Source organism: Bradyrhizobium sp. AUGA SZCCT0158 (assembly GCF_018130065.1).
Classification (GTDB): domain Bacteria; phylum Pseudomonadota; class Alphaproteobacteria; order Rhizobiales; family Xanthobacteraceae; genus Bradyrhizobium.
Window position 1 is genome coordinate 56,437 of sequence record NZ_JAFCME010000001.1, and the last position, 56,486, is coordinate 112,922.

Annotated in this window: 54 protein-coding genes and 4 pseudogenes (2 of these 58 only partly in view); 32 read left to right on the forward strand and 26 right to left on the reverse strand. The window is 60.4% G+C overall.

Annotated features, from left to right (window positions below):
* The 6 genes and pseudogenes from JQ574_RS00290 to JQ574_RS00315 form a co-directional block, all read left to right on the forward strand.
* Positions 1-196 carry the 3' end of an Hsp20/alpha crystallin family protein gene (locus JQ574_RS00290; RefSeq protein WP_212208407.1) on the forward strand. Its footprint begins 302 nt before the window's first position, so the window shows 196 of its 498 coding nt (coding positions 303-498); its start codon lies off the left edge, out of view; the stop codon is at positions 194-196.
* Positions 197-255: 59 nt separating this feature from the next.
* A complete protein-coding gene (locus tag JQ574_RS00295; RefSeq protein WP_212383152.1) occupies positions 256-963 on the forward strand; it encodes an ETC complex I subunit in 708 nt (235 codons plus the stop codon).
* 118 nt (positions 964-1,081) lie between these two features.
* Positions 1,082-1,252: a hypothetical protein gene (locus JQ574_RS00300; RefSeq protein ID WP_212383155.1), complete on the forward strand. Its 171-nt coding sequence runs from the start codon at positions 1,082-1,084 to the stop codon at positions 1,250-1,252.
* 190 nt (positions 1,253-1,442) lie between these two features.
* Positions 1,443-1,755, forward strand: a pseudogene (groES, locus tag JQ574_RS00305) (co-chaperone GroES).
* Positions 1,756-1,802: 47 nt separating this feature from the next.
* A pseudogene (gene groEL / locus JQ574_RS00310) lies at positions 1,803-3,077 on the forward strand (chaperonin GroEL).
* A gap of 205 nt (positions 3,078-3,282) precedes the next feature.
* The gene (locus tag JQ574_RS00315) at positions 3,283-3,603 is read left to right on the forward strand and encodes a hypothetical protein (protein WP_212208405.1); all 321 of its coding nucleotides are present in this window, start codon (positions 3,283-3,285) and stop codon (positions 3,601-3,603) included.
* 223 nt (positions 3,604-3,826) lie between these two features.
* On the opposite strand, the gene greA is transcribed toward JQ574_RS00315, so the two are convergent.
* Positions 3,827-4,300, reverse strand: a complete 474-nt coding sequence (greA, locus tag JQ574_RS00320; RefSeq protein WP_212208404.1) for a transcription elongation factor GreA — start codon at positions 4,298-4,300, stop codon at positions 3,827-3,829.
* Between the two features lie 589 nt (positions 4,301-4,889).
* On the opposite strand from greA, the gene JQ574_RS00325 reads away from it, so the two are divergent.
* Positions 4,890-6,299 carry a Do family serine endopeptidase gene (locus tag JQ574_RS00325; RefSeq protein WP_212208403.1) on the forward strand — a complete coding sequence of 470 codons (1,410 nt, stop codon included), beginning with the start codon at positions 4,890-4,892 and terminating at the stop codon, positions 6,297-6,299.
* Positions 6,300-6,442: 143 nt separating this feature from the next.
* Here the strand turns inward: JQ574_RS00325 and JQ574_RS00330 are convergent, their stop codons facing one another.
* From JQ574_RS00330 to JQ574_RS00340, 3 genes are read right to left on the reverse strand one after another with little or no spacing between them, the layout of a single operon-like run.
* A complete protein-coding gene (locus JQ574_RS00330; protein WP_212208402.1) occupies positions 6,443-7,399 on the reverse strand; it encodes an ABC transporter permease in 957 nt (318 codons plus the stop codon).
* A complete protein-coding gene (locus tag JQ574_RS00335) occupies positions 7,396-8,328 on the reverse strand; it encodes an ABC transporter ATP-binding protein (protein WP_212208401.1) in 933 nt (310 codons plus the stop codon). Before JQ574_RS00335 ends, JQ574_RS00330 begins: the two co-directional genes overlap by 4 nt.
* A complete protein-coding gene (locus tag JQ574_RS00340; protein WP_212208400.1) occupies positions 8,325-9,506 on the reverse strand; it encodes an NEW3 domain-containing protein in 1,182 nt (393 codons plus the stop codon). Before JQ574_RS00340 ends, JQ574_RS00335 begins: the two co-directional genes overlap by 4 nt.
* 535 nt (positions 9,507-10,041) lie before the next feature.
* Here JQ574_RS00340 and JQ574_RS00345 point away from each other — a divergent pair.
* From JQ574_RS00345 to JQ574_RS00355, 3 genes are all read left to right on the forward strand, one after another.
* Complete coding sequence (locus tag JQ574_RS00345; protein WP_212208399.1) at positions 10,042-10,353, forward strand: hypothetical protein; 312 nt, start codon at positions 10,042-10,044, stop codon at positions 10,351-10,353.
* A 339-nt stretch (positions 10,354-10,692) separates the two neighbouring features.
* Positions 10,693-12,534 carry an ATP-dependent zinc metalloprotease FtsH gene (gene ftsH, locus JQ574_RS00350; RefSeq protein WP_212275172.1) on the forward strand — a complete coding sequence of 614 codons (1,842 nt, stop codon included), beginning with the start codon at positions 10,693-10,695 and terminating at the stop codon, positions 12,532-12,534.
* 233 nt (positions 12,535-12,767) lie between these two features.
* Positions 12,768-13,118: a hypothetical protein gene (locus JQ574_RS00355; RefSeq protein ID WP_212208397.1), complete on the forward strand. Its 351-nt coding sequence runs from the start codon at positions 12,768-12,770 to the stop codon at positions 13,116-13,118.
* 117 nt (positions 13,119-13,235) lie between these two features.
* On the opposite strand, the gene JQ574_RS00360 is transcribed toward JQ574_RS00355, so the two are convergent.
* Positions 13,236-14,417, reverse strand: coding sequence for an MFS transporter (locus JQ574_RS00360; protein WP_212208396.1), 1,182 nt, complete (start codon positions 14,415-14,417; stop codon positions 13,236-13,238).
* A gap of 538 nt (positions 14,418-14,955) precedes the next feature.
* Here JQ574_RS00360 and JQ574_RS00365 point away from each other — a divergent pair.
* Complete coding sequence (locus JQ574_RS00365) at positions 14,956-16,050, forward strand: sensor histidine kinase (protein ID WP_212208395.1); 1,095 nt, start codon at positions 14,956-14,958, stop codon at positions 16,048-16,050.
* Positions 16,051-16,241: 191 nt separating this feature from the next.
* On the opposite strand, the gene JQ574_RS00370 is transcribed toward JQ574_RS00365, so the two are convergent.
* From JQ574_RS00370 to JQ574_RS00380, 3 genes are all read right to left on the reverse strand, one after another.
* Positions 16,242-16,871 carry a MarC family protein gene (locus JQ574_RS00370; RefSeq protein WP_212208394.1) on the reverse strand — a complete coding sequence of 210 codons (630 nt, stop codon included), beginning with the start codon at positions 16,869-16,871 and terminating at the stop codon, positions 16,242-16,244.
* A 95-nt stretch (positions 16,872-16,966) separates the two neighbouring features.
* Positions 16,967-17,329: an SPW repeat protein gene (locus JQ574_RS00375; RefSeq protein WP_212208393.1), complete on the reverse strand. Its 363-nt coding sequence runs from the start codon at positions 17,327-17,329 to the stop codon at positions 16,967-16,969.
* A gap of 131 nt (positions 17,330-17,460) precedes the next feature.
* Positions 17,461-17,946 (reverse strand): Hsp20/alpha crystallin family protein, encoded by a 486-nt coding sequence (locus JQ574_RS00380; protein WP_212208392.1) that lies wholly within the window; start codon positions 17,944-17,946, stop codon positions 17,461-17,463.
* Between the two features lie 650 nt (positions 17,947-18,596).
* Here JQ574_RS00380 and rpoH point away from each other — a divergent pair.
* The 15 genes and pseudogenes from rpoH (at position 18,597) to JQ574_RS35430 (ending at position 30,192) form a co-directional block, all read left to right on the forward strand.
* The gene (rpoH, locus tag JQ574_RS00385; protein ID WP_212208391.1) at positions 18,597-19,502 is read left to right on the forward strand and encodes an RNA polymerase sigma factor RpoH; all 906 of its coding nucleotides are present in this window, start codon (positions 18,597-18,599) and stop codon (positions 19,500-19,502) included.
* 12 nt (positions 19,503-19,514) lie between these two features.
* Complete coding sequence (locus tag JQ574_RS00390) at positions 19,515-20,645, forward strand: glycosyltransferase family 4 protein (protein WP_212275169.1); 1,131 nt, start codon at positions 19,515-19,517, stop codon at positions 20,643-20,645.
* Between the two features lie 168 nt (positions 20,646-20,813).
* Positions 20,814-21,278 (forward strand): hypothetical protein, encoded by a 465-nt coding sequence (locus JQ574_RS00395; protein WP_212208389.1) that lies wholly within the window; start codon positions 20,814-20,816, stop codon positions 21,276-21,278.
* Positions 21,279-21,417: 139 nt separating this feature from the next.
* On the forward strand, positions 21,418-21,660 hold the full coding sequence (locus tag JQ574_RS00400) for a hypothetical protein (protein WP_212208388.1): 243 nt from the start codon (positions 21,418-21,420) through the stop codon (positions 21,658-21,660).
* Positions 21,661-22,387: 727 nt separating this feature from the next.
* Entirely contained in the window at positions 22,388-22,585 is a 198-nt protein-coding gene (locus tag JQ574_RS00405) for a hypothetical protein (RefSeq protein WP_212208387.1), read from the forward strand.
* Positions 22,586-22,610: 25 nt separating this feature from the next.
* On the forward strand, positions 22,611-22,781 hold the full coding sequence (locus JQ574_RS00410; protein WP_212208386.1) for a hypothetical protein: 171 nt from the start codon (positions 22,611-22,613) through the stop codon (positions 22,779-22,781).
* Between the two features lie 271 nt (positions 22,782-23,052).
* Complete coding sequence (locus tag JQ574_RS00415) at positions 23,053-23,343, forward strand: hypothetical protein (protein WP_212208385.1); 291 nt, start codon at positions 23,053-23,055, stop codon at positions 23,341-23,343.
* Positions 23,344-24,057: 714 nt separating this feature from the next.
* On the forward strand, positions 24,058-24,285 hold the full coding sequence (locus tag JQ574_RS00420; RefSeq protein WP_212208384.1) for a DUF6894 family protein: 228 nt from the start codon (positions 24,058-24,060) through the stop codon (positions 24,283-24,285).
* Positions 24,286-24,999: 714 nt separating this feature from the next.
* Positions 25,000-25,167, forward strand: coding sequence for a hypothetical protein (locus JQ574_RS00425; protein WP_212208383.1), 168 nt, complete (start codon positions 25,000-25,002; stop codon positions 25,165-25,167).
* Positions 25,168-25,391: 224 nt separating this feature from the next.
* A complete protein-coding gene (locus JQ574_RS00430) occupies positions 25,392-25,631 on the forward strand; it encodes a hypothetical protein (protein ID WP_212208382.1) in 240 nt (79 codons plus the stop codon).
* 192 nt (positions 25,632-25,823) lie between these two features.
* Positions 25,824-26,732 (forward strand): DNA ligase, encoded by a 909-nt coding sequence (locus tag JQ574_RS00435; protein ID WP_409363392.1) that lies wholly within the window; start codon positions 25,824-25,826, stop codon positions 26,730-26,732.
* Positions 26,733-26,800: 68 nt separating this feature from the next.
* A complete protein-coding gene (locus JQ574_RS00440; protein WP_212208381.1) occupies positions 26,801-26,959 on the forward strand; it encodes a hypothetical protein in 159 nt (52 codons plus the stop codon).
* A 182-nt stretch (positions 26,960-27,141) separates the two neighbouring features.
* Positions 27,142-27,642 (forward strand): ferritin-like domain-containing protein, encoded by a 501-nt coding sequence (locus JQ574_RS00445; protein ID WP_212208380.1) that lies wholly within the window; start codon positions 27,142-27,144, stop codon positions 27,640-27,642.
* Between the two features lie 1,260 nt (positions 27,643-28,902).
* Positions 28,903-29,277 (forward strand): annotated as a pseudogene (locus JQ574_RS35425) (FAD-binding oxidoreductase); the annotation flags it as partial.
* Between the two features lie 18 nt (positions 29,278-29,295).
* A complete protein-coding gene (locus JQ574_RS35430; protein WP_312014619.1) occupies positions 29,296-30,192 on the forward strand; it encodes an FAD-binding oxidoreductase in 897 nt (298 codons plus the stop codon).
* A 103-nt stretch (positions 30,193-30,295) separates the two neighbouring features.
* Here JQ574_RS35430 and ald read toward each other — a convergent pair whose 3' ends face one another.
* From ald to JQ574_RS00505, 11 genes are all read right to left on the reverse strand, one after another.
* Entirely contained in the window at positions 30,296-31,408 is a 1,113-nt protein-coding gene (ald, locus tag JQ574_RS00455; RefSeq protein WP_212208379.1) for an alanine dehydrogenase, read from the reverse strand.
* Positions 31,409-31,721: 313 nt separating this feature from the next.
* Positions 31,722-33,179: an aldehyde dehydrogenase family protein gene (locus JQ574_RS00460; protein ID WP_212275162.1), complete on the reverse strand. Its 1,458-nt coding sequence runs from the start codon at positions 33,177-33,179 to the stop codon at positions 31,722-31,724.
* Positions 33,176-34,453: an FAD-binding oxidoreductase gene (locus tag JQ574_RS00465; protein ID WP_212208378.1), complete on the reverse strand. Its 1,278-nt coding sequence runs from the start codon at positions 34,451-34,453 to the stop codon at positions 33,176-33,178. Before JQ574_RS00465 ends, JQ574_RS00460 begins: the two co-directional genes overlap by 4 nt.
* A 72-nt stretch (positions 34,454-34,525) precedes the next feature.
* Complete coding sequence (locus JQ574_RS00470; protein WP_249119000.1) at positions 34,526-35,710, reverse strand: alanine racemase; 1,185 nt, start codon at positions 35,708-35,710, stop codon at positions 34,526-34,528.
* An 11-nt stretch (positions 35,711-35,721) separates the two neighbouring features.
* Positions 35,722-36,594 carry a GNAT family N-acetyltransferase gene (locus tag JQ574_RS00475; protein WP_212208377.1) on the reverse strand — a complete coding sequence of 291 codons (873 nt, stop codon included), beginning with the start codon at positions 36,592-36,594 and terminating at the stop codon, positions 35,722-35,724.
* A 184-nt stretch (positions 36,595-36,778) separates the two neighbouring features.
* Positions 36,779-38,089, reverse strand: coding sequence for an FAD-binding oxidoreductase (locus tag JQ574_RS00480; protein ID WP_212383157.1), 1,311 nt, complete (start codon positions 38,087-38,089; stop codon positions 36,779-36,781).
* Positions 38,090-38,132: 43 nt separating this feature from the next.
* The gene (locus JQ574_RS00485; RefSeq protein ID WP_212208375.1) at positions 38,133-39,011 is read right to left on the reverse strand and encodes an ABC transporter permease; all 879 of its coding nucleotides are present in this window, start codon (positions 39,009-39,011) and stop codon (positions 38,133-38,135) included.
* Positions 39,012-39,031: 20 nt separating this feature from the next.
* A complete protein-coding gene (locus tag JQ574_RS00490; RefSeq protein ID WP_212208374.1) occupies positions 39,032-39,982 on the reverse strand; it encodes an ABC transporter permease in 951 nt (316 codons plus the stop codon).
* Positions 39,983-40,068: 86 nt separating this feature from the next.
* The gene (locus JQ574_RS00495) at positions 40,069-41,739 is read right to left on the reverse strand and encodes a peptide ABC transporter substrate-binding protein (RefSeq protein ID WP_212275161.1); all 1,671 of its coding nucleotides are present in this window, start codon (positions 41,737-41,739) and stop codon (positions 40,069-40,071) included.
* A 34-nt stretch (positions 41,740-41,773) separates the two neighbouring features.
* A complete protein-coding gene (locus JQ574_RS00500) occupies positions 41,774-43,438 on the reverse strand; it encodes an ABC transporter ATP-binding protein (RefSeq protein WP_212208425.1) in 1,665 nt (554 codons plus the stop codon).
* 211 nt (positions 43,439-43,649) lie between these two features.
* Positions 43,650-43,847 carry a hypothetical protein gene (locus tag JQ574_RS00505; RefSeq protein ID WP_212208372.1) on the reverse strand — a complete coding sequence of 66 codons (198 nt, stop codon included), beginning with the start codon at positions 43,845-43,847 and terminating at the stop codon, positions 43,650-43,652.
* Positions 43,848-44,363: 516 nt separating this feature from the next.
* Here JQ574_RS00505 and JQ574_RS00510 point away from each other — a divergent pair.
* Positions 44,364-45,689, forward strand: coding sequence for an FAD-binding oxidoreductase (locus JQ574_RS00510; RefSeq protein WP_212208371.1), 1,326 nt, complete (start codon positions 44,364-44,366; stop codon positions 45,687-45,689).
* Positions 45,690-45,991: 302 nt separating this feature from the next.
* Positions 45,992-46,468, forward strand: coding sequence for an Lrp/AsnC family transcriptional regulator (locus JQ574_RS00515; protein ID WP_212208370.1), 477 nt, complete (start codon positions 45,992-45,994; stop codon positions 46,466-46,468).
* Between the two features lie 191 nt (positions 46,469-46,659).
* Here JQ574_RS00515 and JQ574_RS00520 read toward each other — a convergent pair whose 3' ends face one another.
* Positions 46,660-48,036 carry an aspartate aminotransferase family protein gene (locus JQ574_RS00520; protein WP_212208369.1) on the reverse strand — a complete coding sequence of 459 codons (1,377 nt, stop codon included), beginning with the start codon at positions 48,034-48,036 and terminating at the stop codon, positions 46,660-46,662.
* Positions 48,037-48,349: 313 nt separating this feature from the next.
* Here JQ574_RS00520 and JQ574_RS00525 point away from each other — a divergent pair, with 313 nt between their 5' ends.
* Positions 48,350-49,039, forward strand: a complete 690-nt coding sequence (locus tag JQ574_RS00525; protein ID WP_212208368.1) for a haloacid dehalogenase type II — start codon at positions 48,350-48,352, stop codon at positions 49,037-49,039.
* A 241-nt stretch (positions 49,040-49,280) separates the two neighbouring features.
* Here the strand turns inward: JQ574_RS00525 and JQ574_RS00530 are convergent.
* The 4 genes and pseudogenes from JQ574_RS00530 to JQ574_RS00545 form a co-directional block, all read right to left on the reverse strand.
* Positions 49,281-50,737: pseudogene (locus tag JQ574_RS00530) on the reverse strand (NAD-dependent succinate-semialdehyde dehydrogenase).
* A gap of 273 nt (positions 50,738-51,010) precedes the next feature.
* Positions 51,011-51,367, reverse strand: a complete 357-nt coding sequence (locus JQ574_RS00535; protein WP_212383159.1) for a cupin domain-containing protein — start codon at positions 51,365-51,367, stop codon at positions 51,011-51,013.
* Between the two features lie 15 nt (positions 51,368-51,382).
* Positions 51,383-52,303, reverse strand: a complete 921-nt coding sequence (locus JQ574_RS00540; protein ID WP_212208366.1) for a glyoxylate/hydroxypyruvate reductase A — start codon at positions 52,301-52,303, stop codon at positions 51,383-51,385.
* Between the two features lie 48 nt (positions 52,304-52,351).
* Positions 52,352-52,531, reverse strand: a complete 180-nt coding sequence (locus JQ574_RS00545; protein WP_409363391.1) for a hypothetical protein — start codon at positions 52,529-52,531, stop codon at positions 52,352-52,354.
* A gap of 239 nt (positions 52,532-52,770) precedes the next feature.
* Here JQ574_RS00545 and JQ574_RS00550 point away from each other — a divergent pair, with 239 nt between their 5' ends.
* Positions 52,771-53,649 (forward strand): GNAT family N-acetyltransferase, encoded by an 879-nt coding sequence (locus JQ574_RS00550; RefSeq protein ID WP_212208365.1) that lies wholly within the window; start codon positions 52,771-52,773, stop codon positions 53,647-53,649.
* A 54-nt stretch (positions 53,650-53,703) separates the two neighbouring features.
* Positions 53,704-54,417: an MOSC domain-containing protein gene (locus JQ574_RS00555; protein ID WP_212208364.1), complete on the forward strand. Its 714-nt coding sequence runs from the start codon at positions 53,704-53,706 to the stop codon at positions 54,415-54,417.
* Between the two features lie 48 nt (positions 54,418-54,465).
* Here JQ574_RS00555 and JQ574_RS00560 read toward each other — a convergent pair whose 3' ends face one another.
* Both JQ574_RS00560 and JQ574_RS00565 read right to left on the reverse strand, forming a co-directional pair.
* Positions 54,466-54,885 (reverse strand): DUF6647 family protein, encoded by a 420-nt coding sequence (locus JQ574_RS00560; RefSeq protein ID WP_212208363.1) that lies wholly within the window; start codon positions 54,883-54,885, stop codon positions 54,466-54,468.
* 353 nt (positions 54,886-55,238) lie between these two features.
* Positions 55,239-55,445 (reverse strand): hypothetical protein, encoded by a 207-nt coding sequence (locus tag JQ574_RS00565; protein WP_212208362.1) that lies wholly within the window; start codon positions 55,443-55,445, stop codon positions 55,239-55,241.
* Between the two features lie 541 nt (positions 55,446-55,986).
* Here JQ574_RS00565 and JQ574_RS00570 point away from each other — a divergent pair.
* A protein-coding gene (locus tag JQ574_RS00570) for a BTAD domain-containing putative transcriptional regulator (protein WP_212295486.1) crosses the window boundary here: on the forward strand, positions 55,987-56,486 show its start. It continues 3,502 nt past the right edge of the window; only the first 500 of its 4,002 coding nucleotides appear in the window; the start codon lies at positions 55,987-55,989; its stop codon lies off the right edge, out of view.

Sequence of the window (56,486 nt, forward strand, 5' to 3'; positions counted from 1 at the left end):
CGAAACGGAAGACAAGGAGCGTCGCTTCAGCGAACGTTACTACGGACGTTTCGAGCGACGCATCCCCGTCGACGACGTCGACCAGGACAAGGTTGCCGCGTCGTTCAAGGACGGGGTCCTCACCGTGACGCTGCCGAAGCTCCCTTCGGCGCAACGGAAGGTGAAAAGGATCGCAATCAACGGAAATAAACAATAAACAGTAGGATGAAGGTGGGCGGGTTCGCCCCGCCAGCCTGATCCTGACGGAGGCCTTCGATGAACGTCTCGCCTTTATCGGCCCGTTCGGACTTTACGGCCCGTCAAGGCGTCCCGGGTCAGTCGACGCGGTCGTTATTTCCAGCGGATGCGCAGGCCACGATCTACAAGCCTGCCCGCTCACCGATGACTTCGGGCCGGGCCCGCGCCCAGCAATGGAAGCTGCGTTTCGAGCGCCGCTCTGCTCCCTACATCGAGCCGCTGATGGGCTGGACCGGCGACGACGACACCCTTGCTCAGATCGAACTTTCGTTTCCGTCCGCCGAGTCGGCCATCGCATATGCTCGCCGCCAGGGCCTGCAATTTACCGTGCAAGGCCTGCAGGGGCCGACGCCGCGACTGGTTTCGGACAATCCGAGCGCCGAGAGCCGAACCGCGAGCCAGCAGCGCCGCCGCAGGCTGGAAGGGATTGAGCGAACGCTTGGACCGGAGGTGTTCCGCCGCGGGTCCGGGCCTGAAATTGTTCCCGCCGCAAGTTACACAGATCCGCAACAGGTGCTGCTAGACAGCAATCTGCCGCGGACGCGAAAGGAAGATGTCCTGCGGCGCTGGGCTCTTGATGCTTACCAGATTGAGGTGGAGCATTCGAAGGGCAGGTCGCTGACGAGGCCTTCCCATCTCAAGGAGGTGATCGACGCGTTGCTCGATCTAGAGGAGCCACAGATAACGGCAAGGTCCTTCCAGCACGTCGACAGGAAGGCGAGTTGATTTTCGATCGCTGGTCGGCCTAGGGCAATGCACTTCGCCTACCTGCTCGAAGAGGTGGCGCGATCATGGATGTTGAACGATAGTCAGAGTTGACGCTTTCCTCAGGGCGGGGCCCACCATGCCAAAGGAAACCAAATTCTTGCGAAAGCAGGCCGACAAGGCCGAGCGGCGGGCGAGAGCGACCGCTGATGCAGAAGTCTCGGAAGACCTTTTGAACTTGGCAAGGGCCTATCGCACTCAAGCGGACGTGCTGAAAGCCAAGCGGAAGCAGGAAAAGAAGCGGCGTTGACCAGATGACGTTTGTTGCTGAGCCGAACTGAATCCCTTGGGTCCTGAATCGCTGAACAAGACGGCCAAAGTGACAACAATTTTTCGACGACCTCTTGCACGCTTGTTTCTTGCTTCCTAGGTCGTTTTCGCCGGGGCCGAACGCCGGACCCGCTTTTTTGGACATCGCCGAACTGACATGGAGGATGCGCATGCATTTCCGCCCAATGCACGACCGCGTGCTCGTGCGCCGCATCGATGCCGAGGAAAAGACCGCCGGCGGCATCATCATTCCTGACACAGCAAAGGAAAAGCCGCAGGAAGGCGAGATCATCGCGGCGGGTCCCGGGGGCAGAAGCGAGCAAGGCCAGCTGATCCCGATCGACGTCGAACCGGGAGACCGGGTCTTGTTCGGCAAGTGGTCGGGCACCGAAGTGAAGATCGACGGTCTGGACTATTTGATCATGAAGGAGAGCGATCTTCTGGGCGGTCGACAAAACCGGCTCCGCCAGGAAGGCTGCCTGAGTACAATTCGCGAAGCTGTCTGTCATTGAGAGAGAGGAGCAACGAACATGGCCGCCAAGGAGGTAAAGTTCTCAACCGATGCCCGTGATCGGGTGCTGCGGGGAGTGGATACGCTGGCGGATGCGGTCAAGGTCACCCTCGGTCCGAAGGGGCGAAACGTCGTGATCGAGAAATCGTTCGGTGCGCCGCGCATCACCAAGGATGGCGTGACCGTCGCCAAGGAGATCGAACTGGAGGACAAATTCGAGAACATGGGCGCACAGATGGTGCGTCGAAGTCGCCTCCAAGACGAGCGACCTTGCTGGCGACGGGACCACCACCGCGACCGTGCTGGCCCAGGCCGTCGTCAAGGAAGGAGCGAAATCTGTCGCCGCCGGCATGAACCCGATGGATCTCAAGCGCGGCATCGATCTTGCCGTCGAAGCCATCGTCAATGATTTGAGGGCCGACGCCAAGAAGGTCACCACCAACGAGGAGATCGCCCAGATCGCGACCATCTCGGCCAACGGCGATATCGAGATCGGCCGCTTTCTTGCCGACGCCATGCAGAGGGTCGGCAACGACGGCGTTATCACTGTAGAGGAAGCCAAGAGCCTGGATACCGAGCTCGAGGTGGTCGAAGGCATGCAGTACGACCGCGGCTATGTGTCGCCCTACTTCGTCACCAATGCCGAGAAGATGCGGGTCGAGTTCGAAGATCCTACATCCTGATCCATGAGAAGAAGCTGTCGACCCTGCAGTCCATGCTGCCGCTGCTCGAAGCCGTCGTTCAGTCCGGCAAGCCGCTGCTCGTGGTTGCCGAGGACGTCGAAGGCGAAGCGCTCGCGACCCTCGTCGTCAACCGGCTGCGCGGCGGGTTGAAGGTCGCGGCGGTGAAGGCACCGGGCTTCGGGGATCGCCGCAAGGCCATGCTGGAGGACATCGCAATCCTGACCGGTGGCCAGCCGATCTCCCTGCTGCGTGCCATGAGGGCTCTTGACGGCATCAAGATCTCGAATGCCGACCAGAGGGCCGGAGTCGATATCGTGCGCCGCGCCATTCAGGTGCCGGCGCGACAGATCGTGCAGAATGCGGGTGAAGACGGCTCGCTGGTAGTCGGTAAGCTGCTTGAGAGCTCCAGCTACAACTGGGGCTTCAATGCCACCACCGGCGAATATCAGGACCTTACCAAGGCAGGCGTGATCGATCCAGCCAAAGTCGTTCGCACCGCGTTGCAGGATGCGGCTTCCGTGGCCGCGCTGCTCATCACCACAGAGGCGCTCGTTGCAGAGAAGCCGAAGAAGTCCGAGCCGGCGCCCGCCACGCCGCCGATGGACTTCTGAGCAAGTTTTGGCCGGCAGCTGCCGGCCGCGCCCCGGCAACGACCAACCAAAGAAGAAAGGAACGCAAAGCACAAGGAGACCCAGATGAGCACAGACATGCAATCTCGATCGCGCACGGGCGGGGCGACCGTAATGCATTGGCTCATGTTCGCCCTCAGCCTTCTCACGATCGCATGGATCAGTTTTTCAACGATAGGAGGATGAGATGATCAGGACTCACATACTCGGCTCCGCCGGTGCGGAGACGTTTGGACGCTGCATCCGAAAAATGGTGGTCGCTTTGGCGACGGTGCTTCTGCCATTCGGCGCCTGGGGCATGGACGGTTCGCCGAAGCTGCCCATTGACGGTGCCGGCAATCTGCTGCCGCTTCCACCTATTCCCTATCTGGATTCGATGCGCTGGATGAACTGGAAGCCGAGCGCGCCGATTTTCAAGGCCGATACTATTCTGTTGCCCGACAGTGCTCGGCCCGGCTTCTTCCGCATGCCGACGGAATACGAGCGCGGCGTCCCGAGGGTGAGCTAAAACGAAGCGGATCAAAACAGCTCATCCTCGATCCGGCAGCCGCAGCCTGGTCTCGGCGCGAATCCGCGCTGTGCCGCGGTGTTGGCGGAGGCCGTCCTGCAATGGATGAGGTTAGGGCACGCGCCTGACAGACTAAGACAATTCTCCGATGCGCCTTGCGTGCCGAATGCCTGAATGGCCCGCAGGCGTCGGCGTTAAGAAGACCTATGCCCGGGCCCCGCCCTCAGCACCATTCCACGTTGTCGATCCTGTAAGTCTTAAAACCGCTGGGCGTCTGGACCTCCACGGACGCATTTTTGGTCTGTCCAATTAAAGCGCGGGCAAGCGGCGAAAAAACTGAAATCTTGCCCTTTTTTGCATCGGCTTCGGGCTCACCGACAATTTGCCATCGCCGCTTTTTGCGAGTTTCTTCGTCGATAAGTGTCACAGTTGCACCGAATTTGACGGTGTCGCCGGAGAGCTCCGAGACGGCGATTATTTCGGCCCGAGCAAGCTTATCCTGGAGTTCCGCAATGCGAGCCTCATTGATTTCTTGCTGAGATTTAGCGGCTTGATAAGCCGCATTCTCGGGCAGATTTGGTTCGTCCGCGATAGCTTCCCTGATGCGTTCCGCAATGTACGGTCGCTCCCGATGGCATTGCCCTAGCTCTTCTTTAAGAGCTGCGAAGCCTTCACGTGTCATGGGCAGTTTGTTCATTGGCCGTCCATACCTTGAATATCTCTTCTTGCCCGGCCCATCCTAAGCAACGCATGCGGCTGCCGGATGCAATCAACTCCGATGACCGGGTCTTAAACAAGAGCGACCCCAGCCAATACGCCACGCTGCCAAGGCCGCTCACCGGCGGCGCGGGCTTGGAGGTTCACGGCCGACGGCTCGGAATCGATTCCTGCCGAATGAGATGGTTCCTATGCTGAACAAGTTACCGTTGAAATAGCCCCCCGCCCGAAACGGCAAAAGCTAGACATTGCCCAAGCATCTATCCCAACTGGCTGAAGATGCGGAAGCCGAGCGGCGATATGGCCCGCGCAACCTGCGAGCAAAGGTACAGATACCGCCGTCAGGCGAACGGTGCGGCCTGACTTCCCTTTGTCGGAGGCAGGAAACGCACCGCTGCCCCTATCGTCCTTAAAGCAGCTCACCTGAAGAGCATCCCCTCCATTCGGTCAAAACGCCGCGGCGCTTCCAACAACGCAACTGCTCGCGCAGAGCGACGTTACCCGTAGAGCAAAGCTCCGCCGAGTTTTCGAGCGGGGCGGATCGAATCTGCTCAGAAAGGAAACGCCACATGACCCGCCATCTGAGAACGCAGTTATTGGGTACCCTAGTTGCGAGCGCTCTTGCCGTGAGCGCGCTCGCGTCGGTGAAGACACCGGTCTTTGCCCAGCCGGCCCCGGTTCCAACCGACTTTACTGCGGTTGTGCGAAATAAGATGCCCGCCGTCGTCGCGATTCTCACGAAGCAGATGATAGAAAACGAGGCGCGCGGGCTGCCGGACGACCTGCCGTTCGGTGACCTATTTCGGCGTCGCTTCGGCGAACCTCGTACGCAGGCGCGGACGGCGCTAGGCTCGGGGTTCATTGTCAGTGCCGAGGGTCACATCGTGACTAACAACCACGTGGTGGATAAAGCCAGCGAGATCCATGTCCGTTTCACAGACAAGACCGATGTCCCGGCGAAGCTAATCGGTCGGGATCCGTCCACCGATATTGCAGTGCTCAAGATCGAGCCGCGTCCCGGTATCGCCGTCGCAACCTGGGGCGATTCCGACAAAATGGAGCCCGGGGCGTGGACCATCGCGATCGGCAGCCCCTTCGGCCTCGGCGGCACGGTCACTGTCGGGGTGCTGTCGGCGCGGGCACGCGACATCCAAGCCGGCTCATATGACGATTTTCTGCAGACCGACGCCTCGATCAACCAAGGCAACTCGGGGGGCCCGCTGTTCAACGCCGCGGGCGAGGTGATCGGCGTCAATACGGCGATCTTTTCGCCGGTTGGTGTCAACGTAGGCATCGGATTTGCGGTGCCGTCGCGGACCGCGCAGGCGGTCGCGGATCAGCTCATCCGGACGGGTAAGGTCGAGCGGGGCTACGTCGGCATTCGCCTGCAGGAATTGACGACCGGGATCGCCCAAGCGCTGGGCCGGCCCGATACCAAGGGGGCACTTGTTGCCGCGGTGGAGGCAGGCAGCCCCGCGGACGACGCCGGGATCAAGATCGGCGACGTGATCACTCACATTGGAAATCAGACCATTGAGGGACCGCGCGCTCTTTCTCGGGCCGTCGGAGAAATGAAGCCCGGGACGCAGACCCCGCTTACGGTGGTCCGAAACGGTAAGACGCAGGAGATCACGCTCGCTATTGGGCAGCGCCAACAGGATCTCTCGGCTCGGACGGGCGCCTGGGAAAACTCTGACAAGGACGGCAAACGGCTTGGATTAAGTCTCGGACCGATGTCGGATGCCGCGCGGCGGCGCCTTGGCGTCGATTCGGGGTTGGTGGTCGGCGATGTCGAACCCGGCACACCAGCGGCCGAGAGCGGGATCCGACCCGGTGACGTGATCGTGACGGCCAATAATCGCTCCGTCGCTCAGCCCCCGGACCTGGCCGAAGAATGGGCAAAGGCGCGCAAGGAGAACAGACCCCTTTTGGTGCGCATTAATCGCGATGGCCAGTCGCTCTTTTTCGCAATCTCCTGAACGAAGGAGCTATCGCGTGTATCCTTTCTAGAACCCCCAGGGATGATTCCACGTGGCTTGTCGGACCTGCAGCCAGGGCTGAAAACGCCCTTACAACGCTGAAAGCCGGCTCCGCCAAACGGCAACAGCGTTCGACATGACACTCAGGCGCGCACCTCCTGCCGTTGAAAGGCGACATAGGCGAGCGTGAACAACAGGATCATCGCGGCGACCAGAGCCGAAAGCTGCGGCCAGATGATCAGCGCGCTTTCCATCGTCGGCAAAGGCGCTCCGTACAATGCGCCCTGAAGCTGCGACATGAAAAATGGTCCAACTGAACGCGCTGCGGGGTCAAGCAATATGGCGGTGATTTCAGCATAGAGTGTTTGCGGCGAAAGCCGCGCGATTGATTGCTGAGCTTCAAATTGCGCAAGCACTGTAGAAGGATCGAGCGGATCCATTGGCGCGATGACGCCGGCAAGCAAGGGTGCGATCATTCCCCAAAAGACCGTGAGAATCAGCCACACTGATAACGCGGCGAGCGCCGACGTTGCCGGTGATCGAATGACAGCCGAAAATGCGATGGCGAGCGCAAGCCAAACGCCCGCGCAGGCAAGGGTCGCTGCGAGGTAGGCCAGACTGCGAACGACGTCGGCTGCCGTTGGTGGCAGTCCGAGAAACAGAATACCGAGCCCGGTCATTAGCAGCCACAGCGTAAGCAGCGCGATGGCGATGACAAGAAGTGCTCCGATAAACTTTCCGAATAGTACTGCGTCGCGATAGATCGGCTGTGCCAGCAGCCGGCTCATGGTGCGGCGGTTGTATTCGCCGTTGATCGCATCGAAGCCAAGCGCGATGGCTACCAGCGGTAGCAGGAAGCCGAGAAACGCGGCAAATGAAGGCAAGGGCTCGCGCGCCACCGTGAAAAGCTTCAGGAACAGATACGCGTCCTCGGCCGTGGTATCCTTGATGCGGCCGATCGCGCCATAGACCGCCCCGATCGCTGTCAACAGGACGAGGCCCATGATCAGGTGCAAGCGCGCGCTGGTCAAGTGATCGGCCGCCTCCTTGAGCGCAATGACGCCGACGCCGCGGAACGGAGAGCCCTCACGCACGATCATTGGTGAACCTCCCGGAAATACCGGCCATAGGCTTCATCGAGCCTAGCCCGACGCAGGTCGAGGTTGCGGAGCGCACCGCCTGCGGCGACGATCCGCTGCGCGAGCTGCGGCCGAACATCGCGCACGGCCTCGCATTGCCAATGCCCGTTCACCGCCATGACGTTCTTGACACCTTCGACGGTGGTAGCGAGCGCGGAAAGATCGATTCCCTCCGCCTCGACATCGATGACATATGTGCCACCGCCGATCTTGGCGGCCAGTTGCTCGATCGTTCCGAAGAAGCCAATCCTGCCCTTGTTGAAAAGCGCGATCCGGTGGCAGACGGTCTGAACAACATCGAGCATATGCGATGACAGCAGAATCGTCATCCCGCCGCGGCTGAGCTTCTGGATCAGGTCGAGCAGTTCCCGGGTCGATTGCGGATCCAGCCCAGAGGTCGGCTCGTCCAGGATGGCGATCCGGCATTGACGCATCAGCAGTTCGGAAATGCCGAGCCTCTGCCGCATGCCGCGCGAATATGTGGCGACCGGACGGTCGGCAACCTCGAGCAGGTGAACGGCGGCGAGAACGCTGTTGATGCGCTCGCCCACGACCCCGCGCGGGATAGCGGCAAGCCGAGCCATATACGTAAGGTTCTCGCGGCCCGTCATAGTCTCATAGAAGCCGACGGAATCCGGCAGATATCCGACCTCGCGCTTCACCTCGAGGGGCCGCCGCAACGGGTCCTTGCCGAGGATCTGGACGCTCCCCCGCGTGGATTCGGTCAGTCCCAGCAACATCAGAATCGTCGTCGTCTTGCCGGCGCCGTTCGGGCCAAGTAGACCGATCACCTCACCGGCGCGGACTTGCAGGTCGATGCCGTCCACGGCGACATGCGGACCATATTGCTTGGCAAGACCTTTCGCCTCGATAACGAATTCCTCGCTCATCGCCGTCCATACCGCATCACGGCGCCGCCGAGGACCAGCACGGCAGCGGCAATGACACCGAGCCCGGCAACGCCCCAAGTGGTTGAGGTTCGCACTGTCGTTCGAAATTGCACCGATTCGGACAGCCCGCCGCCGCCGCTGCGCAGCGTGACCATATAGTCCCCGGCAACCGCCCGCTCGGAAGGCTTGATTTTTACATTCACTTCTCGCGTCTGGTTCGGCGCGATGCTCGCGATCTGCTTCGGCTCGAAGGTGACGCTCCAGCCTGACGGCGGCGAAGCGGACATCTCGATATCGGTCGCAGGCGCCGACCCTCCATTGACAAGCGTGAAGGGGAAGCTCGATTCCTGTCCCGCGACGGCATCGCCGGAGAGGCGCTCCTGCGGACCGACCATTCGCAATTGCGGTTCACCGGTGACTTCCAGGCTCAATGTGGTCTCGGCGGATTTGTCACCGCCCGACAGACGTATCGCGATCGGATAACGGCCGGCAGCCGCGGCGCGTGAAGGCACGACGTCGAGCGTAATGTTTTCGGAACTGCCGGGGCTAATCGGCAGCCCGGTAATTTCCTCCGCGCCGTAACCTCGCTTGAATTTTGCCTGAAAGCCCTCGGGCGTTCGCGCCGACAGGTTAAACAGCGACTGATCGGAGCCGCCGTTAGTGGCCTTGATCCGGAAGCTGAAGGTCGAACGAGGCGTCCCGCGCAGGGCCGGCAGCTCAGGTTCCAGCGTGAGCTTGCCGGAAGCCGCTTCCGAAAGCCTGACGCTCAGAGGCAATGAGATCGTCTGTCCGTCCTGCCTGGCGTTGACCTTGAGCGCGAAAGTGCCGCCGGAGATGCCGACGGGTGGCTTCAGTTCGAGCGTAAGACGCTCGGTCTCGTCGGGGCCCACCATCACCGCCGAGACTTGTCTCCCACCGCCCTTGAATGCCGCTTCCCAGCCCTCCGGGACGCCCTCGAGGCCTAGCCCGAACCGTTGCGGGGGCTGGTGCGCGTTTCGGACGGAGATCTGGATTGATCCGGCCTCGCCCGGCTTCAGCGAGAATTCGGGATGCGGGGTCGTGATCCAAAGGCCGGTAAGGGGTGGGGAAGTTTCCGCGGCCAGAGAGGCAGCCGGACCGATCAAAGTCGCCAGTACGACGAACAGAAGAAAGCGCGCGCCGCGCGTGAACGATCTCATGGTATCCTCATTTTGTCCTTCGGGGTGCAAACCGATCCGCATCTTATCGGGCACCGCGCGGCTCTCTCCTTTCTTCCGCAGACCGCGTTAGCTACGCTTCATGCACGCTCCGTATGCAGAGCATCGGGCGAAATGCGTTGCACCCGGCAATTCGAATCCGCGATGTCATTGGCGGCCCCGACTTGAAGTCGCCGGACGAGAAACGACTTAGGGCGAACGTTGTTTTCGTCAAGACAGGCTGCGCGAACTTTTTGTCGCATCTCGAACAGACGCGTCGCTCATCGCCCTCTCGGGTCAACCCACGGCAGGGGCTTTTATCTCTGTCGCACAGGACCTCAACGTCACGCAGACCGGCACTCACCTCGTCGGCAGCCTGTCCAGGACTTCTTACGGCCATTTCTTAACCCCGCGTCCTCCGCCGGGGACTCATTCCCGGACCCCTGCACTGGCCACCGATAACAAAGGCCCCTTTTGCTTTGAAGGAACCATTCTAGCCCCCGTCTTTTGAATCGCTTTTAGTTGCGTGGAGTGGGTAATGCGTGAGTCACCCTCGATTGTCCCCGTCATAGACCAGGACGTCTATCTCGTGCTCGACGACTTCGGCCCAATGGGGTGTGCTTGGCGAGAGACAAACCTCGAAGACACTAGCCTTGAAGCTGTCATCGAGGATTTGTTGGAAGGCCAATACAGCAATCCGGTCCGCATCATTCGCTTTAATCTCGCGGAGGGCTGGGTACGTGACGTTTCCGAGGAAATAGCGAATAAACTGAGCCAGCGCTGCGCCGATCGCGGCGGCGAACTGCCCTATTCGCTGCATCAGTTCGTCGAGCAAACCGCACGGCGGTGAGCAACCTTAGTGCAACGCGTGAAGAGTATTGGCGCCCGACCCAAGCCCGACGGCTACCACCCTGCCCGCATCGCAGCGGACTGGGCGCGCCGACCCGGAAGCACCGGGCAGGAAAAGCGGGGACCGGCTAGTTGCGCGCCCTCATCGCTCAGGGTGTTTGAAACCTATTCGCATGCTCCTAGTTCATATGCTGTCGCGCGGATGGCTGGATCCTAACGAACGGATCGGGCCGACCGTTGCGCTGCCGGCACGCTGAGATTTTCAAACGAGATGTGAACATGAGAATTATGATCCATGCAGCCCGTGCGGAGTTCGATCGCATCAACAGCGGTTCGCAGCATGAAGAATAATACCCGTTTCAATGTCGGCTACGCGATCGCGGCGGTCGCTGCGATCCTTCTCATACAGTACATCGTTTCGGCAGCCAGCCAGGTCGCCATCATCCCTTACAGCGAATATCAGCAATTGCTGAAGCAGGGAAAGGTTGCGACGGTCGGGATATCCGATCGCATATTGCAGGGCACGCTGAAAGAGCCTTTGCCCAGCGGACAAAAGCAGTTCGCTACTACGCGCGTGGACCATGGGATCGCAGAGGAGCTCGAGAAAGCCGGCGTCATCTTCACCGGTCAGATCGAGAGCACCTTTATGCGCGACCTGTTGTCATGGGTCATGCCGGTGCTGCTGTTCTTCGGCCTGTGGTGGTATATCGGCAAGCGCGCCGCGGAGGGCGGAGGCTTTGGCGGCGGGCTGATGGCCATTGGCAAGAGCAAGGCGAAGATCTATGTCGAATCCAATACCGGCGTAACGTTCGCTGATGTTGCCGGCGTTGACGAGGCCAAGGACGAACTGCGCGAAATCGTCGATTTTCTCAAGAATCCGGCAGGGTATGGCCGGCTCGGTGGCCGGATGCCCAAGGGTGTGCTGCTGGTCGGACCGCCCGGCACCGGCAAGACGCTGTTGGCGAAGGCTATCGCCGGGGAGGCGAAGGTCCCGTTCTTCTCGATCTCCGGCTCGGAATTCGTCGAGATGTTCATCGGCGTCGGAGCGGCCCGAGTCCGCGATCTCTTTCAGCAGGCGCACCAGAAGGCTCCCGCCATCATCTTCATCGATGAGCTGGATGCCCTCGGCCGCGCCCGCGGCATCGGGGCGTTCGCCGGCGGCCATGACGAAAAGGAGCAGACCCTGAACCAGCTCCTGGTCGAACTCGACGGCTTCGACTCACGCTCAGGCCTCGTCATACTCGCCGCCACCAACCGCCCCGAGATCCTCGATCCGGCACTGCTGCGCGCAGGCCGCTTCGACCGCCAGGTGCTGGTGGACCGTCCGGACCGGAAGGGCCGCACCGAAATTCTCAAGGTGCACATGAAAAAGGTGCAGCTCGCGCCCGGCTTCGACGCCGAAGCCGTAGCGGCGATGACGCCCGGCTTCACTGGCGCCGACCTCGCCAATCTCGTCAATGAAGCCGCGCTACTGGCAACCCGCCGCGGGGCCGATGCGGTCGCGATGACCGATTTCAACAACGCAGTCGAGCGCATGGTCGCTGGGCTGGAAAAGCGCAACCGGTTGCTCAATCCCAAGGAACGCGAAATCGTGGCCTATCACGAAATGGGCCACGCCCTGATCGCGCTTTCATTGCCAGGCGTCGACCCCGTGCACAAGGTATCGATTATTCCAAGGGGGGTCGGAGCGCTCGGCTATACCATCCAGCGCCCGATCGAGGATCGCTTCCTGATGACCAAGGAAGAGTTGGAGAACAAGATGGCGGTCCTGCTGGGTGGCCGCGCAGCGGAACTGATCGTCTTCGAGCATCTATCGACAGGGGCGGCCGACGACCTTCGCCGCGTCACCGACATAGCCCGCAGTATGGTCACCCGCTACGGCATGTCGGAAAAGCTCGGCAGCATCGCCTACGACCGGGAGCCAGGCAATTTCCTCGCCGGCCCTGACCGGCCATATCCTGCGCGCGAACGCGAATACGCCGAAGAGACCGCCGCTGCGGTAGATCATGAGGTCCGCGCCATCATTGATCGGGTATTTCAGCGTGCGCAGAGCCTCTTGAAGGCGCGCCGCGCGATATTGGACCGGGCGGCCCGGACCCTATTGGAAAAGGAAACGTTCGAGCAGAGCGACCTCGATGCGCTGGTGCGGGAAACGCCCAAGGAGGGGCTACGGGCTGTCTAGGAGGTGGCCGCGCCGCAATCTCGCGGGAGTTTCTCTAACGAGAAATCAACCCGTCATTTGGCGGCTCCGCGCAGTCAGCCACGAGGTCGGCAGACAAATTCTCGGCTTCCTGTTGAAACCAGATCGCGATTTGCTCTTTCTTCATTTGCCAAAGGCGGTCCGGGCGCGTTGGTCGGAACTGGCCCCAGTGATAACCGCGATAAGGGTCGAGCGTGCATATTTGGAAAGGATCGATGTGCACCACGTTTCAGCGGACCTTACTGGCCGCGATCATCGCTCTGACGATTGGATTATCTTTGCGCTCGAACGCGGAAGGCACTCGAGTTCGCATCAATATTTTCGGCTTGGGCGCCGAGCGCTGCGATATCCTTCAGTCAGCTCAGGACCGTAAACGAGAAATCACTCTGTGGATTGAGGGATTTTCGAGCGGGTTGAACTATGTGGCGGCGGCGAGCGACCAGAAACAATCTACCGCAGATACGGATACGATGATGGCCGAGGTGGAAAGGGCTTGCCGCCGAAAACCATCTCAAATTTTGGCGACGGCCGCTTGGACCGCCTTTCTGACGCTAAACGAAAGGTAAGAGCTGGAGAATTTTTTAACGAACACCTTTCCTCTGCGCCCAACACGTGACATTCGACCGCCAGCTCAGCGTGCCCTGGTCACCTGCGAACTGCCCATTTGGCCGCCTCCCCCCGGATCAAGCCGCGTCGGTTGACCGGTCCCGGATATCAGAGAAGCCAAACCACGCGCACGGGAGAGCGACGCCGCAAAGAAGGGCCATCGGAAAGAAGGCCGTGGCGCCAAACCTGGCATAGAGAATCCCTGACAACAAAGTCAGTGCGGCAGTCGCCAAAGCTGAGCCAAAGGCATAAAGGGCTTGGGCCGTTCCGGCCGTCCCGCTTGGAACTAGTGAGGCCATCATACGCATGCATGCAAGATGAAGCAGGGCGAAGGTCAATCCGTGTAGCGGCTGTAGAATTGAGAGCACTAGAACGGAGGTGCTCACGCCCTCGATGGACCACCGTATGATTCCAGCCGCGGCGGCCAGAGCAGCCGCACCACGCGCGCCGAACCGATCGAGCAAGGCCGGACCAACTAGAAAAAACACGATGACTTCTGCCGCTACCGCGTCCGACCACAGGACGCTTATGATCGAGGTATCGATGCCAGCAGCACTCCACCTGATCACAGCAAATGCGTCGTGCATTGCGTGGCTCCCGTAGACCAGAGCTGAAACTAAAACCAGGAACCGAAACCTCGGGATCTTAAGAAGCCCACGCAGATCGGCGAGGACGGGTGGTCCGTCATGAGGTGCCGGCTGAATAGTAACGCGGGGCAGCAGTGCTGTTGCCCCGGCTGCCGCCGCCAGAAGGGCCACATTCATCCAGATGATCGGGGTAAGATCGTGGTGGCTTACTAACTGTCCGATGACCAGCGTTCCCAATACGAATGCCGCCGACCCAGAGCCACGTATCCAGCCATATTCAAAGGGCTTTCCTGCGATCTCAGGCTTTGCGGCGTTAACTGATAACGCGTCGGCAATCGACGTCGTGGGGGTAAGTGCTGCAGCTTGAACTAGAGCAATAAGGAACAGTAACCAAAAGGTATTTGCCAACAAGAATGCGGCGGCTGTAGCAGCTGCCAGCGCAGCGCAGGTTGCAAGCAGAAGGCGTAATGATCCCAAAAGATCGGCCAGAATTCCTACCAACGGGCCAGCGGCAAGGCGCACTAAGATTGCAGCCCCTAGTATCAGACCGATTTGCTGAGGAGTTAGAGCTCGCGTTTCGAAAAATTTTGGCCAAAAGGGCGACGCCACGCCAAACGCAGCGTAGAGCGTGACGTAAAGAACAATGTACGCGATCGGTCTACTGATGCGCACGGCGGCTACCCAAAAGGGCCTCGTTCGTGGATGCGACACGAGCAAGAGATTGCATACTACATCAGATCTGCACAATTTGCGCGGACGCACCTCTGCGGGAGTCCACCGGGGAGCCCTGCCTTAGGAACTGTGGCGATAGCTGGAGTAGGATTTTCGGCTTCAGCGATCCCCAGAGCCGGCGCGCGGTTGCATCTGAGGATTGAAACGACGCTCGCTCTTTCTAATTTAAGTGTATGCGCAAAACGCCTTGAGGCAGGCGCCAGAAGTGACTTTGGCAGCGGGCCAATCCATTGATATCCGCGCGGCGCCTCGACGTCCCTCCGCTGCCTCTGTCGGCAAGGGTCCGCGCGACAAGGTGCCGCTGGTTGGCACGGCAACGCTCCCCTCTCATCCCGCGCAAGCGGTTCATTCCCGTGGCTAACGGTCAGGAGATTCGCCGTTGGAACCTGCAGCGGGCCATAAGACTTTATCCGATTTACGGGAGCTGCGAAAAGTGCCCCATTCGGAAGCGCATAAGCTTCGGAGACAAGTCTCCACATTGTCCGAGTTCGGCAAGCAAGCTTTGCGCAGCGATGACATAGACGGCCTTTTACAAGAGGCAACCAGGCTGGTCTCTGATGCCATCGATGTTGAGCTAGTGAAAGTGCTGGAGCTCGTCCCAGGCGGCGAGAATTTGCTGGTACGCGCCGGGGTCAACTGGAACCCCGGCGTGGTAGGGCACGCCGAAATACCCGCGCATGAGGGCTCGCCGGCCGGATATGCCCTGCACACGAACCAGCCGGTGATCACAGAAGATACCGAACGGGAGGATCGGTTCGAAATTCCCGAGCTCCTGATCGAGCATCGCGTCAGGAGCACCGTCAATGTTGTTATTCGTGGTGAGGGCGGCCCATTTGGTGTGCTTGAGGTTGACTCGCGGCAGCTCCGGAAATTCGAGCAAGACGATATCGATTTTCTTCAGAACTACGCCAATCTATTGGCTTCCGCTATCGACCGAGTGAGGATCCAGCGAGAATTGGCGGAGCGAGCACTCAGGCAGGAAATGCTCGGTCACGAGCTTCAGCATCGCATCAACAACATGCTGGCGACCATCCAAGCCATCGCCCGGAGGACGCGCGCCAAGAGCCAGAACCTTGACGAGTTTGCAAAAGCTTTTGAGGACAGATTGGCTACGATTGCGCGCACTCATGCTTTATTAAGCCGGACCAATACGAGCACGATCGATATCCGCGAGCTTCTCTCGCAGGAGCTCTCGGTGCACGGCGCTATCGAAGGCGAGAACCTTAGTCAATGCGGCCCGGCAATTTCGATTCCTGCAAAACAGGCCGAGGTGTTGTCGATGGCAATACACGAGCTTGCCACAAACGCCGTTAAGCACGGCGCGCTGTCCACGGAGAACGGTCATATTGAGATATCGTGGGACGCTCATGATCGCGGCCATGAAAATGAGTTCCAACTCCGTTGGCGCGAGCGCGCGAGCCCAATCGCACACCAGCCGGCCCGGCGGGGCTTCGGTTCGGAGTTTCTTGAGAAATCGATACCGCATATGTTGCACGGGCAATTCGAGCGAACGTTCGGTTCCGATGGAATAGAATGCACCGTCTCATTTTTGTTGGACCAGAGCGATAAATGAGCAGAGCGCATTCATCCATACGGTGGGGCCGCCAGCTCCGTGGCGACGCGCCTCACAATTCAGGCGCCGTATAAAGACGGCCGGCGGCCAGTCTCCTGCGATAAAGCTATCGACAATAACTATTCTCGCTTGGTCGCTGATCCGCCGGCACCACACCGAGCAACGGACCAAGCCTTGGTTTTTCCAAGCACCTATACAAGCCGAGCGCCTCGGATACCATCGAATATGAATTGAACCGCAAGGGTAGCCAGAATAACGCCGGCAAGTCTCGCCAACACATTGGAGCCGGTAGCCTTCAGTACCCGGTGCAAGACGTCGGTGAAGATCATCCCAAAGTACGTTAGCAAAAGGCAAAGCAGCATAGCCGCCAATACTATCACTGAGCCGACCGGATCACCGGCGGCTTGCCCCATAAGTAGCACGACCGCCGTGAGGCCGGCCGGTCCGGCGATGACCGGGAACGCCAGGGGGAAAATCGCGATGTCGCCTGGCTCCAATGCCTCGCGCCGTTCAAGTGCAGTGAGCGAGGACAGGCCCGAAGGATGGGCGAAGATCATCTGGATGGCCTGCAACAACAGCAAGATGCCACCTGCAACTCGAAAGGCATCCAGGGAAACCCGCAGTGCTTCCAACAGCCGGTTGCCGAAGAGCGCAAAACCCAACAGGACTATTCCGGCGATCAGCACGGCCTGCCATGCTAACCGAAACCGTTCCGGCCGGTGAACACCTGCCGTCAGGCCACCAAACACGATCGCCGTATCGATCGGTCCGATCGCTACGAATAAAGTTGCAAAGGCGGTGATCGTAAAATCCGAGAGCATGACGGGCGTCTCGCGCGATCTTTGCGAGGAGAAAGAGATCGCAGCTTTCCAGCGGCAAAGGACAAGGGAGGCCGGCAGAGCCTCCCTTGCCAGCATCAAGCCGTCACGCGGGGGTCGCTCTGGTGCATATACCAGAGCCGCAAAGCCGCAACAGCCGCCACCAGGATTCCGGCGGTGACGTGGAGCGGCGTGACGTTTGCGTTAGGCGAGAAATGCATCACCCACGGTGACACCGCGACCCAAACACCGGCGGCGAGAGTTAACCACTCCGGCCACTCCGCAAACACTGCCAGGGCTGCTACAGCAAGCGCGGCGATCACGATGCCACTTAGCCAGGCGTTCCAGTTCATCGGGCTTTCAGCGGAGAACCCCACGGCCCAAGGGGAAAAGAACAGGCCCAGGCCGATCACAAGATTTGCCACATCAGCGATCATATCTTTTTTCCAGACGGTGTTCATGGCTCAACTCCTTACATAGCTCCTTTCACTCTCAATCCGAGATCAGCCGAAACCCGTGATCGGTCCGGCTGGGTTGATCGAAGACAAACCGCCGGTGCGGACGAGCGCGCGAGCACCCGCCGGCTCCGCGGTTACTTGCCGTTGATGGCAATCCGTTTCACCTTCTGCTGTTCGCTCGGCAACTTCGCCAACGTTACGGTGAGAACGCCATCCTTGAACGACGCTGCGACCTTGTCCGGATCGACGTCATCGATCGGGATGGAGCGCTCAAAGCGCCCGTAGTAGCGCTCGCTGAAGCGACGCTCCTTGTCCTCGGTCTCGCTCTTCTTCTCACCGCTGATGGTCAATAGACCGTCCCTCAGTTCGACATTGACGTCCTTCTCCTGGAGACCGGGAAGTTCGGCGACGACCTTGACTTCCTTTTCGGTCTCGTTGAGTTCGACGCTTGGCCAACCCATCGCCTGCGAACTGAACGGAGCGATGTCGAACGAGCGGAACGCATCGTCGAAAAGCCGATTCATCTCACGGTGAAGTGCGAGGAACGGATTGGGCTCGTTGCGATGCAGACTGAGATCACGAGACCCATTGTTCCACGGTATGAGATCGCGTAGTGCCATATTGTCCTCCGTTCAGATTTATTACCCGCGCGGGGCACGCCCGCGCACAGGTGGCCGACCGCCTTGAACGGAAACCCGTTAGGCCGCCTGCTTCTGCTCGATTTGCTGGTTTCGTGCCGGCGACTTCGATCGCAATACGACGCGGCTTCATCGCCTCCGGCACTTCCCGAACCAGTGCGACACCAAGAGAACTAGAGGCATTCGGCTTGGTTTCAAGATCCCAGTCGGCGCGCGTATTGCAATTTTCGACACCGGCAAAGCGATCAGGATTGCGGCCTGAACCGTCCCCACAGTGGAGTGACCGACATTTCGGAAACCCATAACTCGATCAAGCGCGGGATCCCCCGGGCGTTCGGACCCCCGCTGCCGCTTTCCTTATTCCGCGGTCGGAGGCCTCCCACAGCCCGTCCTCCTTCGCACGGGATGCGGTAGCTTGCGACCAGCCACGCTATGCCATGCCGCGCCAGCCCAGCGCACGCCACACAACCGGTCCCGCCGCAAGTCGCCACGTCATTCAAATCTTGAAGGAACTTTTCGGGCGCCACGACATTTTTTGGACGCCGGCGGCATGAGACGCTTGGGCGCCCTTTCTGGGCCCAAGTGCATGCCCGGCAGCTCGAACCCCACTTTGCTCTGAGGAGGAATTGGAAATGAGCACCCTCTCAATCGTATCAAATCTGCCTCCGCTTCACTCGGAAGGCGGACTCCCCCGCTACCTCGCCGCCATTCGCAAGTTTCCGCTGCTGGATCCGGCCGACGAGGCGATGTACGCGCGCCGTTGGCGAGAGGACGGCGATCGCGAAGCAGCCTATCGCCTGGTGACCAGTCACCTTCGGCTGGCCGCGAAGCTCGCCCTTCGATATCGCGGCTATGGCCTTCCCGTCGCCGACCTTATCTCGGAGGCAAATGTCGGCCTGATGCTGGCGGTCAAGCGGTTCAAACCCGAAAAAGGCGTTCGGCTTGCCACCTATGCGATGTGGTGGATCAAGGCGACCCTTCATGAGTACGTTCTGAAATCCTGGTCCTTAGTGAAAATCGGCACCACGGCGGCCCAGAAGAAGTTGTTTTTCAAGCTCCGGAAACTCAAGAGCCAGATTTCGGCAGGCGAGGAAGCCGACCTGTCGCCGGACCAAGTTGGTTACATCGCCGAACAGCTGCAGGTCCTTCCCCGCGAGGTCGTCGAGATGAATGGCAGGATCCGAGGCGACATTTCGCTCAACTTGCCGCTGACCCAGCAGGATGGCGCCGAGCAAATGCAAGACTGCCTTGTTGATCCGTCGCCAGACCCCGAAACCCTGTTATCCGAAAGGAACGATCGCGAACAGGTCCAGTCCGCACTAGAAGAGGCACTGGCCGCCCTGTCTTCCCGCGAGCGTTACATCATCGAAGGACGCTTTTTGGCGGAACGCCCAAAGACATTGGATGAACTCCGCCCGACCTTCGGCGTGTCGCGCGAACGGATCCGCCAGATCGAAGTTCGTGCGCTGCAAAAGATCAGAAGCGCACTGAGCGCCCGGCTCGATAGGACGCTCCTGCCGATCGGTGAACCGCAATGACGGAGAGACGAGATGAGAATCGCGCAGATCGCTCCGCTATTCGAGAGCGTTCCGCCTCGGCTCTACGGCGGAACGGAGCGGGTCGTTTCATATCTGACCGAGGAACTTGTCCGGCAAGGACACCAGGTGACCCTGTTCGCGAGCGGAGATTCCATCACCTCCGCCGAGCTGGTGCCCTGCATCCCGTGTGCATTGCGCCTCGATCCAAAGGTACGCGACCCCCTGCCCCACTACATGGTCATGCTCGACAAGGTCGCCGAGCGCGCCGGCGAGTTCGACGTTCTGCACTTCCACATCGACTACCTGCATTTCCCGCATTTCCGGTCTGAGCGCGGTAGGACCTTGACCACGCTTCATGGCAGGCAGGACCTCGCCGACCACATGCCGTTCTACAGCCGGTTTGCCGACATGCCGTTGGTTTCGATTTCGAACGCGCAGCGGGCGCCGTTGCCGGGCGCGAACTTCGTCACAACCGTCCATCATGGACTGCCGACGGATATTCTCACCCCGACTTACGACTCACGAGGCGGTTACCTTGCTTTTCTGGGGCGCATCTCCCCTGAGAAACGGCCCGACCGCGCGATCGCCATTGCGCGGCAAGCCGGTCTTCCCCTCAAGATTGCGGCAAAGGTCGACAAGGCGGACGACGTCTACTTCCGCGACGTCATTGCGCCGCTGCTAGAGGGACCGGGAATCGAGTTCGTCGGCGAGATCAACGAGAATGCCAAGAGCGAGTTTCTCGGCCAGGCGGCCGGTTTGCTGTTTCCCATCGACTGGCCCGAGCCGTTCGGGCTGGTCATGATCGAAGCGATGGCATGCGGCACGCCGGTGCTCGCGTTTCGCTGCGGCTCCGTCCCCGAGATCGTCAAGGATGGGGTGACGGGACACATCGTGTCCGACGTCGACCAGGCCGTGCAGGCCATTCCCAATTTGCTGGCGCTCGACCGCAGGACCATCCGTTCCAGATTCGAGGAGCGCTTCTCCGCGGCCCGCATGGCGACTGATTATGTCCGGGCCTACCAGAAGATACTACGCAGGAACGCGGCGCCGGACCGCCAAATTTTGGCACGCGCCGCACGTTCGGCGGCACCAATCGACACGGCGTGGACGCCCGTTCCCGAGGTGGCGCGCAGGGGGAACTGAAAACGGTAGTCGGCGGCTAGAGTTTGTCGTCCAATGTCTGGTCACGGCGCGACCCATTGTCCGCTTGCCACCCGTCCGTAAACGCCCACATTTTTCCGTTGAGAGCGCGGACTCCGACGCGCCCGGAAACGAGACCGGCGCTTAGGAGCACTTGAATGGGAGAGGCAGGTGGGCAAGGAACGAAGAAGCGAAAAGGAACTGCGCCAGATGATGTTGGCCGCCGCCCGCCAGCACGAGGACTGCGGCGATCTGGAAGACCTTTTCATATTTGGTCCCGCGCCACGCCGGGACGCCAACTGGGGTTTCGGGATCGCTGGCAAGGAGAACAAGGTGTCCGTGGCTTGCTACAAGCGCCTCGACCAGATCGCCAGCGATCTTCAGCAGAAATACGAACTGCACCCCGTCAAGGCTGGCCGGCGCGATATCGAAGCGAGGGTGTGGTCGTTGGTCCACGACCACCCCACGCTCGCCGCGTCGCTGTCGCGCGAAGGCGGTGCCTACGACCTCGCTACATTCAGGCCACTGAACGGGCGGCCGAATTGGACAATGGAATGGACCACCGACGATCAGTCCGCCAAGGCCGCATTCGATAGGATCGTCCGGTCCGTTCAGACGCAAATCGAACTCGAATAACCGTCTCGCGCTTCGGCACCCTTTCACCAGGTGCCGCAGCATCGGGCGCGTTGGAACGTTCCGCCGAGACGGTCGTTCCCGGCGTGGGCGGGCTTCAAGTCAGTCCGCGCTGGCGGGCTGTTTTCGGCGAGCCGAATCCATGGCAATGGTAGCCAACAATGCAAGAGACTCCGCGGGAGCCGATCGAGAAGGACGCTCGGCCCGGCTGGACAAGTGGACCGTCATCTCCGGGGCCATTCTGCTGGTGGCGGCAACCCTGACGGCATTCTTGGCGCCAGAGGAAGGCCGCCCTCGCAAAGACCGCCCGCCGGCGTCGATGCTGCATTGCCTGCGCACCTTTGCCGACGCTCTAAATACGCGAGCTGACGCCAAAAAGATTTGACCTGTCTGAATTAAATTATCGTCACGTTGCAAGATTCACACGGTACCGAGCGGCCCCAGCGCGTGACTGGGGGTTGCACCGGGGCCGCCCATTCCGACCGCCAGCAACGGCGGCTGCCGACGGCGTCAGCCAAGTTACCTCGGCCGATCTTTCCGAACTAGTTCGGAGTACCTCACTGGCGCAAGCAGCTATGGCCAGCATTGACAGCTACGCTGAGGCGCTGATCCGAGTGTGTGCCACCTCAAGAATTGGGGCTGCCCACCGATACCAAAGTAACGGAAATCTCAGCGTGGTGCGTGCAAGGCACCGAACCTGAGCCACTGGTAATCGATGGCCACGATCCGACGAATTACCGGCTCAAAGCCGCTTAAGAAGTAAAGCCCGCCCTAACCGGCGGGCTTTTTGTTTGCGGTTTATGCAATCAGAAACGGCCCTAGCAGGCACGCTAGAGCCGCCAACCCAATGGGTGGGTTTTCTCCCGGTTGGGGCATTTGGGGATAGGGCCGGGAGCGCTGAATCGACTCTTGGAGAGTTGGGAAGTTCCAAAGTAATGGCTCCAGCGCCTGTCGGCGGACGTGCGCCATTTTGGGGACGTCGATGTTTGCAAGATCGACGTCCGGATAAACCAATTCACCAAACACGCCAATCACGGTGGCCTATTTGGATTTTGCGAGTAGGCCCAAATCGGCCAGTACCCGTCGGCTTATTTTGGTGATATCATGGATTCATGACCAAATCAACTCGTGAAATCACGAAATCGCCGAAGAAGCGAGCGGCTGTTACCGGTGACCCGGTGCTCGTTCGCGTTCAGCCCGATATGGCAAAGCAGCTAGACGATTGGCGCCGCAATCAGGACGATCTCCCCGGTCGCCCTGAGGCCATCCGCCGGCTTGTGGAGTTGGGGCTGAAGATGAAGGCCAAATGAAAACCAACAGCACAAAGAGGGCATAATGATTTCACTTTTGATCGGGATTCTGATTATCGTGGTCGTCGGCGCGATCTGCTTTTGGGCGATTGAAAAGTTCGCGCCCGACGCCAAACTTAGGAATCTTCTCAAGTTGCTCGTTGTACTCGTTTGTCTCGGCGCGATTGTGCAGCGATTGCTGGTGCTGACCTATTAGCCAGTACCCCCGGCTTGTTGGAAGGCGAAAAAGTGAACCGACTTCGAAAATACGTCGAGCTAATGCCAGATGGCCGAGAACTGCGGCTGGCCTACGCAATGTCGGAGACCGCACTTTCTCAAGCTAGGCCGCGATCGCGCTGGCAGGAAATCACACCCTTTAGCGCAGCCGACGAGGTCATGGCGGAGCCTGGGCTGAGGGACGTCTTCAAAGCCGCCATAGAGCGAGGTTTTGCGGTCGTGCCGGAGATCGGGCGGAAGGGGAAGGGGAAATGACAGACCACGACGCGCCTGAGGCTGAACCTGACTCCCACGTCAATTTCAACGCACCGACCGTGCTTCGGAAATGGCCGTCGCTTAACAACCAGCGGCGCGCCGAGGGCACCGGCCCATATCTGCTACTCGACGGTACCCTGGACGAATGCATCAGGGAATTCATGGCCAAGCCTGAATCGACCCGGCATTTGTATGAAGTTCAGACAGCACCGCAGCCGCCTCTGGTCACCGAGACCCTGTCGTCCGAGCATGTCGCTGAACTCGCGCGGCTCCGGGAGTTTCTTTGATGTTCCACAAAGCCGCCGTTGATTTTGCACTCGTGCCAGAGTGTAAGGCCGCCTCTGTTGAGCTATTCGCCTGAGGCGCACTTGGTTCATAAAGTGACCCTTCGGTTCAGGCCAGCTTCCGGACCCGCTGCTCTGACCCCAACAAAAAAAGGCTCCAGCCGGGGCTTGGCCGGGGCCCCATTGCATATCGTCCCCCGCCGAGGCTGGGCACGATGCCCCAAAAGGTCACCATTCGATGCGGCCGATCCTATGTCCTAATTCGGAAGCCTGAATGTTCTAATTTGGACAGACACCAAGGAGCGCGCCTACCAGTCAAAATTGTTGCAGCAACTTTCACGGAGCGCGTCTTCGACAACTGGCATCAATGCAGCGCCGCACGTTGGTTCAAAGGTGCACTTTAGTCGTGACAATCAAGCCGCGCTAGAACGTTCGAAGCGGTCGCGACAGCAATGTAAGTGTTCACTTTGAAACACAAGTGTCCATCGACTAGACGACGCTGCACAGCGGGATCGAATTAATTTGTAATGTCGGGTACCGTACACTAGCATTTAAATGCGCCGGATGTCCCACCGGCGCAGTGCCGCGAAAGTTGGCCCCAGCGATTCAGCCCCGCGCTGGGGTCGCTCGACAAAATGTGCTTCTAAGCCGCAGGGCCAACGCCCGCGACAAGCCGTGACACGCGAGGCTGTTGCGAAGGGCGTGCAGGAGCGTTCGATGATCCGTTACTTCTTTGACGTAGTGACTGATGGCAAGGTGAACCCTGACGAAGAAGGATTACTGTTACCCAACACGGCCTCGGCCCGGCGCGAAGCGTCACTTTTTTTAGTGGATTTTGCCCGCGATCGGCTCCGATTTCGCTCCGACCAGTCGATCCAACAGCTGGCGATTTCAGTGCGCACTGTCGATGGACCGGTGTGCGAAGCGGCCATATTTATGGGATAGAAATCTCATTAGCGCGGACGTCGTTGGGCTTAACGCTGATGCGCTTCTCCCGGCGCACGCCCTTGAACTTTCGCCGCTTTAAAACTTCTGAAGATCGGATTGCGGGCGCTCAAGCACCTGTTGCTGCTCTGAAGCGTTCTAAGGCGATAACCGTCGATGCAAAAGCTCAACGCCCGTAACCGCCTCGAAGTTGTCATTTCGCCCAAGCGCTGAGTGATCGCGAGGTGGACGCCGTCGGAAATGCCCGTCAGCTGTCGTGAGGGCCGAAGCGTTGCGGCGGATCAACAGCTGGCCCATCAGGCGGCCTTCGGCACACCATAGCCCGTTTCTCACTGCAGGGAGACCGCGTCCGACTGGTCTCAAAGACCGCGTTTCGTGTTCCGGCGGAGCTTAGGCGTTGCGAGCCGTTCACCGCTCCCGAGCTCGATATCGTTGCAGTCTACCAGCTGCTTAGCCCACAAGATTGCGTGAAACCTCGTAAGGTTTGGAACGAGCGCTGAGGTTCTCTGTCGGCTAGCTGACTGACGACGACTAGTCTTCGGACTTAAAATTGCACTATGTTGCGTCAGCGCTCAAAACCTCACTCGTTCGAAGAGCAGATCGCCGCGGAAAAGCTGCGGCTCGAGCAGCAACTCGCTTCCATGCCGCCTGGTCCTCAGCGGATGAGGTCATACGCAAGATCCGGCAGTTGGAGACCGCCAGCCATCTGAATGAGTGGTTGCGATCGCCGGGTTTGAAGAGCCCACGTTGACTCCAGCATTGGTGACGGCCATCGACGGCTTCTACGCCTATATCATCGACTTCGACGGGCACGTCATCAATCGCGTCGATTTGGTGTTCGAAAAGCAAGGATGCCGAGGAACGCGCCAAGGCACTCGTTGACGGGCACGATGTCGAGCTCGGCAACTGGATCGAAAGACAGCCACGTTCAAGCACCGCCCTAGCCACCGCCGCGTTCCGAATGGTGCCCCGATTTGACCTCTATGACCCTTAGCTGGCAGACAGTTTCTCAAATGTCGGGTAACTGACATTATCACCGGGCCGTCCCTGGGTATCTTTCGGTGACTGAGAGTTCTCGTGCTCCCGCCTTTTACGGAGGGAGTGCCATGCGCGGTCATCCTGAAAATCATCTATTATCCCGGCTCGATCGTTCCACATTCGCGCAACTCGAGCCGCACCTCACCATCGCAGAGCTTCGCCAGGGCTTTGTGATTGCGGAGACCCATGCGCATGTCCAGCGAGTATACTTCCCGCATGGGGGCATCATTTCCTGTGTCGTCGAGCTAATCAACGGCGCGGCAATCGAAACCGGTATGATCGGCCTGGACGGCCGGTTGACCGATTAGACCACCGACCTCGAGACGGTCATCCAGGACCTGCTCACGGGGCAATACAGCAACCCGATCCGCGTTATCGCCTTCAACACGCCGAGGTCGGAGGATGTTTCCGAGGACGTCGCCCATGAGCTGCGCCGGCGCTGCTATCTGCAGGGGCGCGACGACGTGCAGCTGCCGCTGCCGATACGCTTGATGTGACCCGTGGCTTTCCAGCGGAGGAAACCAGCGGCGATCGGGGTCAAGGCTCCCTTCCCCGGATTTATCGAGCCCGCGCTGGCGACCTTGATCGACAACGTGCCCAATGGCGAACGCTGGATTCACGAAATCAAGTTCGACGGCTACCGTCCAGGTCCACCTCGCCAACGAGGCGATCAAGGTCTACACCAGGCGCGGCAACACTGGACCAACCGGTTCAGGAAGATGGCCTGCCTGACACATCAGCGCCGGATCCGCAATCATCGCGAGGTTGTGGTGCCGGCCGCCGACGGCACCACCGGCTTTTCCGTTCTGCAGAACGAACTGAAGGGCAAATCTACCCGCATCGTGCTGGTCGCCTTCGACCTGCTCTATCTCAACGGTTATGACCTGCGAAAACTGCCGCTGATGGAGCGCAAGGCGCACCTCATTAAGCTGATCGCCGCCACTGACATCCAGTTCAGCGAAAGCTTCCAGACCGACGGCCGCGAGATCTTCAAGCGCGCCTGCAAGGTCGGCCTGGAAGGCGTGGTCTCCAAGGTGCGCGACAGCGTCTATGCGTCCGGCCGCGGTAACAACTGGACCAAGAAGACCTGCGCCCAGCGGGAGACATTGACGATCGCCGGCTTCGCCCTCGACGGCAACACGTGGGACGGCATCTATCTCGGCCGGCGCAAGGGCAAAGACCTGGTTTACGCCGGCAAGGTTGACCACGGCTTCGATAAGGCGTCCGTCGCCGAACTTCGCAAACGTTTGACGCCGCTAATCCGCAAAACCCAGCCCTACGCCAAGAAGATCGTGCACAAGGGCATCTGGGTTGAGCCCCAGCTTCTGGCCGAGGTCGAGTATCGCGCCAAGTCCGCCGAGGGCAAAGTGCGCCACCCGTTCTTCAAAGGATTGCGTGAGGACATGTAAGGGGGGCTCCAGATAGGAACCGCCGAAGGGCGTCACCAGTTGAAGCGATGCCACCCAAGGAGATGGAAATGAAAGTCGTTAACGACGATGAAAATCCGCAGCCGTCGGAAAAGACTGTCTCTCGCCACACGCTTGATGAATGGCAAAGAAAAGACCAGGCACGGCGGGCTGAAACCGAGGGCCAGGACAAGATGCCGCCCAAGGAACAGGAGATTCGCTCCAAATGACACCTACCGAGCGCCGCGACATGCCGTGGCTTTTGGGGGTCTTTGCCCTCGTCATTGTAGTGATAATCGTCGGTGCGGCTTCCCGCTGGTACTAACTCTGACGGTGCATCACAAACGTCGGGGCTTAGGAACCATGGCTGTGAGTATTCATTGGACGTTTGTCAGCAACAGAGGAGTCGGAAATGGCCACGACAGCAAAAGACGTTTACATAGTCGGCCTGCGCAACGCGCACGCCATGGAGGTACAGGCGCGAGAACTGATGGAACGACAGTCGGAGCGCCTTACCGACTATCCGGAGGTGCAGGCGCGGGTGAAGGAACACTTGGCTGAGACTAACACCCAGCTGGGTCGTCTCGAACAATGTCTGGAATCGTGCGGAGAGAGCAATTCTACTCTCAAGGACGCCGCGCAATCCGTAATGGCCAACACGATGGCAATGGCTCATGCAATGGCAGGAGACGAAATTCTCAAAAACACCTTTGCCAATAATGCGTTTGAGCATTTCGAGATCGCCGCCTACAAATCGCTTCTGACGCTATGCGACAGCGCAGGTCAGGGCAGTGCCCGTTCGCTGCTGGAGGCGAACTTGAAGGAAGAAGAGCGAATGGCTGCGTGGATCGATGCCAACGTGGCCAAGGTGACGCAACAGTATCTCGCGGTTGAACAGCGCAAGGCGGCATAGTCCCGAAGAAACAATCTCGTCGGACCGGCGGGTCTCAATTGCCCCGCCGGGCGCTTCTGCGCTTTCTCGTATATTCCTGCGACAAAAGCGAAGCCGACAACCAGCCAGGCCGCGCAAGATTCACAGCGTCTTGCAGCCAATTTCAGTTCTGACTTTGGGGCAGAGATGGCGTCTTCCCAAGGAATGGGATCGAACGCCCCCGGCCCTCCTGGTCGGTTTTTCCCACGGCGGATTTTGATCCGCAGCCCCTCACCCCTCTCCAATGCGGCTCATCAGGGAGGCTGTCTGTCGTAGCCCGCGCGACATATTCACTTCTGTAAGTCGACGCGCACGGTGGTCTCCGGGGGTTACGCATCTCGGTGAAAGTTCAAAAAGGCTTCGGCAAGCAACTAGGGTAGCTGGTGCTGCGCGTTTCTAGCAACCTTTGCAGATACTTTTCACCTTCTGATCGACTTTGGCATTTTCTTGGCTAATTACCGCGTCAGCGGGAGTGGAAGGGCCGCCGGGGGTTACCGTACCGTCAATGCGGCCAGTGCTTGTGCCACCGGCTCTGTTACCTGCTGTCCCAGTTGTGATGGAGCCGCGAGGTGCTGAGTTTCCCCCGCTCGCATTCCCAAGGGAGCCGCCCGAGTTTGCGGTCCCTGCCGCGGTGCCCAGTACGTTCCGAGGCGCGCCAGCGTTGGCCGCCCCGCTCGGGTCGTTCAACGAATTATTGAGACCCGCGGGATTCGCGGGCCCATTCGGCGCGCCGCTGATTGCCGAACTGCCGGCGCCGGCGGAGCCTGCGCTAGGGGCTGTGGTTCCCGGACTAGTCCCCACTGAACCTCCGGACGAGCCACCGGCAGAGGCGCCGCTCGATGAGCCCCCCGCAGATCCGCCGCCTGAGCTCCACCGCCGCCTCCTACCGCCACCACCACCTTGAGCAAAAGAAGGCATGGGCGAAAGCAGAAGGGTCATAACGAGCAGTTTACCGGGGAGGCTTATCGACATCGGCAATCGCCTTCTCTGTGCCACGACAAGCAATTGCGGCGGGCGTTGTTCCTCATTCTGTATTGTTCAGGACCGCCTTACGCCCATCGACTTTAGGAACGACTCGACTTTAGGAACGACCGCGACGCCAGGCGCAGGAACACGCGGCTCGAACGTTTGGCGTTGGACGGATCATCGAGCGCCATCTGAACAATGAACGCGCTAGCGTTTGCATTGAAAAAGGGTTGCGCGAAGCGTCGTTATGCGCTGTTGTAATAGCCTGCGACGACAAAGCAGGTCGCGGACATCGTACGGCTGGCGGCGCACCAGGGCATCGGAATCGTTCCGCAGGGCGGCAACACCAGCTACTGCGCCGCTGCGACGCCGGACGCCTCCGGACGGCAGATCATCGTGAGCCTCGAGCGGATGGACAGGATCCGCGAGGTCGACCCCGTCGCCATGAGCATATCTGTCGACGCCGGCGCCATCCTGAAGAACGTACAGGACGCTGCGGCGACCGCCGGACTTCTGTTGCCGCTCAGCCTCGGCGCGGAAGGCAGCTGCCGGATCGGCGGCAACATCGGAACGAACGCCGGCGGACTGTCCGTCGTCAAATACGGAATGACTCGCGATCTGCTCCTCGGGATCGAGGCGGTTCTGTCGGACGGCACGGTGGTTTCGGACATGCGCAAACTACGGAAGAATAATACCGGCTACGACATCAAACAGTGCTTCGTTGGAAGCGAGGGAACTCTCGGCATCGTCACGGGCGCTGTGTTGCGCCTCGCGCCCTTGCCGATCCGCCGCGCAACCGGCTGGCTGAAGCTCGCGATGGGCGCCCCGCTCGCCGAGCTTCTCACCCTGGTACGTCGCGAATCCACGGACCTGCTCACCATGTTCGAGTTCATGACGGCCCGATCGATCGCGCTCGCGAGCGAAGCGATGACGAACCCGCCCTCCGTCGGCGCCGGCGCTGGGGGCACCGTACTGGCGGAACTCACCTCCTCCTCGCGTCATCTCGATCTCGACGGACTGATGGAAGCCGTTCTGGCCGAGGCGATCGAGTCCGGATGGATCGAGGACGCCTTCCTGGCGCAGAGCGGATCGCAGCGGAGCGCGATGTGGGAGGTACGCGAGACCATCCCGGAGGGCGAGAAGCGCCGGAACGGATCGGTCAAGCATGACATTTCCGTACCACTTTCCTCCATTCAGCGATTTCTGGATCTAGCCGGCTCGCAGGTACGGTCGTATGACGCGGATCTTGAGCTGTCCGTCTATGGACACGTCGGCGATGGCAATCTGCATTACAACGTGCTCGTGCCTCCCGGCGTCGACCGGATAGAGTTCACCAAGCGGATCGAAAGCGGCCTTTCGCTGCAACTCTATGACACGGCCGCGGCGCTCGGCGGCACGTTTAGCGCGGAGCACGGTGTCGGTCGGTTCAAGAGGCATCTTCTGGAGCGGTACGGCGACGTCGGCCGCATCGCTGCGATGCGCCGCATCAAGACCGCCTTTGATCCAGCGGACATCATGAACGCCGGCGCGATGGTTCGCCCGTTGGGGAACGGGTCTGCCTCTTGATGATGCCGAGGTGAGGAGCGAAAAAGGAAGCCACTCCGAAGGAGTGGCTCAAGTTGGGGAGGAAATGTCCCGTAGGGACCTCTTGGGGACCTCTTGGAGCAGATCAGGCCGCAACCTGCTCGATCTGGGAGCATGGCAGGCCGAGACTCTCGGCTACGGCCTGATAGGTTAACCGACCACGATGGACATTGAGGCCAGCACGCAGATGCGGATTGTCCAGCACGGCTGCGAAACCCTTGTTGGCGAGTGCCAGACCAAATGGCAGCGTAGCGTTGTTCAAAGCCTGGCTTGAGGTCAGCGGAACAGCACCGGGCATATTGGCGACGCAGTAGTGGATAACGCCGTCCACCTCGTAAGTTGGGTCGGCATGCGTCGTCGGACGCGATGTCTCGAAGCATCCGCCCTGATCGATCGCTACATCCACGATCACGGCTCCCTTGCGCATCGAGCTCAACATGCCGCGGTTGACAAGTTTCGGCGCGCTCGCACCGGGAACGAGCACTGCGCCAATAACAACGTCGGCGGCAAATATCTCGTTCTCGATGGCCTCAATCGTCGAGAATTTGGTACGAACACGACCTTCGAACAACTCATCCAGTTCACGAAGCCGCGGTATCGACCGATCGAGAATAGTGACCTCAGCGCGCAGGCCCACCGCCATGCGCGCTGCATGCGTCCCGACTACGCCGCCTCCGAGCACCACGACGCGCGCCGGTTGAACGCCCGGCACGCCACCCATCAAGAGCCCTCGCCCCCCGGCATACCGCCGCAGGGCCGCACCCGCCGCTTCGATCGCCAGCCGACCCGCGACTTCGCTCATTGGCGCAAGCAGCGGAAGTCCACCGTGTGCATCTGTCACAGTTTCGTAGGCGATTGCCGTGCATCCGGACTTCAGGAGGCCCTTCGCCTGCTCCGGGTCGGGCGCCAGATGCAGATAAGTGAACAGTATTTGGTTCTCTCGAAGCAGCGCCCATTCGGAGGGCTGAGGCTCCTTAACTTTTACGATCATATCGCTTGAGGCAAATACGTCGCGCGCGGAGTCCAGGATCGTTGCGCCTGCCGTGCGATAGTTGTCGTCCGTCGCGCCGATGCCGGCGCCTGCATTGGTCTCGACTGACACGCTGTGGCCAGCCGCCACATATTCTCGGACGGCTCCAGGCGTCAGGCCTACGCGATATTCGTGCGTCTTGATTTCCTTGGGCACACCGACTTGCATTTGCAATCTCCTTCTTCTCAGACGAACGGCGATATTCATCTGACGAACTTGACGCTGGCCGCAGCGTATCTTGGGTTCGACGGCATTACGCAATCAGACTGAGGCGAAGTCCGGCACGGTATTGCATTGAAGAAGCGGCACATGAGACGATATGCTGTCAGCGCTGGCGCGACACAGTGCAATCCTGCAGACCGCGCTAAGTGATGATCGCCATAAGCCAGGCAATGCCCCGATAGAGTGGGATGGCGATAGTATCGTGGGGCGCCCACATGCGGCACCTTAGTTTTGAACGGCTCGCCCTAGAGGCGGCGTTTCATCGGTAAAACCCGAGAACGGCTTTGGTCTCGAGATATTCCCCCATTCCCTCGAGGCCGTATTCGCGGCCGTTGCCGGAATGCTTGTACCCGCCAAAAGGTGCGTTCGGGTCCCAGTCCGGATAGTTGAGATGGACTTGACCCGACCGGATCCGCCCGGCGACCGCCCGTACCGTCTCCATATCCATGCCCTGCACATGAGCGCCGAGGCCGTAGACAGTGTCGTTGGCGATCTCGACTGCCTCCTCCACTGTATCGTAGGGAATGATCGACAGCACCGGGCCGAAGATCTCCTCCTGCGCAATCTTCATGTCGCGACGGACATTCGAGAAGATCGTCGGCCGCGCATACAGGCCGACCTGAAGGTTGCCGGGCCGCCCCGGTCCGCCGATGACAAGCTTGGCGTCTTCTTCCAGACCGACACCAATCATGGTCTGGACGCGCTCGAACTGCGGCCGGTTGGCGATCGGACCATGGGTTGTGCTTTCCGCGAGCGGATCGCCGACCACCAGTTTAGAAGCAGCCGCCGCGGCGAGAACTTCGACCTCCGCCATCTGCGAGCGGGACACAAGCATACGTGTGGGCGCACTACAGGATTGGCCGAGGTTGCGGAAAGCAGCGCCGACGCCGAGTGGAACGGCCCGGTTCAGCTCGGCGTCCGGCAAAATGACGTTCGGTGACTTGCCGCCGAGTTCCTGGGCGACGCGCTTGACGGTGGGCGCCGCCGCTTGCGCAACGAGAACCCCGGCACGGGTCGAGCCCGTGATCGAGATCATGTCCACCTGGGGATGTGACGCCAGACCGGTCCCCACGATTGGACCTGTTCCGTTGACTAGGTTGAATACACCAGGCGGACACCCGGCATCATCTGCCACCTCGGCGAACAGCAAGGCGCTCAGGGGCGACAATTCGCTCGGCTTCAACACCACCGTGCAGCCAGCCGCGAGCGCCGGACCGACCTTGGCTGTGATCTGGTAGAGAGGCCAGTTCCAGGGGGTGATGAGGCCGCAGACGCCGATGGCCTCGCGCATGATCGCGGTGCCGCCGTGCGGAGTGATGAACGGATAGGTCGCAAGATTGTCGCGCGCGACACGGATGTGTTCGGCGGCCAGCGGCACCTGGGCTCGGCGCGCGTAAGTGATGGCGGCTCCCATCTCGCTCGTGATTGCCTGCGCGAACAGCTCGAGCCGCTCGAGGAGCAAACCATGGATCCGGTCGAGCAGCGCCGCCCTCCCAGCAGCCGGCGTGCGAGACCAGCCGGCGAAGGCTTGTCTGGCGGCGGCGACCGCGTACTCGACATCCTCGTCATTGCCGAGAGCGACTTCGGCGATCGGCTGCTCGGTCGCCGGGTTAACGACGACAGCCGTCGCCGATCCGTGCGGCTCCCGCCATTCTCCGTCGATGTAGAATTTGCCGAGGAAGCCGGCTTCCATCAGGTGTCGAACGGCCGAGGTCATTGAAAGCGATCCTTGATCCGGTAATATGCGCCGACCAGCGGCAGGAACCAGGGAGGACCGAGATGACCTGGAATGGCGGGCCAGGTGAAGTCCTTCCAGGGATTGAGCTCGGTGCGCCCGTCCATGACTTCCGCCATGATCGTCCCCATCAGGGTCGACATCTGGGTGCCATGGCCGCTGTAGCCCATGGAATAGTAGATGCCATTGCGTTCGCCGGCACGTGGCAGCCGGTCGCGCGTCATGTCGACCATCCCGCCCCAGCAATAGTCGATGCGCACGGCGCGAAGCTCGGGAAAGACGTCGTGCAGCGCAGCCTGCAGGATCGCGCCGCTCTTCTCGTCTGAGGCCGGGTTGGAGATGGCGAAACGGGCGCGGCCGCCGAAGAGCAGCCGGTTGTCAGGCGTGGTTCGGAAGTAGTTGACCAGGTTCTTCGTATCGACCGCCATTCGGCGCCGCGGCAGGAGCCGATCGAGCGTCGCGATCGGCAAGGGCTCGGTGACGATCAGGAAGGCGCCCACCGGCACGATCCGCCGTCGAATCCAACCCAGCGGTCCGGTATGCGAGGTGCCGCTCGCCAACAGAACCTGCGAGGCCCGAAGCCGGCCCTTCGGTGTCTCGATCTCGTGGCCTCCACCTGCAGCGGGTCGCAGGCCCATCATCGGCGTACGCTCGTGGATCTCGACGCCGCGCCGCGCCGCCGCTTCCCCAAGACCGCGGACGAAGCGTCCGACATGCATGCCGGCGCTCTTGCGGTAGATCAGTCCGCCGTAATAGCGCTCCGATCCGACTTCGCCGGCCAGTTCGGCACGGCTCACCATCGTCGTGTCGGGATCGACACTGACGGCGAGCAATTCCTGGCTGCGCGCCAGCTTGTCATAGTGCTCGGGTTTGGCCGCGAGCTTGATCTTGCCGGTGCGCGCGAAGCTGCAGTCGATCTTCTCTTCCGCGACCAGGCGCTCGACCGTATCGACCCCGGCGTCGAAGGCCCGATAGAGCCGATCGGCGACTTCCTTGCCAAGCCTGGCCGAGAGCGTGCCGTAGTCCTGGGCGAACCCGTTGTTGCACATGCCGCCGTTCCGGCCGGACGCCGCGTGCCCGATCGTCTCGGCTTCGAGGAGCACGACGCGCGCGCCCTTCTTGGCGAGAGCCAGAGCGGCCGAAGAACCGGTCAAGCCACCGCCGATCACCGCAACGTCGCAGGTGCCTTGCACCGGTCCTGCGATGGCGCTCCTGAATGGCTCCGATGTGTCCAACCAATAGGATGTGAGCTTCATATCGACCTCGGATTCTCGCTATCTGAATGCTGGGCATCCGCAAATCGTGACGGCGCAACTCTGTTTGAGAACCTACCAGCCGCGCATTCGCGGCCACTGAGCTTCGATTGCGTCGCTTCCCGCGGAGACGACATTGTACAGCTCGTGCTGTGACGCCGTCGCGCAGGCGTGATTGGGCAGGATCCTGACCTTCGTACCGATCGGCAGGTCCGGCAGGGTTGCAGCCGATCCGGATCTGATGGCGAGGATGCCGTGCTCCTGGCTCGCCTGCGCGACGATCAGGTCCGGGTAGAGTTTGCCGGACAGATCGCAGACGAGACCGTAACCCTGGTCGATCCGCTGCGCGGCGGTGCCGCGATCACGTGACAGCGCCATCCAGCCCGCATCGACCAAAACCCAGCCCTTCTCCGGCTTCGTTCCGATGACGGTGGTGAGAACCGAGATCGCGATGTCGTCAGTGGTGCAGACACCGACACCGTGCATCACCAGATCGAAGAACATGTACACACCGGCCCGCATCTCCGTGACGCCGGTCAGGTCTTCGCCGAAATGGGCGGTCGGCGTCGAACCGACGCTCACCACTGAACATTCATGCCCCGCCTCCCGCAGCGTCTCCGCGGCGGCCACAGCCACGGCCCTTTCGTTCTCTGCAGCCGCGACAAGGGTGGCGGGCGTGTAGAGGCTGTAGGATTCGCCGGCATGGGTGAGAATGCCCGCGAGCTTGACGCCGGCCTCGGCCAAGGCGGCTGCGACGGCCATGAGCCTGGGATCGGTGGCGGTCAGCCCGCCGCGGTGGCCGTCGCAGTCGATCTCGATGAAGGCGGATGGCGTCACAGCCGCGGCGCGGCCAGCCTCGCCCAGGATCTTCGCCTGTTCGGACGAATCGAGCAGCACCTTGAGGTCGACGCCGGCTTTCCGGAGACGCATCGCCCTCTCAGCGGTGTGCGGTGCCACGCCCACGGCATAAGTCATGTCACGGAAACCGAAACTCGCGAAGTACTCCGCCTCCGCCAAGGTGGAGACGGTGATCGGCCCGGGCCCGGACGGACAGGCGCGCCGGGCGACTTCGATGGATTTCGCCGTCTTCATGTGGGGCCGCAGCACGACGCCTCGCGCGGCCATACGGGAGGACAGACGGGCGAGATTGCGATCCAGCCGGTCCTTGTCGAGCAGGAGGGCCGGCGTCGCCAGCGCGCCGACCGTCGCGGCCGCCTCGCCGGGTCCGGCATTCGGGATATGCATCTCTACGCGCGGCATCCTGATGTCTCCTAGCCGAATGACTGGTTGGCGAGCGCGAACGTGCGCGCCGGTCCGGTCGATGGCATCTGCGTCCCAAGGACCATGGTGGTGGCGTCGCCGACCTGCTGCAGCCCGATGCCTTCGAGCCACTCCCCGAGTTGCGAGGTCGTAGAGGTATCGACCCGGACGAAAACTCTTCCCAGCGGCGCGAGCGCGGCCTCGATCAATGCGCGCGCATCGGTCGGGCTTTCGGCGACCACGGGACCGATGACATGCCCACGGCCGAAGAGACGGGAAATGGCGTAGCCGCGGGGTATGCCGTCACGCAAGAGGACATAGCCGTCGCCGACCTCGATCAGCCGGCTCAGCATCTCGCGCCTCGTCCATCCGGTGGCCTCGCGATCGAGACCCACGATCGCCCCGAAGTCCGATGGAACCATCGTTCTGACGTCGACGAGCGGCGGCATGTCGCGGCGCTGGCTGGGAATGCCGTGATGCTGGTGCAGCATGCCGATGCTGGCGAAGCCGCGGCGTGCGTAAAGCGCAAGGCCTTCGGTCGTCGAATTCAGCGTGATGATCCGTGGTCGTGCCGCCGCGAGCAGCGCGTCCATCAGCCGGGCCCCGTAACCGCGTCCCTGAACGGCTTTCGAGACGATGATCATTCCGGCGGAAGCATGGGTGTCGCCGTAAGGCCACCAGAGCGCGGTCCCCACCACAGAACCTTTGCTCGTGACCACGAAACCGCTGCCAAGCTGCAGCGCAAATTCCCAATCCTTGAGCAGGTACGGCCAAGACATCTCCTGCGAGAGCTTCAGGGCACCTTCCAGATGCGATCTCGCGAAAGGGACCAGGGCCGCGTCTTCATTCTCGCGATCTCCGGCCTGGGTAGCTGCGGTTGCCATGATGCGTCGACGTCTCTTGCTTGGGTTGCCGGACTAATCGCCAGTGCCTGACGCGGCGAGATCCATTTGACGATGCTCACACGAGCTGCAGCGTATCTTGGGTCCGACAGCATTACGCAATCAGACTGAAGCAAAGTACGGCACAGGATTTCATTGATGATGCATCAGAACAGACGATGTGCCGTCAGCGACGGTCGCGCCACTGCGCGAACCGATCCTGCATCCGATATCCCCAGATGATGGCGGGCATGAACCAGGGATCGCCACGATAGAGCGGGATGGAAGCCGGCGGACGGAAGTCAAAGGCGGTGCGTGCCGCCTCGTCGTGTCCCATCAGCTTGTGGGCCGCATGCATTCCGATCCACGGCGCCCAGACGACGCCTGAGCCGCAGAACCCGGTGGCATAGACCACACCGTCCTTTTCGAAGATGCGCGGGAGCATGTCGCGATTCATCGCCACATTGCCGAACCAGCTGTGCGAAAGGCGGACCTTCTCCAGTTCCGGAAAAAGGTTCATCAGCCCCTTGCGCAGAAGGAGCTTCGGAGCCGCCGGGTTGCCTACACGAGAGCTGTCGCGCCCCCCTAACAGGATACGTTTGCCGTCGGGCGAAGGTCGGTAATAGAAGCCGACCTGGCGGTTCTCCGTCATCATCAAGCGCTTTGGCATCAGCCGCGCCATGACTTCAGGCGCGAGCTCTTCGGTTGCAATGATCCGGCTGCGAACCGGGACCAGCCTGCGGCGCAGGAAGGGTACCGCGCCGTCGGTGTAGCCATTCGTACAAACCAGCACCTGACGCGCCTGTACCGATCCGGCCGAGGTCACGACGCGGAATCCGGAGCCATCCCTCTCGATTGAGATGACCGGCGTGCGCGCATGGACCACCATACCCGAAGCGAGCGCCACGCGAAGGAGTTCAGCGTGAAACTTCGCCGGGTGTAGCCCACCGATATCCATCCGGACCGTGCCACCACGGTAAAAATCGGTGCCGATGTAGTTGCGCTGCTCGGCATACGGAACCGCGTGAGACTCGATCCGCAGTTTCTTCGCGAGCGCGTCAGCGCTGCGCGCCATCGTTTCGTATTGTTCATATCCGAACGCACTTTTGAACTGTCCAACCAGCTGAAAGTCGCATTCGAGCCGTTCCGTCCTGATGAAATCGTACAGGAATTCGCGCGCGAGCTTGCCTTCCGCCTCGATCGCCAGCGCCTTGTCCGCGCCGAAGCGCCAGGAAATCGTCGCGTAATCAGGTCGTATGCTTGCGCTGGTTATTCCACCGTTGCGCGTCGAAGCCCCCTCACCCGGGTCCATTGCATCAAAGGCCGCAACCGAGCGGCCCTCGCGCGCCAGCACCAACCCGGCCGAAAGGCCGGCATAGCCCGCGCCCACGATCAGCACGTCGAGTTTCCTGGGCAATGGCTGTTGAGGCAGCGGTTTTAGCGGTGAGGCCTCCCACCAGTAGGGCGTGTCCTTCTCGGCGAGTCTCGGCTCGTGCATGTAGCTGACTTCTCGTGTTAGAGCGCGGCCCGGGATTGCCGACTCAAATGTGGTCGTCTCGGACGTCGAGCGCATCGCGCAGCCCGTCGCCGATGAAATTGAAGCTTGTCACCGCGATCGTAATCGCGGCGCCGGGAATGATGGCGAGCCAGGGAGCGCTGGCCAGATACTGCTGGGCGCCGTTCAGCATGTTGCCCCAGCTGGGAAGCGGAGGCTGGATCCCATAACCGAGGAAGCTGATATACGCTTCCAGAAGTATCGCACGGGCGACCGTCAAACTGGCGGCCACGATGATCGGACCCATAGCGTTGGGCAAGATCTCCCTGAACATGATGTGCGTTCCGCTCAGCCCCAGCATCCGACCGGCCTGGACAAACTCGCGCTCGCGTAACGAGCGAACCTCAGCCTCGACGATGCGAGCAACTTCCATCCATTTGGTAATGGCGATGATAATCGTGATCATGATGGGGCTGGGCCGCAATGCTGCAGCCAGCGCCAGCACGAGAAAGATCGACGGAAAGGAGAGGAAGCCATCAACCGTACGCATCAGGACTGCGCCGATCCAGCCGCCACGATAGCCTGCGATCACGCCGACGAGTGCTCCGATCACTATCGACAACAGCATCGCCGAGAATCCCACCAGCAACGAGATCCGGCCTGCCATTAACAGTCGAGCCGCCAGGTCGCGCCCCAGCGGATCGGTGCCAAGATAATGATGTCCGGTCATCGGAGGCGCGAAGCGGGCGCGCAAGTCAATGTAGAGCGAGTCATATGGCAACAGATAGGGGCCCAGGACGCACGCCAGCGTCAGCAGCGTGATCATTGCCAGACCTAGCAGCGCCAGGCGGTGGTTGATGAAGCGGAGTACCGCGCGGCTATGCCACCATCGGCTTGGAGCTGCGCTTACGGCGAGAGCGGTCATATCAGTTGGCTCCTGTCTTTTCAGCCCAGACGAATGCGCGGGTCGACGATAGCGACGACGATGTCGGCGATCAGGTTTCCGAGAATGACCAGGATGGCGGAGAACATCAGCAACCCCATCACGACCGGGTAGTCGCTGTAACCGAGGCTGTCGAGAAACAGCCGTCCCATTCCTGGCCAGGTAAAGACCGTCTCGGTCACCAATGCACCCGTTAGAATGCTGGGCAGCTGCACGCCTGCAAGCGTGATCATTGGCAGGAGTGCGTTGCCGACAACATGTTTCAAGAGAATTCGGCGCTCGCTCACGCCCTTGGCGCGGGCAGTTTTGACGAAGTCCTGGCTAATGGCGTCCAGCGTCGCCGTCCGCATGTAGCGGCTCCAGATCGCGACATGGACGAGCGACAGCACCACGCTTGGCAGGATCAGATGGTGCAGGTAATCCAGAACGGAGCCGTCGCCGATAGTGTACATGTTCCCGGCAGGCACCCAACCCAGCTTCAGGGTGAAGACGTAGATCCCGACCAGCCCGAACCAGAAGGTCGGGATCGATAGCGCGACCATGGCGCCGATCGTTGCCAGATAGTCAAACAGCGAATAACGGTGGGTGGCGCCACGGATGCCAATCCAGGTACCGATGGCGATCGCGATCACCGTCGAGGTACCCATCAGCAGGAAGGTGGCAAAGAGATGCCGGCCGATCACCGACAGCACGTACGTGCCGTCGCGCAAGGAGCGGCCCCAGTCGCCCTGCACAAGGCGCCATGCCCAGTCGAAGTACTGGATCCATAGCGGCCTGTTCAATCCCAACTGTTCCGCCAGCCGCTCGATATCCTGTTGGGTCATGCCCGGATCCCGCGCAAATTGCGACAGGGGGCCGCCTGGAATAAGACTCAGAATGGTGAAGCCGATGATCGAGACGATCACCAGCAGCGCGAGGCTCTGTGAGAGGCGATTCAGCAGAAATCCACGCATCCGGCCTTTCCTCCTGTAGCATGAGAAATTCAGTAGTAGGTTGCCGCCCCAACTGGTTTTCGGCAGACGGGCGGCGGCCGCGAATATCAGCTCGCCCAGGACCAGGCGCCGGCATTCCAGGATTCGGTGCGCGTGTTGCCGTTGGACACCGCACCTTGAATCCCCTTCTTGTGCCCCTGCACGGAAACGTTCTGATAAAGCGGCAGCAAGGGCAGGTCATGCCGGACCAGTTCTTGTACGCGGAAGTAAATAGCGCGCCGGGCTTCCGGATCGAAGGTGCGGCTACCTTTCTCCAATAGAGCGTCGACCTCCGGATTGACGTACTGCGCGTTGTTTGAGCCGCGGCCGCCCTTGTTACCGATCGAAAGCGAATGTAAGCGGTTGGTGACGTCCGGGTCTGCGCCGATCAAGTAAGTGCTGCCGACGATCACCGAATCGAAACGCGATCGTTGCCAGTACTCGCCCCACATCACCGCGGCGGGAAGGTTGGAGATGGTCATCTCGACGCCGATCTCTGCAAACGTCTGCTGCAGATACTGCTGCACCTGCTCGCGAAGGGGGTCGCCTGACGTGGTCGAGTTGGTGAAGGACAGACGCACACCGTCTTTTACTCGGATCTTGTCCCGTCCTGGCGCCCAGCCGGCCGCGTCGAGGATCTGCTGCGCCCGCTTGACGTTGAACTCATGCAACGGCAGGCCCGGGTTATGATAGAAAGACTGCCGCGGCATGAAGGTCTCGGTCGGAGTCGGCACGCCGTAATAGAGTCCTTCGATAATCGCCTTCTTGTCGATCGCCGCATAAAGCGCCTGGCGGACCTGCAGTTCCTTGAACTGCGGGCGCTCGACATTCAGGTAAAGAGACTCGAATGAAGATTTGGGCTCCAGCGTCACCACCCGGTTCGGCAGCTTGCGAGCTTCCTGGTAATGATCGGGGGTGATGTACGACTGGCCCACGATGTCCACGTCACCGCTCTTGAATTGGGTGTACAGGACGGTGAGATCGGGAATGTATTTGAAGATCAGCCGCTCGATATGAGGACCTTCACCGAAATAGTTCGAGTTGGCGAGAAGCTCGATACGGTCGCCCGGAACGCGGGTGCCCCACTTGAACGCACCGGTACCGATTGGCGTCTGGTTGAAGGCGGCATTGTTCGGATCAGCTTCCTTCTCCAGGATGTGCTTCGGCACCATGAAGGTTTCGGTCAGGAACGACAGGTACGGTGCGAAAGCCTGCTCCATCCGCCATGTAATCTCGACAGGCGAGACCACGGTGATGTCGCGCACCAACGAGTGGCCCGTTGTACGCCAACTGCGGAAGTTCGGCTTCGTGATGAGTTCGAGGGTGAATTTCACGTCTTCGGCCGTGAAAGGCTTGTCGTCGTGCCAACGGACATCGTCGCGCAAGCGAATCCGCCATTTCAGACCGTCCTCGGAAATACCGCCGTTCTTCTGCGTCGGCACCTCCACCGCGAGGTTCGGCTGGATAACGCCTTTGGGATCGATCCGGAAGAGCGCGTCGAAGAGCGAGAAATGCACGCCGTCATCGACCTCGATATGCGCCATCAGCGGATTGAAGACCGTGGGTTCTTGCGAGAGCCCGACGACAATCCGGCCCTTGGGAGTTCGGGGAGCCTTTTGGCCGAAGGCAGGCTCGGTCAACAGATTGGGCGCGAAGATGCCGGCAGCCCCGCCCAAGGCCATCATTCGCAATGTGTCGCGTCGCGAGTAGTTGGATGCAGATTTGGAATGCTTGGTCATGATTTCCTCCGTGTGGCGGTATCCGTCATTACTCTCATCGATTTGCCGAAGCCTGGCGGGCGTGTTCCGGCTGCTCTCCAGGAATCGCCGCCACCAGTTCGCGCGTGTAGGATGATTTCGGGTTCAGGAAGATCTGCGAGGGCGGTCCGCGTTCGACGATTCGCCCGCGCTGCATCACGGCGATCTCGTCGCAGATCTGGCTGGCCACCCGCAGATCGTGGGTGATGAAGATCATTGAGACACCGGTCTCCCGCTGGATCTGATCCAGCAGTTTCAAGATCTGGGCCTGGATCGACACGTCAAGCGCTGAAACCGCTTCATCGGCAATCAGCAGCGTCGGTTTGAACATCAGCGCCCGGGCAATGCCGATGCGTTGGCGTTGCCCACCGGAGAACTCGTGCGGATAGCGGCCAAAGGCGCCAGCATCCAAACCGACATGGGATAGCAGTCCCCGGGCCTCTTCGCGTGCTTGCGCATAGGGCTTTCCATGCGCGACCGGGCCCACAGTGAGGATATGACCGATCGTCGAGCGCGGGTTGAGGGAGGCGAAAGGATCTTGAAAGATCATCTGGATCCGCGGCCGCAGTGGGCGGAACCCGGCTTCAGAAAGCCCGGCAATGTCGCGGCCCTCGAACAGAATGCGGCCACCGTCACTGTCCATCAGTTTGATCAAAAGCCGCCCTAGCGACGACTTGCCGGAGCCGCTTTCGCCGACGACGCCGAGCGTCCGCCCAGGTGCCAGGTCGAACGATACGTCGTTCACCGCCGGCACAGTCCGCGTGGCGCCGAACCATTTGGCGCCGCTGCGATAGGTTTTCACCAAACCGTTAACCTGCAGGATCGGCGCCTTCCCGGCAGCTTCCAGAGGAATCCGGTCCTTGCCTGTCAGATGTGGGACGGCCGCGATGAGCCGCCGCGTGTAAGGATGGTTGGGGGATTTTAGAACCTGAACGGCGCTGCCCTGCTCGACGACATGGCCTTTCTCCATCACCACGACGCTGTCGGCGATCTCGGCCACCACCCCAAAATCGTGCGTGATGAACATGACGCTCATTCCCTTGCGGCGCTGAATGTCGCGGATCAGCTTCAGGATCTGCGCCTGGGTGGTCACGTCGAGTGCGGTTGTCGGCTCGTCTGCGATCAAGATCGCGGGCTCGAGCGCCAGGGCTATCGCGATCATCACGCGCTGTCGCTGACCACCCGAAAGCCGGAACGGATACTGATGATACATGAGCTGCACATCGGGCAGACCCACTTCGGTCAGCAACTCGATCGCGCGGCTGCGGCGGGATTTCGGTGTGCCGACGCCATGCGCCGCCATGGCTTCGTCGATCTGCGCACCCACCGTCATCAACGGATTGAGCGCTGAAAGCGGGTCCTGAAAGATCATTGACACGACCCGTCCGCGCAGGCCGCGCAGCTTGTCGGCAGGCAGACCCGCGATGTTCCTTCCGTCGAGGTGGATTGCGCCAGAGGAAACCCGGATCACCTTGGGCAGAAGTCCCATGATCGCGTTGGCCGTGACCGACTTTCCCGAGCCGGATTCTCCAATGATGCACAAGATCTGGCCGCGCTTCAGATCGAAGGAGATATTCTCGACGGCAAAGGCCCGCTCCATCCCTCCCGGCAGGCTTACGCAAAGGTCGCGCACCGAGAGCGCCACGTCCTGGGAGTCTGCAGCCTGGATGCTAGAGGCCATCAGAGTATCCTTCCCTTTCAACGGCATCGGGACATCCTGCTGCGAATTGAGACTTCGGACGCTTTTGGCTGCGCGATCGGACAGGTCGAGAACTCGCCGTTCATACTGGCATTCCCCGGTCGGAAGCTGCGACATGGATTCTGACCTCTATGCTCGACGAGCAAGAGCTGTGCCGCTCAAGACGCGGCGTTGCCCGCGTTCGCCAACCCCGTCAGTGAGCGAAACTGATCGTCGGCTTGGTGAACTGCCCAGCCTCGGCCGCGATGAGGGAAGGTCCATCCTCAGTCACGCTCTCGAAATCGATCATCGTACCTGCGACATCGAAGCTTGTGTAGCGGAACGCCATGAGAGGCGTGACGGCTTTCGCTAAGGTCAGTTCCTCGGCAAGGCCCATGTCGATGGCTCCCATTATGATCCTCGACGCATTGATCGAGATTCTTGCTTGATGCTCACGAGTTTGGCCGCTTCGGTCCTCCCAGAGTCGCCGAAACGCGGCACGCGGGCGGCAGGAACTTCTGAAAAGGAAGTCCGATTTGGCATTTCGCTCTGCCCTGCGCTGCCTCCAGCATCAACCAGGGGACGCGCGCCCGATACGTCCGCGGCTGACGAGAACCCCCCGCACGCTTGTCCGTAAAGTTCGTCAGCTTGGCACTTTCCGCCCCCGCGGCAAGGACCCGGTGGGCTCGAAGACAGCCTGCATGCTCGTTCATCGCTGCACGCCCTCATTCTCGACTGACGCCGATCTGATTGCGGAGAGCATATGCCTGGTCTCTGCCTCTGAGTTACGGTGCGAGCGATCTGTTCTCGCAACAAAAGCTTGTAATGAAGGTAGCAAACCGCAGGATATTCCGTCTGGCCAGAAAACTCGGCAAGGCGCATCCGCGGAAGCTCGGTACGATACCTCAAACGCCGGAGTCCTCGCTCGATGAGCGCGCCACTGATGCATATCGAATCCAGTCAGTCTCTGCCTCGAGAGGCTGACGTCGTCGTCATTGGCGGCGGCGTGGTGGGCGTGTTCACGGCCTACTATCTTGCCCGCCGCGGCGTTAAGGTCGCCTTGCTCGAAAAGGGGCGTGTCGCCGCCGAGCAGTCCAGCCGCAACTGGGGATGGTGTCGTCAACAGAATCGCGATGCACGCGAGCTACCGATCGCCACCAAGAGTCTCGATCTCTGGGAGAGAGTAGCACAGGAGACCGGGGAAGACACCGGTTTCCGCCGCTGCGGGCTTCTCTATCTGTCGAACGACGAGAAAGAGCTGACCGGCTGGGCGAACTGGCGCGATTTTGCAAGGACGGTCGGCGTTACGACGCACATGTTGAGCACGGAAGAAGCGAGCGAGAGAGGCAAAGCGACGGGCCGTAAATGGAAAGGCGGCGTCTTCTCGCCAACCGACGGAACGGCGGACCCTTCGAAGGCTGTGCCCGTCGCCGCGCGTGCGATCATGACGGCTGGCGGCACGGTGCACCAGCACTGCGCCGCTCGCGGCGTAGAACTCAGTGCCGGCCGGGTGAGCGGCGTGGTGACCGAACTGGGCACTATCCGGACGAAGACGGTGGTCATGGCAGGAGGGGCGTGGGCTTCTTCTTTCTGCAACCAGCTCGGCATTCGCTTCCCGCAGGCTTCCGTTCGCCAATCCATTCTCGCGACGGCTCCAGGCGCAGCCGGTCTGCCCGATGCCCTGCACACTGCGCTCGTGTCACTTACGCGGCGCAGCAGCGGCGGGTACACGCTGGCAATTAGCGGGCGCGCGCGAGTCGATCCAACGCCGCAGCAATTCAGGTTCGGCCGCGAATTCGTACCGATGTTCGCTCGCCGCTGGCGCAGTCTCGCCCCTGGCGCATTCGAGGGCATCCGCCATGGTCACGAATCCCTGGCGAAATGGGCGCTCGGTGAGCTGACCCCGATGGAGCTGAACCGGACACTCAACCCCCGCCCCGACATGCGGCAGATTCGGGCGACTCATCAAAGAGCTTGCGAATTGCTGCCCGAGCTTCGGCGCGTCGCAATCTCCAATGTCTGGGCCGGCTATATCGACAGCACACCGGATGGCGTTCCCGCAATCGGTGAAGTGGAGGCGATTCCAGGCTTTATCCTCGCGGCCGGATTCAGCGGTCATGGTTTCGGGATTGGTCCTGGCGCGGGACATATGATTGCCGACATCATCACCGGCAGCGAGCCGATCGTCGATCCGCGTCCCTACAGGCCGGAGCGTCTGAAAATGGGCGCTTGGGGCAAGGTCGCCGATTTCTGAAAAGCCTGCTCCGGGAATATTCGATTGACGGACGCCGGGGGTGGCATCACCTTAGAGGCCACCCGGCGTGTCTTCATGGGCGAACACACGGTGGCCTGCCGAGGTGGCACGGGAGTTGATGCTATGAAAGCGCGCATGTTGCCGACGCCTCAGAGTAACGATTGCCATCGTCGCCCCAATTACTCCGCCGGAATACCGTCCGCCCTGGCGGGCGCGGGCAGCCTCGGGGGTAGATCGACCGCCAACATGGACGCCAGAGGGCTTCGGCGAGCCGCGGCTCGAAAGGCTGGTGGGGCCGTCCTATGAAGCTCGACAAGATCGACATACGGATTTTATGCGAACTGCAGAAAAATGGACGGATTTCCAACGTCGAACTCGCGGAGCTGATTCACCTTTCTCCGAGCCCGTGCCTGATGCGCGTCAAAAGGCTCCAGACGGAGGGCTTCATCACCGGTTACTCCGCTCAGATCGATGTTTCAAAGCTTGGACAAACTCTGACCGTCTTCGCCGAGATCACGCTCAAAAACCACCGCCAGATCGATTTCGCTCGCTTTCTCACAACCATCGAAAAGTTGGATTCGGTCGTCGAATGCCATCTGGTTTCGGGCGGATATGACTACCTCGTGAAGTTTATCACAGCTGGAATAAGTGAATACCAGGCGGTTATGGAACGTCTCGTCGAACTGGATATTGGCATCGATAAGTACTTCAGTTTTGTCGTACTGAAGTCGCCTATCGTGAAATCCCATCTGCCTCTCGAAAGCATATTCAACAGCTAACGAACAGATCCCCGGCCCGTGGCAATGACTTCAGCAGATTGCCGCACCGACGATGCTGCCCAAGACTTGCTACTCGCCGCCGATCGGGGTGACGTCGCACGTCGCGGGAATGGTCGGTCGATGCGATATTTCGCTGCACCTGCGCCAAGTTGCTCTGAACCAAGGGGCGCATCAATGACGGGTGCAGATGATTATCCTTTCATCGCCGCGCGGACGTCCCTGTCTTCGAGCGTTTGGTCAAGCGTCATCCGAGTTCGTTCGATGATGCCGTCAATCTCCTCATGCGTGCAGCAAAGCGGCGGCGCATAGCCCAGCACGCCCTGGGCAAAGGCGCGGATGACGAGGCCGTTATCCCATGCGCGGTCGAAGATGCGGCGCGCCGCGTCGGCCTCCGGTGGAAGGGGCGTCTTGCGCTCCTTGTCCGTGACAAGTTCGATGGCGGCCAGCATGCCGCGACCACGGACATCGCCGACAAGCGGATGATCGCCAAGGGAGCGAAGCCCCTCCATCAGGCGGTGCCCGGCCTTGCGTCCGTTCTCCAGCAAGCCATTTTTGTAAAGGTCAAGGCACGCGAGCCCAACCGCCGCACTGACGGGATGTGCAGAATAGGTGTAGCCATGGCCGACGGCCGCCTTGCCGGCCCCGTCCGCGATCGTATTGTAAACGCGGTCCGACATGAACACGGCTCCCATCGGCACATAGCCCGACGTCAGTCCCTTTGCGGTGGTCATGAAATCCGGCACGACATCGTCTTCTTCGCAGGCGAAAAGAGGCCCGACACGACCAAAGCCAGTGATGACCTCATCGGCAACGAACAGAATATCGTTCTCCTTGCAAACCGCGTGCATGGCTTTCAGCCAGGACGGTGGTGGCACGAGAACGCCCCCTGACCCCTGAATTGGCTCGACATAGAAAGCCGCAACCCGACCTGCGCCCAGTTCGGCGATCTTCGCTCGCAGGGCCGCGGCCGACGCATCAATGATCGCCTGGGGATGGGAGCCGACAGGATTGCGATAGGCATAGTGCGACGGAATTTTGTGTTGCCAGCTGTAAGGCACCCCAAAGCCCGCATGAAAGGCGGGCAATGCTGTCAAACCGGCCCCCGCCGTCGAGGATCCATGATAGCCTTGCTCCACAGAGATGAACTGGTCCTTCTGCGGGATGCCCTTGGCGTGATAGTAGTACCGAATGAAGCGGATCGTGCTGTCGACCGCATCGGAACCACCGAGTGTGAAATAGACATGGTTCAGATCGCCGGGCGCCAGTTCAGCCAGTCTGGCGGCGAGACGAATGGCCGGCTCGGAGCCCAACCCGAAATAGCCTGTCGCATAGGGCAGTTCGCGGAGTTGCCTCGTTGCTGCTTCAACGATGCTGTCTTGTCCGTACCCGGCATTGACACACCACAGGCCAGCAAACCCGTCGAGCAACTGATGTCCCGAGGCATCGGTCAGGGTCGCGCCCTTCGCTGATTTTATCACCCGCACGCCCAACGCCTCATGGCTGCGATACGATGAGACCGGGTGAATCAGATGCGCGCGGTCCAACTCGATCAGCGAATTGCTCAACATTTTCATTCTCCAAATCAACCCGAAGAGCAAAGTACGATATCGAGGACGGCAGTTGCTCCCAAGCAGCGTCCGGACCAAAGGAGTTGTCACTTTCGTTGGTGATCGATGCCGCATCTTATGCCGGAGCAGGTCCGCCGCGTCGCGGTGCTGCTCAATTCGAAAGGTTGCCCGGCGCAACTCTCTGCCAAAGCTTTGATCCGATACGACACAATCTGCTTCCGGCTCCAGCGAAAGCGGCGCTTTATCTTACGAGATGCTCGTTATGATGCTGTCGTACCGGCGCAGTGCCGAGAGGATTGGAGGATTCCACGCCATGACGAAGTTCCGACCGAAATACATCACTTTCGATTGCTACGGCACGCTGACGAATTTCGACATGGCCGGCGCGGCAAGGAGAGTCTACGGCTCCCAGCTTTCCCCCACGGCGATGGCAAGTTTCATCAAGGATTTCTCAGCCTATCGCCTGGACGAGGTTCTTGGCGCATGGAAGCCCTACTCCGAGGTCGTGTACAATTCGCTGGAGCGCGCCTGCAAACGCAATGGGGTGGCATTTCGGCCGGAGCATGCCCAGCGCATCAATGACGAGGTTCCCACATGGGGTCCACATCCCGACGTTCCGGCAGGCCTCGCCCGGGTTGCGAAAGAGATCCCGCTGGTCATCCTGTCGAACTCCATGAAGAACCTCATCATGTCGAACGTGGAGAAGCTCGGCGCCCCCTTCCACATGGTGATCACGGCCGAGGAGACTGGCGCCTACAAACCGCACATGAAGGGCTTTGAGTACATGCTGGACAAGCTGGGCTGCGGTCCGGAAGACATAACTCACGTCTCATCCTCCTTCCGCTACGACCTGATGACGGCCTATGACATGGGCATAAAGAGCAAGGTATGGGTGAACCGCGGTCATGAACCCGCGAACCCCTTCTATCAGTACACCGAGGTCGATGACATCGGCGGGCTCGCCGCGGCAGTCGGTTTGGAGCCGCTTCGAAAGAGCGCGTGAACGCGTATCCTTCTCGGGCCCTTTCGCGGCACTTCAGACCTTCGAAAACTTCAATAGAGACCGATGCGTGATGAATAAAGGGGGCGGTTCCAGCCGCCCCCTTCTCCGTGTTTCGGTTAGTCATCCGATCGACATTGCGTTACTTCGCGGTTGAGGCATCATCCTATTTATCGCGCGGACCCGCCCCGCCTCGAAATCGAAAACCCCTTCGATTCCTTTCCCGGAACTGGGAAGCGGCCCCTCATTCCAACCCGCCGACATGAAGTGTTTTGATCTCGATATATTCTTCTATCCCGAGTTGGGATCCCTCGCGACCTAGTCCCGACTGCTTTACGCCGCCGAAAGGCGCAACCTCGGTTGAGATCAGGCCGGTGTTCAAGCCCACCATTCCGAACTCCAGCGCGTCGGCAACACGCCATGAGCGCTTGAGGTTCTCCGTGTAGAAATAGGCAGCAAGGCCGAATGGCGTGCCGTTTGCGATCGCAATCGCTTCGTCCTCGGTCTTGAAGCGGAAAAGCGGAGCGACCGGTCCGAAGGTCTCTTCTGAAGCCAAGAGCATCTCGGTCGTTGCGTCACCGAGCACGACGGGACGGGCATATTGCCGACCTTCCGGCATACCTTCACTCTGCGAGATGATCCTCGCGCCTTTATCCAAGGCGTCTGAGACGTGTCGCTTGATCTTCTCTATCGCCGCGCCATTGATCATCGGCCCGATTGCGACCCCTTCTTCCGTGCCGGCGCCGACCTTCATATTCGCTACCCGGCTGGCGAGTTTTTCTGCAAAAGCGTCGTAAACACCTGATTGTACGAGGATGCGATTGCAGCAGACGCAAGTCTGTCCACCATTGCGGAACTTCGACGCAATCGCGCCCTCCACCGCCAGGTCGACGTCGGCGTCGTCAAAGACGATGAAGGGCGCATTACCGCCGAGTTCAAGACTGAGCTTCTTGATGTTGTCGGCGGCGCCTTTCATCAGCAACGCGCCTACGCGAGTCGATCCGGTAAACGAGATCTTGCGCACGGCTTCGTTGGCCATCAGCTCATTGCCGATTTCCGCGGGCATGCCCGTCACGATATTGATGACGCCCGCCGGAATCCCTGCCCGCTCCGCCAGAACGCCGATCGCGAGCGCCGAAAAAGGCGTGAGTTCAGATGGCTTGATGACCACGGTGCAGCCCGCAGCCAGCGCTGGGGCCACCTTGCGCGTAATCATGGCGTTAGGGAAATTCCAGGGGGTGATAATCCCGCAGACACCTACCGCCTCTTTCAGCACCAGAATGCGGCGGTCGGCAGTGGGTGAAGGGATAGTCGATCCATTGATCCTGCGTGCCTCTTCCGCAAACCATTTTACGAAGGATGCCCCATAGCGGATCTCTCCGACGATTCGGCGAGCGGCTTGCCCTGTTCCAGCGTCAGCAAAAGCGCCAGATCTTGCTCATGTTGCCGCATGAGCTCATGCCATCGCTCCAAGAGCGCTGCACGCTCAGCATGAGGCTTTTTCTTCCAGTGCTTGAAAGCATCGGCCGCAGCGTCAATTGCAGCCCAGGTCTCGTCGCGGCCCATATCGGGAATGGTGCCGAGAACCTGCTGCCTGGCAGGATCGATGACATCGACGGTCGATTTCGCGTTCGCATCCCGCCAGTTGCCGCCGATCAACGCCTGCTGGCGAAACAGATCCTTGTCCTTCAATGCGATCATCTTCTTTTCCCTTCGGGGCCAATCCCGCCGTTACTGCGATGCGTAGTCGCTTCTTGTCCTTGCCCACGAGCGAGTCTGCTCGACGTGAGTTCGACGAGCACTGTTGGATTTGCGATTAGTGAAATAGAATCGTCTTGTCCGAGCAGCACAGGATCGACCGCCGCATTTTCCATCGAGAATGAACTGCCTGACGGCGGTGGATCGGGTCAGGCTCTGCTTGGAAAGTCGATTGTTCTGGCGGGCCATTTATTTGGACCGCTCTGGGCATTGTGCTCAGTCATAAGCGCAGACGTAGATCTTTCGCACGGTCTCGATCGTGCGCCAGACACCGACAAACCCCGGTTTCATCACAAAGCTGTCGCCGGCGCGGTAAGTCTTCGTCTCACCATCCTTTTCCTCAATCTCGATGAGACCCGAGATGATGTGGCAAAACTCGTAGGTTGTGCCCCTGATGGAATGGGTCTCGCCGGGCGTTGCTTCCCAGACCCCGGTTAGCACCTTCTCGCCTTTCGAAGCGTCCTGCGCCCAGGTCTTGAAGGATGGATTGCCCGAAATGAGTCGCTCCGGATCAGGCAAGGCGTTCTTTGGTGCGAAGTCCGGATTGGTGTCGATTGTAATCAGAAGTGACATGACATTGTTTCCTGGTTAGTAGCCGCGCGTTCGATCGACAAGGCCGATCGGATTCTTCCCCGCGCGGTGGCGCCGGATGTTTTCTATGACGGATAGTGCGGCCGTATGCGGCTGCGTAACGGAGGCGATATGCGGCGTTATCATCACCTTCGGGTGTGACCAGAGCGCATGGCCTTCCGGCAGCGGCTCGGGGTCGGTGACATCGAGCATGGCTCCTGCAAGGCGGCCGCCGTCGAGCGCCTCAATGAGTGCGGTCTGGTCAAGCTGCGGGCCGCGGCCAACATGCAGCAGTCGCGCTCCCATCGGCAAGAACGAGAAGAGCCTTGCGTTCAGAATGCCACGGGTTTGCTCCGTCAGCGGCAGGAGACAGACCAGAATATCCGTCTCCATCAGAAAGCCGGCAAGCTGATCTTCGCCGTGAAAGCAGGTGACCCCCTCGACCACCTTTCTGCGGCTCCATGCGGCAAGAGGAAATCCAAAGGGTTTGAGACGATGGATTGCTGCTTGCGCCAGCATCCCGAGGCCCAGGAAACCCACACGACGTTCGGTCGCCTGCGAACTGGTAAGGGCTTGCCATACGCCCCTGCTCTGCTGCTCCCGATATGCGAGCATCTCGCGATGGAGCGCCAGCACGCCAAGGACGACGTATTCTTGCATCATGCGTATGATGCCATCCTCGACCATGCGAACCACTTTCACATGGTCGGGTATGATCTCCGGCTTGAACTGATCAACCCCTGCACCGATGGAAAAGAGCACCTCCAGACTGCGATAGCGCGAGACATCGCCCGGCACGTTCCAGGTCAGGAGGTATCTCACCTTGTCGGGGTCGATATTTTCACTACAGTGGTAGAATTCCAGATCGGGGAGCTCGCGCGCAAAGATCTGGCGGAAAACTGCCCCTCTTGCGGCATCCGAATTGAAAAGAAACCCCATCGACGAACCCTTCGTGTCACACGGCGAGGCGCGCGCCGAGATGCTCGATCATTTGTTGGCACGCAGCGAGTTCGCCGGTCTCGATGTACTCACAGAAGCGATGGACATGACATCGCCGGGATCGCAAATGATGGTGTCGGTGCCGGCCTGCTGATGAAGTCCAGCCGCGGCATTGAGCCCCAAAACAGGGAACGCGGCGAGCCTCGCGCGGATTTCTTCAACGTTCATGGGCCCCACTCTGCCAACGCAGTTCGCTGGATATCGACAGCGTAACCGCAAGCAGGAGCTTTCCCTGCCGAATTGCGTTGCGCTATAGGCCGAAGATTTCGAAGACTTGCCCAAAACAGGTGAAACCTGCTGCCTTTCCGTGCAATGCTGCGGCAAACACGTCTGCTGCCATAATCCGGCAGCAGGATTAGAAGGCCCGACAAGCCATAGACTTTGGCATTCCGCGAAGGGACGGATGAATGGGACGATCGGTACGCCTGAAGTCCTTCGAACTAGTCGCGCGGGACATTCGCGAAGTTGATGTGAAGCTGCTCCACGCTCTCTCGATTGCGGTTGGCTGGCCGCATCGGCCCAAGGACTGGAATTTCCTGCGCCGCGCCGGTCAGGGCATCGTCGCTGTTGACGGCATCGGGCGCGTTTTCGGAAGCGCGATGTGGTTCCCGCACGGACCCGAATTCGCCACCATCGGCCTGGTAATCACATCGCCGCGCACCCAAGCACAAGGTAGTGGCCGATGGCTCATGGAACAGGTGTTCGAACGGTGCGGCGATCGAAATTTGAGCCTGAACTCGACCGATGCCGCCTATCATCTTTATCTTTCGCTGGGCTTCAGCAAGGAAGCGGTCGTGTATCAGTGGCAAGGAGAGGTCGTATCATCCCTCCCTGCGGTGCCAGTTCTGGACGGTGAACTGAGGTCGCTGTCAGCCGAAAATCTTCAGGAGATCGCAGCGCTCGATGAGCGTGCGTTCGGAACAAACCGCCAGAAGCTGCTTGCATTGCTTTCGGAAGGTGCGTCAATCTGCGTTCTGAGCCGCGGCGACGAGATCGTCGGCTACTCCATGAAGCGCGAGTTCGGGCGCGGTCACGTGATCGGCCCCATCGTCGCCAGCAATGACTGTGACGCGATCCATCTCACGGCCGTGCATCTCAAGGAACTCACGGGACGGTTCGCCCGCGTCGATACGCGCGAGCAGACGGGTCTATTTGCTGACTATCTTCAGCAGAGCCGCCTCGGGATAAGCGAGACGGTCATAACTATGTCCAAGGGACGGCGATTCCTGAACCGAAAGGAAAACGAGCCGTGGGTTTACGGATTGGCCGGTCACGCGTTGAGCTGAAGCTGACGTCTGCCCAGGCCCAGGTCGTCTACCAGGTGTGAGGCTCAAGCTCCCATGAAGGGTAAAGTCGCGGAACTCTGGCGCTATCCGGTGAGCTCCATGGCAGGCGAACAGCTCGCCGTTGCGAGCGTCGAGGCAGGCGGGATCGCCGGCGACCGGATCTGGGGAGTGCTCGATGCAGCAACCGGCCGCATCGCCTCCCCTGGACGGGAAAAGCACTTCATCAGCGTGCCGCGCGCGCATGCCAAGATCGCTGATGGTGGCGTCGCCGTTTCGGTCGATGGCAGGAGTTGGGCTGACCCAGAAGACGCCTCGATGCGGGACGCCTTGTCGACGACCTTCGGCTTCAAGCCGATGCTGAAGCCGTTCGACCCCATCGGATCGGGCGGTTTCCGTCCTCGCTACGAGCACGCGCCGATCCATCTCTTGACCACGGCTGCACTGCGCAGCCTTGGCCGAGAATTGCCCGACAGCGTCATCGACACGCGCCGCTTCCGTCCGAACATTCTTGTCGACTGGCAAGATGAGGACGAGGCGATGCCTGAAAAAGACTGGATCGGCCGGGAGATCAGAATCGGAGAGGTCGTGTTGCGGGGCAAGAAGCCCTGCGGACGCTGCGGCTTCATCACGATCGAGCAGGATCGCTTGCCGCTGGACGTCGAAATCCTGCGCAGAGTGGTCAAGCATCACGGTCGTGATTTCGGGATTTATTGCGACGTCGTGTTTCCCGGTCACGTGACAGCCGGCGCGGTGGTCACCGTTGCGTAAACTCCAGTCTAGCTAGTAGTAGCGCAATGCGTTCTCCGATATCCACCCTTATGATCCATCACGACAGACACTTAGCATGTAGATGCCAAGCCCGTTTATCCCGATCAGGGCGTAGGGATCTTCCACTCCTTGTTCGCGCAGCCATTTGATTTGCAGGTCATAGGCCTGGCGTTCGTAAGCGGCAATACAAGGCAGGTCCATGTTGTTGGACCTCTGCACGTGATGCACCAGTTCGTGCAGCAGGGCGCTCTTCTGCCGTAGATCATCAGGGCGCCATGCCTGCGGCAGGTAAATTACACCTTCGGTGCGATTATAGAGCGCCTGCAACTCCAGCCCGCTATTATCCGGCGCGCCATATCGCATCGCCATTTCCGTTGGGGTTACGAGATGGATCGGCGGATGATCGGGAGCCGACAAACCAGTCTGGGCAATAATCCATGCAATGTAGGTGGCGATCAGACTATTCAAAGCGCGTCCTCATTTTGGAAACTGCATTTCGGTGGAGCCACGTACGAAGATCCTCGTTGCGGCGGCGGCGTTGAGCGTCTCGCCAAATCTCGACCGAGCACGACTGTTCGGCTCGCCTTGCATGCTTCACTCCTGGTGTCCTTGCGTGTCTGTCGCAGAGGGTCGCGACGCGTCGAGGACGGTGGCGCCGATGACATGAGCAATACCAAATCCGATCAGGATCAAGGCTATCAGCCAGCGTCCTCCCATCGTTCGAGCTCCTCCGGCACTGATCGCCTGGATCAACGCGTTCCGATGCATCCGCCGAGGGTGGCGGACAGGGAGTTGACATCTCCGGAGGTGAGATCGTCCGATCAACCACCATTGGAAAAGCCGAATGTCATGTCGTGGAAATTCTCCACCGGAAGATTTTTGATCTGACGGTGCATCTCAGAGACGTCGATGCTCACGCGTTTGGTGGAGTCGATGTCCGCCGCAACAGTTGGAGTGGAGAAGAAAACCAGCTTCAAGCCGAATCCAACCACGATGCCCGTCACGATAGGGATAGCGGAATTGCGCATAAGTTCTCCGATTTGTGCGACCGGAATGTCCCGGCACGACGTCACGTGAAACCAATTGAGGTCTGTCGCCGTCGTGGCCGGCGCTAGCCAGGCGTCACGCAGGCGTTGCTTGCTCGACGGTCGCGATCAGGTGCCGGTGTCGATGGATGACGTGCGCCGCCCTAAGGCGCCTCGAATAATGAAGAGCGTTCAGGAAGGCCGCAAAAATCGATCTGAACCTGGCTGCGAGACCGCAATTGGTAGCGAAAGGAAATTCCGTCGGATTGTCGGCGGCTCCAATGAAATTGCGCCGTTGAAGTGGCATCGCTTGCTCCTGGCATTGTGGCTTCGTGCTGCACGGTTGTGTCGTACTCGTATGCATCTTACGGGCGATTTTCGGTCGCAATGTTCGGCACCCGCTGGCGTGACAGCACTTGAAGCCTGCCGCCGTCGTCATCGGCGTTAGCCTGGCGTGACCGTGGCGTTAAATTTGCTCGGCAGACCGTGAAACGTGTAATATCTGCCCTGGAAGGGCATCACTGTGCGAATTTCGCGTGCGCCAATGGACGGCGCTTCGTCTCCGATATTTCATCTTTCATTGCTGGGCGGCTTCGAGCTGACCGGACCGTTGGGCGTTGTCGATCTGCCGAGCAAGAAGCTTGCCGGCTTGTTGGCCTATCTGGCCTGCAACGCGCCGCGTCCGCAGTCGCGTGAGAAGCTGTCGGCGCTGCTGTGGGGCTCCCATTTCGACGCCCAGGCCAAGCAGAACCTGCGCCAGGCCCTGTTCCGGCTGCGCAAGGTGCTCGGCGAGGATGCTCTCGAAAGCGACGGCGAGGTCGTATCGCTGAATCCGGCGGCCGTTCGATGCGACGTCGGCTGGTTCGAGGCCCTGGTCCGTGACGGCAGCCGTGACGCGTTGAGCGCGGCCGCCGATCTCTACCGGGGCCGGTTGATCGACGACGTTACCGTAGGCGAAGAGCGCTGGAACGAATGGCTGACTGCTGAGCGTGAGAGATTGCTTGAACTCGCCCTTGGCGCCATGGTGGGGCTTGGCGAACAGGA

Excerpts from the sequence above, each read along its gene's own strand:
- JQ574_RS00295 (WP_212383152.1), top strand. The coding sequence starts at position 256 with ATGAACGTCTCGCCTTTATCGGCCCGTTCGGACTTTACGGCCCGTCAA.
- JQ574_RS00300 (WP_212383155.1), top strand. The coding sequence starts at position 1,082 with ATGCCAAAGGAAACCAAATTCTTGCGAAAGCAGGCCGACAAGGCCGAG.
- JQ574_RS00315 (WP_212208405.1), top strand. The coding sequence starts at position 3,283 with ATGATCAGGACTCACATACTCGGCTCCGCCGGTGCGGAGACGTTTGGA.
- greA (WP_212208404.1), bottom strand. The coding sequence starts at position 4,300 with ATGAACAAACTGCCCATGACACGTGAAGGCTTCGCAGCTCTTAAAGAA.
- JQ574_RS00325 (WP_212208403.1), top strand. The coding sequence starts at position 4,890 with ATGACCCGCCATCTGAGAACGCAGTTATTGGGTACCCTAGTTGCGAGC.
- JQ574_RS00330 (WP_212208402.1), bottom strand. The coding sequence starts at position 7,399 with ATGATCGTGCGTGAGGGCTCTCCGTTCCGCGGCGTCGGCGTCATTGCG.
- JQ574_RS00335 (WP_212208401.1), bottom strand. The coding sequence starts at position 8,328 with ATGAGCGAGGAATTCGTTATCGAGGCGAAAGGTCTTGCCAAGCAATAT.
- JQ574_RS00340 (WP_212208400.1), bottom strand. The coding sequence starts at position 9,506 with ATGAGATCGTTCACGCGCGGCGCGCGCTTTCTTCTGTTCGTCGTACTG.
- JQ574_RS00345 (WP_212208399.1), top strand. The coding sequence starts at position 10,042 with ATGCGTGAGTCACCCTCGATTGTCCCCGTCATAGACCAGGACGTCTAT.
- ftsH (WP_212275172.1), top strand. The coding sequence starts at position 10,693 with ATGAAGAATAATACCCGTTTCAATGTCGGCTACGCGATCGCGGCGGTC.
- JQ574_RS00355 (WP_212208397.1), top strand. The coding sequence starts at position 12,768 with ATGTGCACCACGTTTCAGCGGACCTTACTGGCCGCGATCATCGCTCTG.
- JQ574_RS00370 (WP_212208394.1), bottom strand. The coding sequence starts at position 16,871 with ATGCTCTCGGATTTTACGATCACCGCCTTTGCAACTTTATTCGTAGCG.
- JQ574_RS00375 (WP_212208393.1), bottom strand. The coding sequence starts at position 17,329 with ATGAACACCGTCTGGAAAAAAGATATGATCGCTGATGTGGCAAATCTT.
- JQ574_RS00380 (WP_212208392.1), bottom strand. The coding sequence starts at position 17,946 with ATGGCACTACGCGATCTCATACCGTGGAACAATGGGTCTCGTGATCTC.
- rpoH (WP_212208391.1), top strand. The coding sequence starts at position 18,597 with ATGAGCACCCTCTCAATCGTATCAAATCTGCCTCCGCTTCACTCGGAA.
- JQ574_RS00390 (WP_212275169.1), top strand. The coding sequence starts at position 19,515 with ATGAGAATCGCGCAGATCGCTCCGCTATTCGAGAGCGTTCCGCCTCGG.
- JQ574_RS00400 (WP_212208388.1), top strand. The coding sequence starts at position 21,418 with ATGGCAATGGTAGCCAACAATGCAAGAGACTCCGCGGGAGCCGATCGA.
- JQ574_RS00405 (WP_212208387.1), top strand. The coding sequence starts at position 22,388 with ATGACCAAATCAACTCGTGAAATCACGAAATCGCCGAAGAAGCGAGCG.
- JQ574_RS00410 (WP_212208386.1), top strand. The coding sequence starts at position 22,611 with ATGATTTCACTTTTGATCGGGATTCTGATTATCGTGGTCGTCGGCGCG.
- JQ574_RS00415 (WP_212208385.1), top strand. The coding sequence starts at position 23,053 with ATGACAGACCACGACGCGCCTGAGGCTGAACCTGACTCCCACGTCAAT.
- JQ574_RS00420 (WP_212208384.1), top strand. The coding sequence starts at position 24,058 with ATGATCCGTTACTTCTTTGACGTAGTGACTGATGGCAAGGTGAACCCT.
- JQ574_RS00430 (WP_212208382.1), top strand. The coding sequence starts at position 25,392 with ATGCGCGGTCATCCTGAAAATCATCTATTATCCCGGCTCGATCGTTCC.
- JQ574_RS00440 (WP_212208381.1), top strand. The coding sequence starts at position 26,801 with ATGAAAGTCGTTAACGACGATGAAAATCCGCAGCCGTCGGAAAAGACT.
- JQ574_RS00445 (WP_212208380.1), top strand. The coding sequence starts at position 27,142 with ATGGCCACGACAGCAAAAGACGTTTACATAGTCGGCCTGCGCAACGCG.
- JQ574_RS35430 (WP_312014619.1), top strand. The coding sequence starts at position 29,296 with ATGCGCAAACTACGGAAGAATAATACCGGCTACGACATCAAACAGTGC.
- ald (WP_212208379.1), bottom strand. The coding sequence starts at position 31,408 with ATGCAAGTCGGTGTGCCCAAGGAAATCAAGACGCACGAATATCGCGTA.
- JQ574_RS00460 (WP_212275162.1), bottom strand. The coding sequence starts at position 33,179 with ATGACCTCGGCCGTTCGACACCTGATGGAAGCCGGCTTCCTCGGCAAA.
- JQ574_RS00465 (WP_212208378.1), bottom strand. The coding sequence starts at position 34,453 with ATGAAGCTCACATCCTATTGGTTGGACACATCGGAGCCATTCAGGAGC.
- JQ574_RS00470 (WP_249119000.1), bottom strand. The coding sequence starts at position 35,710 with ATGCCGCGCGTAGAGATGCATATCCCGAATGCCGGACCCGGCGAGGCG.
- JQ574_RS00475 (WP_212208377.1), bottom strand. The coding sequence starts at position 36,594 with ATGGCAACCGCAGCTACCCAGGCCGGAGATCGCGAGAATGAAGACGCG.
- JQ574_RS00480 (WP_212383157.1), bottom strand. The coding sequence starts at position 38,089 with ATGCACGAGCCGAGACTCGCCGAGAAGGACACGCCCTACTGGTGGGAG.
- JQ574_RS00485 (WP_212208375.1), bottom strand. The coding sequence starts at position 39,011 with ATGACCGCTCTCGCCGTAAGCGCAGCTCCAAGCCGATGGTGGCATAGC.
- JQ574_RS00490 (WP_212208374.1), bottom strand. The coding sequence starts at position 39,982 with ATGCGTGGATTTCTGCTGAATCGCCTCTCACAGAGCCTCGCGCTGCTG.
- JQ574_RS00495 (WP_212275161.1), bottom strand. The coding sequence starts at position 41,739 with ATGACCAAGCATTCCAAATCTGCATCCAACTACTCGCGACGCGACACA.
- JQ574_RS00500 (WP_212208425.1), bottom strand. The coding sequence starts at position 43,438 with ATGGCCTCTAGCATCCAGGCTGCAGACTCCCAGGACGTGGCGCTCTCG.
- JQ574_RS00505 (WP_212208372.1), bottom strand. The coding sequence starts at position 43,847 with ATGGGAGCCATCGACATGGGCCTTGCCGAGGAACTGACCTTAGCGAAA.
- JQ574_RS00510 (WP_212208371.1), top strand. The coding sequence starts at position 44,364 with ATGAGCGCGCCACTGATGCATATCGAATCCAGTCAGTCTCTGCCTCGA.
- JQ574_RS00515 (WP_212208370.1), top strand. The coding sequence starts at position 45,992 with ATGAAGCTCGACAAGATCGACATACGGATTTTATGCGAACTGCAGAAA.
- JQ574_RS00520 (WP_212208369.1), bottom strand. The coding sequence starts at position 48,036 with ATGTTGAGCAATTCGCTGATCGAGTTGGACCGCGCGCATCTGATTCAC.
- JQ574_RS00525 (WP_212208368.1), top strand. The coding sequence starts at position 48,350 with ATGACGAAGTTCCGACCGAAATACATCACTTTCGATTGCTACGGCACG.
- JQ574_RS00535 (WP_212383159.1), bottom strand. The coding sequence starts at position 51,367 with ATGTCACTTCTGATTACAATCGACACCAATCCGGACTTCGCACCAAAG.
- JQ574_RS00540 (WP_212208366.1), bottom strand. The coding sequence starts at position 52,303 with ATGGGGTTTCTTTTCAATTCGGATGCCGCAAGAGGGGCAGTTTTCCGC.
- JQ574_RS00545 (WP_409363391.1), bottom strand. The coding sequence starts at position 52,531 with ATGAACGTTGAAGAAATCCGCGCGAGGCTCGCCGCGTTCCCTGTTTTG.
- JQ574_RS00550 (WP_212208365.1), top strand. The coding sequence starts at position 52,771 with ATGGGACGATCGGTACGCCTGAAGTCCTTCGAACTAGTCGCGCGGGAC.
- JQ574_RS00555 (WP_212208364.1), top strand. The coding sequence starts at position 53,704 with ATGAAGGGTAAAGTCGCGGAACTCTGGCGCTATCCGGTGAGCTCCATG.
- JQ574_RS00565 (WP_212208362.1), bottom strand. The coding sequence starts at position 55,445 with ATGCGCAATTCCGCTATCCCTATCGTGACGGGCATCGTGGTTGGATTC.